Annotated in this window: 57 protein-coding genes (1 of these 57 running past the window's edge); 32 read left to right on the forward strand and 25 right to left on the reverse strand. The window is 68.9% G+C overall.

Going from position 1 to position 54,671, the window contains the following annotated elements:
• Window positions 1–3 precede the first annotated feature (3 nt).
• Window positions 4–1,386: a methyl-accepting chemotaxis protein gene (locus QAR72_RS07050; protein WP_304616658.1), complete on the reverse strand. Its 1,383-nt coding sequence runs from the start codon at window positions 1,384–1,386 to the stop codon at window positions 4–6.
• Window positions 1,387–1,470: 84 nt separating this feature from the next.
• On the opposite strand from QAR72_RS07050, the gene QAR72_RS07055 reads away from it, so the two are divergent.
• On the forward strand, window positions 1,471–1,806 hold the full coding sequence (locus tag QAR72_RS07055) for a hypothetical protein (RefSeq protein ID WP_304616659.1): 336 nt from the start codon (window positions 1,471–1,473) through the stop codon (window positions 1,804–1,806).
• 64 nt (window positions 1,807–1,870) lie between these two features.
• On the opposite strand, the gene QAR72_RS07060 is transcribed toward QAR72_RS07055, so the two are convergent.
• The 8 genes from QAR72_RS07060 to QAR72_RS07095 all read right to left on the reverse strand — a co-directional run bounded on the left by QAR72_RS07060 (window position 1,871) and on the right by QAR72_RS07095 (window position 8,134).
• On the reverse strand, window positions 1,871–3,097 hold the full coding sequence (locus QAR72_RS07060) for an MFS transporter (RefSeq protein WP_304616660.1): 1,227 nt from the start codon (window positions 3,095–3,097) through the stop codon (window positions 1,871–1,873).
• Window positions 3,098–3,204: 107 nt separating this feature from the next.
• Complete coding sequence (locus tag QAR72_RS07065) at window positions 3,205–3,582, reverse strand: hypothetical protein (protein ID WP_304616661.1); 378 nt, start codon at window positions 3,580–3,582, stop codon at window positions 3,205–3,207.
• Window positions 3,579–3,965: a response regulator gene (locus QAR72_RS07070; RefSeq protein ID WP_304616662.1), complete on the reverse strand. Its 387-nt coding sequence runs from the start codon at window positions 3,963–3,965 to the stop codon at window positions 3,579–3,581. The genes QAR72_RS07065 and QAR72_RS07070 overlap by 4 nt, the downstream gene beginning before the upstream one ends.
• Complete coding sequence (locus QAR72_RS07075) at window positions 3,956–4,927, reverse strand: CheR family methyltransferase (RefSeq protein WP_304616663.1); 972 nt, start codon at window positions 4,925–4,927, stop codon at window positions 3,956–3,958. The genes QAR72_RS07070 and QAR72_RS07075 overlap by 10 nt, the downstream gene beginning before the upstream one ends.
• Window positions 4,927–5,397: a chemotaxis protein CheW gene (locus QAR72_RS07080; protein WP_304616664.1), complete on the reverse strand. Its 471-nt coding sequence runs from the start codon at window positions 5,395–5,397 to the stop codon at window positions 4,927–4,929. The genes QAR72_RS07075 and QAR72_RS07080 overlap by 1 nt, the downstream gene beginning before the upstream one ends.
• A gap of 3 nt (window positions 5,398–5,400) precedes the next feature.
• Entirely contained in the window at window positions 5,401–7,467 is a 2,067-nt protein-coding gene (locus QAR72_RS07085; RefSeq protein ID WP_304616665.1) for a chemotaxis protein CheA, read from the reverse strand.
• Window positions 7,468–7,469: 2 nt separating this feature from the next.
• Entirely contained in the window at window positions 7,470–7,838 is a 369-nt protein-coding gene (locus QAR72_RS07090; protein ID WP_304616666.1) for a response regulator, read from the reverse strand.
• Window positions 7,835–8,134, reverse strand: coding sequence for an STAS domain-containing protein (locus QAR72_RS07095; protein WP_304616667.1), 300 nt, complete (start codon window positions 8,132–8,134; stop codon window positions 7,835–7,837). The genes QAR72_RS07090 and QAR72_RS07095 overlap by 4 nt, the downstream gene beginning before the upstream one ends.
• Window positions 8,135–8,350: 216 nt before the next feature.
• Here QAR72_RS07095 and QAR72_RS07100 point away from each other — a divergent pair, with 216 nt between their 5' ends.
• From QAR72_RS07100 to QAR72_RS07125, 6 genes are all read left to right on the forward strand, one after another.
• Window positions 8,351–9,373 carry a CheB methylesterase domain-containing protein gene (locus QAR72_RS07100; RefSeq protein ID WP_304616668.1) on the forward strand — a complete coding sequence of 341 codons (1,023 nt, stop codon included), beginning with the start codon at window positions 8,351–8,353 and terminating at the stop codon, window positions 9,371–9,373.
• Window positions 9,370–9,888, forward strand: a complete 519-nt coding sequence (locus tag QAR72_RS07105) for a chemotaxis protein CheD (RefSeq protein WP_304616669.1) — start codon at window positions 9,370–9,372, stop codon at window positions 9,886–9,888. Before QAR72_RS07100 ends, QAR72_RS07105 begins: the two co-directional genes overlap by 4 nt.
• A gap of 38 nt (window positions 9,889–9,926) precedes the next feature.
• Complete coding sequence (locus tag QAR72_RS07110) at window positions 9,927–11,879, forward strand: methyl-accepting chemotaxis protein (RefSeq protein WP_304616670.1); 1,953 nt, start codon at window positions 9,927–9,929, stop codon at window positions 11,877–11,879.
• Between the two features lie 192 nt (window positions 11,880–12,071).
• A complete protein-coding gene (locus tag QAR72_RS07115) occupies window positions 12,072–13,262 on the forward strand; it encodes an FIST signal transduction protein (RefSeq protein ID WP_304616671.1) in 1,191 nt (396 codons plus the stop codon).
• 156 nt (window positions 13,263–13,418) lie between these two features.
• The gene (locus tag QAR72_RS07120; protein WP_304616672.1) at window positions 13,419–17,372 is read left to right on the forward strand and encodes a PAS domain S-box protein; all 3,954 of its coding nucleotides are present in this window, start codon (window positions 13,419–13,421) and stop codon (window positions 17,370–17,372) included.
• A 4-nt stretch (window positions 17,373–17,376) separates the two neighbouring features.
• On the forward strand, window positions 17,377–17,991 hold the full coding sequence (locus QAR72_RS07125; protein WP_304616673.1) for a DNA-binding response regulator: 615 nt from the start codon (window positions 17,377–17,379) through the stop codon (window positions 17,989–17,991).
• 18 nt (window positions 17,992–18,009) lie between these two features.
• Here the strand turns inward: QAR72_RS07125 and QAR72_RS07130 are convergent, their stop codons facing one another.
• Genes QAR72_RS07130 through QAR72_RS07170 form a run of 9 tightly spaced genes read right to left on the reverse strand, consistent with a single transcriptional unit; the run spans window position 18,010 to window position 22,509 of the window.
• A complete protein-coding gene (locus QAR72_RS07130; RefSeq protein ID WP_304616674.1) occupies window positions 18,010–18,471 on the reverse strand; it encodes a hypothetical protein in 462 nt (153 codons plus the stop codon).
• A gap of 8 nt (window positions 18,472–18,479) precedes the next feature.
• Window positions 18,480–19,205: a flagellar basal body L-ring protein FlgH gene (flgH, locus tag QAR72_RS07135; protein WP_304616675.1), complete on the reverse strand. Its 726-nt coding sequence runs from the start codon at window positions 19,203–19,205 to the stop codon at window positions 18,480–18,482.
• 15 nt (window positions 19,206–19,220) lie between these two features.
• Entirely contained in the window at window positions 19,221–19,634 is a 414-nt protein-coding gene (gene flgA, locus QAR72_RS07140) for a flagellar basal body P-ring formation chaperone FlgA (protein ID WP_304616676.1), read from the reverse strand.
• On the reverse strand, window positions 19,634–20,419 hold the full coding sequence (gene flgG, locus QAR72_RS07145) for a flagellar basal-body rod protein FlgG (protein ID WP_304616677.1): 786 nt from the start codon (window positions 20,417–20,419) through the stop codon (window positions 19,634–19,636). The genes flgA and flgG overlap by 1 nt, the downstream gene beginning before the upstream one ends.
• Window positions 20,420–20,428: 9 nt before the next feature.
• On the reverse strand, window positions 20,429–21,145 hold the full coding sequence (locus tag QAR72_RS07150; RefSeq protein ID WP_304616678.1) for a flagellar hook-basal body complex protein: 717 nt from the start codon (window positions 21,143–21,145) through the stop codon (window positions 20,429–20,431).
• A complete protein-coding gene (locus QAR72_RS07155) occupies window positions 21,145–21,411 on the reverse strand; it encodes a flagellar biosynthetic protein FliQ (protein ID WP_304616679.1) in 267 nt (88 codons plus the stop codon). The genes QAR72_RS07150 and QAR72_RS07155 overlap by 1 nt, the downstream gene beginning before the upstream one ends.
• Window positions 21,412–21,419: 8 nt before the next feature.
• Window positions 21,420–21,707: a flagellar hook-basal body complex protein FliE gene (gene fliE / locus QAR72_RS07160; RefSeq protein ID WP_304616680.1), complete on the reverse strand. Its 288-nt coding sequence runs from the start codon at window positions 21,705–21,707 to the stop codon at window positions 21,420–21,422.
• 11 nt (window positions 21,708–21,718) lie between these two features.
• Complete coding sequence (gene flgC, locus QAR72_RS07165; protein ID WP_304616681.1) at window positions 21,719–22,111, reverse strand: flagellar basal body rod protein FlgC; 393 nt, start codon at window positions 22,109–22,111, stop codon at window positions 21,719–21,721.
• An 11-nt stretch (window positions 22,112–22,122) separates the two neighbouring features.
• The gene (locus QAR72_RS07170) at window positions 22,123–22,509 is read right to left on the reverse strand and encodes a FlgB family protein (RefSeq protein ID WP_304616682.1); all 387 of its coding nucleotides are present in this window, start codon (window positions 22,507–22,509) and stop codon (window positions 22,123–22,125) included.
• Between the two features lie 98 nt (window positions 22,510–22,607).
• On the opposite strand from QAR72_RS07170, the gene QAR72_RS07175 reads away from it, so the two are divergent.
• Together QAR72_RS07175 and QAR72_RS07180 are read left to right on the forward strand one after the other, a co-directional pair.
• Entirely contained in the window at window positions 22,608–23,927 is a 1,320-nt protein-coding gene (locus QAR72_RS07175; RefSeq protein WP_304616683.1) for a FliI/YscN family ATPase, read from the forward strand.
• Between the two features lie 121 nt (window positions 23,928–24,048).
• Complete coding sequence (locus QAR72_RS07180) at window positions 24,049–24,780, forward strand: Crp/Fnr family transcriptional regulator (RefSeq protein ID WP_304616684.1); 732 nt, start codon at window positions 24,049–24,051, stop codon at window positions 24,778–24,780.
• 2 nt (window positions 24,781–24,782) lie between these two features.
• Here the strand turns inward: QAR72_RS07180 and QAR72_RS07185 are convergent, their stop codons facing one another.
• The gene (locus tag QAR72_RS07185) at window positions 24,783–26,000 is read right to left on the reverse strand and encodes a L,D-transpeptidase family protein (RefSeq protein WP_304616685.1); all 1,218 of its coding nucleotides are present in this window, start codon (window positions 25,998–26,000) and stop codon (window positions 24,783–24,785) included.
• Window positions 26,001–26,231: 231 nt separating this feature from the next.
• Between QAR72_RS07185 and QAR72_RS07190 the strand changes: the two genes are divergently transcribed.
• The 3 genes from QAR72_RS07190 (at window position 26,232) to QAR72_RS07200 (ending at window position 28,811) form a co-directional block, all read left to right on the forward strand.
• On the forward strand, window positions 26,232–27,533 hold the full coding sequence (locus QAR72_RS07190) for a TRAP transporter large permease (protein WP_304616686.1): 1,302 nt from the start codon (window positions 26,232–26,234) through the stop codon (window positions 27,531–27,533).
• A gap of 67 nt (window positions 27,534–27,600) precedes the next feature.
• Window positions 27,601–27,999 carry a PaaI family thioesterase gene (locus QAR72_RS07195; protein ID WP_304616687.1) on the forward strand — a complete coding sequence of 133 codons (399 nt, stop codon included), beginning with the start codon at window positions 27,601–27,603 and terminating at the stop codon, window positions 27,997–27,999.
• Window positions 27,996–28,811: an oxepin-CoA hydrolase, alternative type gene (locus QAR72_RS07200; RefSeq protein ID WP_304616688.1), complete on the forward strand. Its 816-nt coding sequence runs from the start codon at window positions 27,996–27,998 to the stop codon at window positions 28,809–28,811. Before QAR72_RS07195 ends, QAR72_RS07200 begins: the two co-directional genes overlap by 4 nt.
• A gap of 11 nt (window positions 28,812–28,822) precedes the next feature.
• Here the strand turns inward: QAR72_RS07200 and QAR72_RS07205 are convergent, their stop codons facing one another.
• On the reverse strand, window positions 28,823–29,578 hold the full coding sequence (locus tag QAR72_RS07205; protein WP_304616689.1) for a GntR family transcriptional regulator: 756 nt from the start codon (window positions 29,576–29,578) through the stop codon (window positions 28,823–28,825).
• Window positions 29,579–29,753: 175 nt separating this feature from the next.
• Here QAR72_RS07205 and QAR72_RS07210 point away from each other — a divergent pair, with 175 nt between their 5' ends.
• The 17 genes from QAR72_RS07210 (at window position 29,754) to QAR72_RS07290 (ending at window position 45,782) form a co-directional block, all read left to right on the forward strand.
• Window positions 29,754–30,953, forward strand: a complete 1,200-nt coding sequence (locus QAR72_RS07210) for an MFS transporter (RefSeq protein ID WP_304616690.1) — start codon at window positions 29,754–29,756, stop codon at window positions 30,951–30,953.
• Entirely contained in the window at window positions 30,954–32,663 is a 1,710-nt protein-coding gene (locus QAR72_RS07215) for a glycosyl transferase family 90 (protein WP_304616691.1), read from the forward strand.
• 9 nt (window positions 32,664–32,672) lie between these two features.
• Window positions 32,673–33,152 (forward strand): ureidoglycolate lyase, encoded by a 480-nt coding sequence (locus QAR72_RS07220; protein WP_304616692.1) that lies wholly within the window; start codon window positions 32,673–32,675, stop codon window positions 33,150–33,152.
• Window positions 33,152–33,778 (forward strand): ribonuclease HII, encoded by a 627-nt coding sequence (locus tag QAR72_RS07225; RefSeq protein WP_304616693.1) that lies wholly within the window; start codon window positions 33,152–33,154, stop codon window positions 33,776–33,778. Before QAR72_RS07220 ends, QAR72_RS07225 begins: the two co-directional genes overlap by 1 nt.
• A gap of 90 nt (window positions 33,779–33,868) precedes the next feature.
• Window positions 33,869–34,999 (forward strand): site-specific DNA-methyltransferase, encoded by a 1,131-nt coding sequence (locus QAR72_RS07230; RefSeq protein ID WP_304616694.1) that lies wholly within the window; start codon window positions 33,869–33,871, stop codon window positions 34,997–34,999.
• A 342-nt stretch (window positions 35,000–35,341) separates the two neighbouring features.
• Window positions 35,342–35,638 (forward strand): hypothetical protein, encoded by a 297-nt coding sequence (locus QAR72_RS07235; RefSeq protein WP_304616695.1) that lies wholly within the window; start codon window positions 35,342–35,344, stop codon window positions 35,636–35,638.
• Window positions 35,639–35,991: 353 nt separating this feature from the next.
• Window positions 35,992–37,011: a LacI family DNA-binding transcriptional regulator gene (locus tag QAR72_RS07240; RefSeq protein ID WP_304616696.1), complete on the forward strand. Its 1,020-nt coding sequence runs from the start codon at window positions 35,992–35,994 to the stop codon at window positions 37,009–37,011.
• Window positions 37,012–37,072: 61 nt separating this feature from the next.
• A complete protein-coding gene (locus QAR72_RS07245; protein ID WP_304616697.1) occupies window positions 37,073–37,882 on the forward strand; it encodes a S49 family peptidase in 810 nt (269 codons plus the stop codon).
• A gap of 102 nt (window positions 37,883–37,984) precedes the next feature.
• A complete protein-coding gene (locus tag QAR72_RS07250; RefSeq protein WP_304616698.1) occupies window positions 37,985–38,911 on the forward strand; it encodes a calcium/sodium antiporter in 927 nt (308 codons plus the stop codon).
• Window positions 38,908–39,684 (forward strand): SDR family oxidoreductase, encoded by a 777-nt coding sequence (locus tag QAR72_RS07255; protein ID WP_304616699.1) that lies wholly within the window; start codon window positions 38,908–38,910, stop codon window positions 39,682–39,684. The genes QAR72_RS07250 and QAR72_RS07255 overlap by 4 nt, the downstream gene beginning before the upstream one ends.
• A gap of 300 nt (window positions 39,685–39,984) precedes the next feature.
• On the forward strand, window positions 39,985–41,835 hold the full coding sequence (gene uvrC, locus QAR72_RS07260) for an excinuclease ABC subunit UvrC (protein WP_304616700.1): 1,851 nt from the start codon (window positions 39,985–39,987) through the stop codon (window positions 41,833–41,835).
• A 120-nt stretch (window positions 41,836–41,955) separates the two neighbouring features.
• A complete protein-coding gene (gene pgsA / locus QAR72_RS07265; RefSeq protein ID WP_304616701.1) occupies window positions 41,956–42,588 on the forward strand; it encodes a CDP-diacylglycerol--glycerol-3-phosphate 3-phosphatidyltransferase in 633 nt (210 codons plus the stop codon).
• Entirely contained in the window at window positions 42,578–42,829 is a 252-nt protein-coding gene (locus tag QAR72_RS07270) for a MoaD/ThiS family protein (RefSeq protein WP_304616702.1), read from the forward strand. The genes pgsA and QAR72_RS07270 overlap by 11 nt, the downstream gene beginning before the upstream one ends.
• Window positions 42,829–43,260 carry a molybdenum cofactor biosynthesis protein MoaE gene (locus QAR72_RS07275; RefSeq protein WP_304616703.1) on the forward strand — a complete coding sequence of 144 codons (432 nt, stop codon included), beginning with the start codon at window positions 42,829–42,831 and terminating at the stop codon, window positions 43,258–43,260. The genes QAR72_RS07270 and QAR72_RS07275 overlap by 1 nt, the downstream gene beginning before the upstream one ends.
• Before the next feature lie 28 nt (window positions 43,261–43,288).
• Complete coding sequence (locus QAR72_RS07280) at window positions 43,289–43,795, forward strand: hypothetical protein (protein ID WP_304616704.1); 507 nt, start codon at window positions 43,289–43,291, stop codon at window positions 43,793–43,795.
• A 71-nt stretch (window positions 43,796–43,866) separates the two neighbouring features.
• Window positions 43,867–45,237, forward strand: coding sequence for a glutamate--cysteine ligase (locus tag QAR72_RS07285; protein WP_304616705.1), 1,371 nt, complete (start codon window positions 43,867–43,869; stop codon window positions 45,235–45,237).
• 176 nt (window positions 45,238–45,413) lie between these two features.
• A complete protein-coding gene (locus QAR72_RS07290; protein ID WP_304616706.1) occupies window positions 45,414–45,782 on the forward strand; it encodes a hypothetical protein in 369 nt (122 codons plus the stop codon).
• On the opposite strand, the gene plsY is transcribed toward QAR72_RS07290, so the two are convergent.
• From plsY to QAR72_RS07305, 3 genes are read right to left on the reverse strand one after another with little or no spacing between them, the layout of a single operon-like run.
• A complete protein-coding gene (plsY, locus tag QAR72_RS07295) occupies window positions 45,779–46,363 on the reverse strand; it encodes a glycerol-3-phosphate 1-O-acyltransferase PlsY (protein ID WP_304616707.1) in 585 nt (194 codons plus the stop codon). The genes QAR72_RS07290 and plsY overlap by 4 nt on opposite strands.
• Window positions 46,360–47,640 (reverse strand): dihydroorotase, encoded by a 1,281-nt coding sequence (gene pyrC, locus QAR72_RS07300; protein ID WP_304616708.1) that lies wholly within the window; start codon window positions 47,638–47,640, stop codon window positions 46,360–46,362. Before pyrC ends, plsY begins: the two co-directional genes overlap by 4 nt.
• Window positions 47,640–48,599, reverse strand: a complete 960-nt coding sequence (locus tag QAR72_RS07305; RefSeq protein WP_304616709.1) for an aspartate carbamoyltransferase catalytic subunit — start codon at window positions 48,597–48,599, stop codon at window positions 47,640–47,642. Before QAR72_RS07305 ends, pyrC begins: the two co-directional genes overlap by 1 nt.
• A gap of 157 nt (window positions 48,600–48,756) precedes the next feature.
• Between QAR72_RS07305 and QAR72_RS07310 the strand changes: the two genes are divergently transcribed.
• From QAR72_RS07310 to QAR72_RS07320, 3 genes are read left to right on the forward strand one after another with little or no spacing between them, the layout of a single operon-like run.
• Window positions 48,757–50,133: an MATE family efflux transporter gene (locus QAR72_RS07310; protein ID WP_304616710.1), complete on the forward strand. Its 1,377-nt coding sequence runs from the start codon at window positions 48,757–48,759 to the stop codon at window positions 50,131–50,133.
• 25 nt (window positions 50,134–50,158) lie between these two features.
• On the forward strand, window positions 50,159–50,395 hold the full coding sequence (locus tag QAR72_RS07315) for an Lrp/AsnC ligand binding domain-containing protein (RefSeq protein WP_304616711.1): 237 nt from the start codon (window positions 50,159–50,161) through the stop codon (window positions 50,393–50,395).
• On the forward strand, window positions 50,395–51,495 hold the full coding sequence (locus QAR72_RS07320) for a pyridoxal phosphate-dependent aminotransferase (RefSeq protein ID WP_304616712.1): 1,101 nt from the start codon (window positions 50,395–50,397) through the stop codon (window positions 51,493–51,495). The genes QAR72_RS07315 and QAR72_RS07320 overlap by 1 nt, the downstream gene beginning before the upstream one ends.
• On the opposite strand, the gene QAR72_RS07325 is transcribed toward QAR72_RS07320, so the two are convergent.
• Together QAR72_RS07325 and QAR72_RS07330 are read right to left on the reverse strand one after the other, a co-directional pair.
• Entirely contained in the window at window positions 51,482–51,805 is a 324-nt protein-coding gene (locus QAR72_RS07325) for a DnaJ family domain-containing protein (protein ID WP_304616713.1), read from the reverse strand. The two genes, QAR72_RS07320 and QAR72_RS07325, sit on opposite strands and share 14 nt — an antisense overlap.
• Window positions 51,806–51,881: 76 nt before the next feature.
• A protein-coding gene (locus tag QAR72_RS07330; protein WP_304616714.1) for a valine--tRNA ligase crosses the window boundary here: on the reverse strand, window positions 51,882–54,671 show its 3' portion. 72 nt of this gene lie beyond the right edge of the window; only the last 2,790 of its 2,862 coding nucleotides appear in the window; its start codon lies beyond the right edge, outside the window; its stop codon occupies window positions 51,882–51,884.

A 54,671-nucleotide genomic window follows, 5' to 3' on the forward strand; every position in this document is an offset into this window, starting at 1 on the left:
CAGCTACGAGGACATCGTCGAAGTCTGCTGCACGGCGTGGAACACCCTGATGGCAATGCCACAACGACTCGCGTCAATCACACGCCGCGAGTGGGCGCAGGTCAGTGGGTAATGCCGTTGGTATGAGGTGGAGTCGCCCAAGCGAAACTTCATGAGGATTTCATCCATCCGGGCCGCGTCGTGGTCCAGATCGCCAGTGATCAACGTGGCGCTTTGGGCCATGGCGGCGTTCTGCTGCGTGACCTCGTTCAGCCGATCGACGCTTGAGGCGATCTGCGCCAGACCGGCGGCCTGTTCCTCGGCCGCTTCCGCGATGTTCACCACGATCTCGCGGATGCTCGCGATGCCCTGAGCCATCTTCCCGATGGCCAGCCCCGTCTGATCCACAAGTGAGACGCTTTCGCCGACATTGCTGGTGCTTTCGCCGATCAGTCGCTTGATTTCTTGCGCGGCTTCGGCCGATCTCTGGGCCAGGTCGCGCACCTCGAGCGCGACCACGGCAAAGCCGCGTCCGCTTTCACCGGCGCGCGCGGCCTCGATGCCCGCATTCAGCGCTAGAAGGTTCGTCTGAAAGGCGATCTCGTCGATGGCGCCGATGATCCGCTCGATCTTGCCCGACGACGATTCGAGGCTCTTCATGGCCAGGATCGTCTGCTGCATCACATGCGAGACATTGTCGGCATTCTCGGTCACGAGACCGACGAGCTTTCGCGCCTCGCGCGTGCTTTCCGTTGTCTGCTGAACGGTCGAGGCGATCTGGGTCAGTGCTGCTGCGCTCTGGTCGACGGATCGGGCCTGCTGCTCGGTTCTGCCCGTCAGACTGTCCGAGGACTGGCGCAGTTCCTGCGAGCGGCCGCGCACATTGCGGGATCTGTCGCGGATCTGCTGCATCGTCGATTGCAGGCGATCCAGCGCACCGTTGAAATCGGAGGACAGCTTGTCGAACAGCGGAGACATCCGCAGAACCGGCGCCCTCTGTTCCAGATCGCCATCGGCCAGAGCGTTGATCGCCCGGCCGATCGTGTCGAGAAACGCCGTCTTGTCGGTGATGTCGCTGCAGAACTTGGTGATCTTGACCAGGTCGCCGCCTTCATCCCGGATCGGTGTATAGGCCCCCTCGATCCAGACCTCGCGCCCCGACTTGTTCAGCCGCCGGAATTCCGACTGGATCGCCTCGCCGGTTCGCAGCCGGTCCCAATGGTCCTTGTAGGCCTGGGTCTGGGCTTCGAGAGGGTCCATGAAGATCGCGTGGTGCCGGCCGACGATCTCGGGGAGGGTGTAGCCCATGACCTTGAGAAACGTGTCGTTCGCGTCAAGGATGGTGCCGTCCAGCGCGAAGTCGATCTTGCCCTGGCGCAGGCCGATCGCCTGCATCTGCTCGGTCATCTCGTGGTTCTTCAGCCGCGCATCGGCATCCGACCACTCGACCACATAGCCCCTGATCCCCCAGAGGGACCGGACGGGCGCGACATGAAGGTCGAAGGCCCTGGCGCCCACCCGGATCGTCGCGCGGTGCCGGTCTCGGAGCGCCGCAAGCATCCTTCGCTGATGCGCCGGGTTCTTGTGGAAGATGTCGATCCTGCTGCCGACCAGCTTGTCGAGCCTGAATTGCGGCATCTCGTTTCGCAGATCCGCCTCTGCCGCGCGCAGGAAGGCGCGGAGCGAGGGGTTCACATGGGTGATCCGCAACCGTCTGTTTGCCAGCATGACATTGGCCTGCAAGGCATCGACGGCACGGCTGACGAGCCCGCGACCGGGCATCAGAAGCGACAACATCCTACCATTCTCCACAACCGAGGACCATGACCTCGGCGCAGAGCCTAGCCGCTGCGGGTAAAGACGGATTTAATGGGGCCTTGAAATCCGGGCGTCACGGGCGAGCTGTGCCGTCGTGGCGAGCCCGCACGGCAAGGCGGTAGCCGATCAGGCCCGCCAGTGGCCCCGGAACAAGCAGCCAGACTGCGCCCGGGCCCATGCTTTCGAACAGGGCCGTCACCAGCGAGATCGAGATCATCGTGATCGCGAATCCCGCTGCGTTCTGGATGGCGAGGGCGCCGCCGACCATGTCCCGCGGGCATGCCTGCGCCGAAAGAGCCGAGAATTGCGGCGAATCGGCGATGACCGAGGCGCCCCAGACCAGAAGCAGTGCCAGCAGCCAGCCCGACGACAAGCCCTGCCAGCCGAAAGCGAAAACCAGCGCGCAGCCGCCCGAGACCGCAAGCGCGCCAAGCGCGACGGCGCTGCTGCCCAGCCGCCGCGACAGCGCGCCTCCGGCAAGGCATCCCAGGGCGCCCGCGGCAATGATTGCGAAGGACAGGCCCGGCACGCCGAGCCGGGGAAACGCCGCGGCCAGTCCCGAGGCCGTGACCAGCAGCGGCACGATGGTCCAGAAGGCGTAAAGCTCCCACATATGGCCAAAATACCCCAAGGCCGAGGCGCGGAAGCGCGGTATCGCAAAGGCCGACAGCACCGATGCCCTCCCCGGGCCGGACCGGGCCGGCGGCAGATGCGGCCCGGTGCCCAGCCGGTGGATCAGCACCGCCCCTGCCACAGCCAGAACCGAGGCGCCCGTCACGATCCATTGCCAAGGCAGCGACTGGCCGCTCAGCCGCAGGAAATGCGGCAACGCCGTCCCCAGCGTCAGCATCGCCACCAGCAGCGCAAGGGCCTGGCCGGTGCGGGCGGGCTCCCAACTGACGATCAGCTTCATGCCGATCGGGTAGATTCCGGCCAGGCTGAGCCCGACCAGAAAGCGAAAGAAGGCCGCGCTTGTGATATCCTTTGCGATCCAGGCGAAGGCCGCATTGAACAGCGCCCCCGCCAGGGCCGAGGCGACGAAGATCGTGCTGGCCCGAAAGCGGTCGGCCAGCCCCAGAAGAGACAGGGCCAGCGTGCCGAGGATGAACCCCGCCTGCACCGCGCTGGTCAGAATGCCGATATCGGCCGCGTCGGCGCCCCATGCCTGCATCAGGCCGTCCGCCGCGCTGTTCGCGCTGAACCAGAGGGACGTGCCGAAGAGCTGCGCGACCGCGACCACGGCGACCGGACGGCGCCACCCTGCGGAGGGGCGGGCCGGTGCGGCGGGCTCAGCCGGCATGCGGGACGCTCATTGGTTCGGCTGTCACGACATCTCCGACGCTGCTGCGATCAGTGCAGATGAGCAGATGCGCGCGCAAAGCGAAAGAGTGTCCGACCTCTGCCGCGTCACGACAGGCGCAGCAGCCGGTCCCGCAGGGCCGCGACCGGAGTGCAGGCCGCGATCTCGTCGCCCCCGAGCGCGTCCGACAGCGACCCGGCCTTCAGGACCAGCGCAAGCGCGCGCGCAAGACCCTCCATCTCCTGCCGGATCCTGTCGGCCTGCTGCAGCGCGGCCATGTCCTGTCCCCGCACGGGCGCGCGCCCCTTCGCCGCACAGGGGGCTGACAGCAAGACGGCGCCAAGGGCCGCATCCAGGTCGGTCAGCGCGGCGGCCTGCCGGTTCAACTCGGCCTCGCAGGCGGCGAGAAGGTCGCGCGCCGATATGTTGCGCGGCAGATCGGCGTTCCCGGGACAGGGGCTCTCCGGCTCATCGGCAAAGATCATAGCGTGCCCACCACCTTTTCGATGCAGACCTTCAGGCTGACCGTGGTGAACGGCTTGCTGATGAAGTTGTTCATGCCCAGGGAATGCCCTCTGGTGATGATTTCGGACGTGGCGCGGCCGGTCATCAGGATGAAGCCGATCCGCTGCGTTGAGCGGTTCATCCGCAGGTTCTCCAGCAGGGTCAGCCCGTCCATGCCGGGCATGTTGTAGTCGGACAGAACCAGATGGACCGGGTTGCCGGCCAGCCGGCGCAGGGCCGCCTCGCCGGATTTCTCGTATTGCACGTTGCGGATGCCGATCTCGTCTAGCGCCTGTTCCACAAGGGCCCGGCTGACCGTCATGTCATCGACAACCATCATCGTCAGCGAGTATTTCAGGGACATATCGGGGCCTTTCTTGCGGCGTTCTTCAAGGTGGGGAGCAGGGCTGGGTCGGACTGGGGCACGGCCGTCCTGCGGTATTGCGTGACTCCTGCGGGCGAGAAGAGAGGGTCGAGCCGCGGGTCCATCCGTTCGGAATGACCGAGGAACAGCGTCCCGCCCTCGGGTAGCCTGGTTGCAAAGCGTGTCCACAGGGTGAGGCGCGTCTCGACGTCGAAATAGATGACCACGTTGCGGCAGAAGACGATGTCGAACTGGCCGTGGAAGGGCCAGGGTTCCAGCAGGTTCAGGACCTCGAACCGGATCAGCGACCGCACCGGCGCCGCCATCGAGACGAGGTTCCGGGCAGGCCCCTCCTGCAGGACGCGCAGAAGCGATTCCGGCGTTCGCTCACCCAGCAGTTCGCGGTCGTAGATGCCGGCGCGGGCCGTCTCGATCACGACCGGGTCGATATCGGTCGCCAGGATGCGCAGATCCAGCTGCGCGATCTCGGGCGCAAGCGACAGCAGGGTCGCCGCGATGCTGTAGGCCTCTTGCCCGGTCGAGCAGCCCGCCGACCACAGGCGCACCCGTCCGCCGCTCCGCGCCCGCGCGATCAGGTCCGGCGCCAGGGCGGCGAGCGCGTCGAAATGATGCGGCTCGCGGAAGAAGCTGGTCACGTTCGTCGTGACGGCCGAGATCAGGGCGCGGCGCTCGGCCTGCCCGCCCCGCCCTTCGAGAAGGGTGACGTAATCCGAAAAGCTGGCAAGGCCGTGATGGCGCAGCCGCCGCGACAGCCGCGAGACGAGCATGCTCTTCTTGGCCTGCGTGATCAGGATCCCGGTCTCCCGGTGGATCAGCGCCGCGACGGTGCCGAAATCGGCATCCGTGAACGCGGCCTCGATGGCGCCGGGCCGGTCGAGGCCCCTGCCATCGCCGGTCGCGGGCGCGCCGAGGGGACGGCCCGCTTCAGGAAGGGTCGTCATCAGGCGGCCTCGCTGTCCTTGCCGGGAAGGACCGTCCCCAGATCGAGGCGACGAAGCATCCTGCCATCCTCGAGCGTGATCACGTTCGTGATGAAGCCGCTCGTGCCGTCCGAGGCCACATCGGGCACCGGCTTCATCGCGGCCTCGTCGATGCGCATGATTTCGGACACGACATCGGCCAGAAGCCCCACCGTCTGGCTGCCGAGCGCGACGATGATCACCACATGGCGCGGCGTGGGATCCGTCCTGCCAAGGCCCAGCCGTGCCGCCAGATCGACGACCGCGACCACCGCGCCGCGCAGGTTGATCACGCCGGTGACGTGCCGGGGGGCGTAGGGCAGCACCGTGGCAGGCGTCCAGCCGCGGATTTCGCGCACCACGTCGATCTCGATGCAGTAATCCTGCTCGCCGATCCGGAAGCAGACGAAATCGCTCTGATTGGCCGTGTTCTGAAGGATCATCTGCTGCATCACTTATCCATTGGCTGCGAGTGACAGGGAGGGGGCTTCTTTTGCGGCGCGTTCGACCAGCTCCTCGGGGTCGACGATCAGCGCGATGCGCCCGTCGCCGAGGATCGTCGCCGCCGAGATCCCGGGAACCGCGCCGTAATTGTCCTCGAGGCTCTTGATGACGACCTGGCGCTGGTCGAAGATGCGATCGGCCGCAAGCGCCGCGCGCCGCCCGCTGTCGCATTCGACCAGGATCAGCACGCCGCGTTCGTCATCCTGCCCCGCCTCGAAGCCGAAGCATTCGGCGAGATCGATGATCGGGATCATCTCGCCGCGATTCGCGATCACCCGGCCACTCCGGCCCAGCCGGTGGATCTGGAGGTTGCCGAGGCCGAGCGTCTCGATGATGGACGAGATCGGCAGGACCATCGTCTCGCGCCCCACGCCGATCAGCATCCCCTCCAGCACTGCCAGCGTCAGCGGCAGCGCGATGGTGAAGCTGGTGCCGAGGCCCGGGCTGGACTGGATCGAGACACGGCCGCCCAGGGACTGGATCTCGCGCCTCACCACATCAAGCCCGACGCCGCGGCCTGACAGGGCCGAGACCTCCTCCTTGGAGGAAAAGCCGGGCATGAACAGCAGGTTGTCGATCTCGGCGGGCGAAAGCTGCGCGCCGGGGGCGATCAGGCCGCGTTCCTCGGCAATCTCGCGGACGCGGCTGCGGTTGATCCCGGCCCCGTCATCCACGACCTCGATGATGACCCGCCCTGAACGGTGCGCCGCCGACAGCGTGATCACGCCCTCGGCTGGCTTGCCCGCAGCCAGCCTGTTCCCGGTGGCCTCGATCCCGTGATCGACCGAGTTGCGGATCATGTGGGTCAGGGGATCGACCAGGCGTTCGATGACCGTCTTGTCGACCTCGGTCATCTCGCCGGCCGTCACCAGCCTGACCTGCTTGCCGGTGGCGTCGGCAGCCTCGCGCGTGATCCGCTCCATCCGCTGAAAGACGGATTTCAGCGGTTGGGCGCGGATCGACATGACGCTTTCCTGGATGTTCGCGGCAAGCTGCTTGATCCCCTCGAGGCTGCCCGTGATGTCGCTGTCGTCGCGCAGCCCCGCCGACGAGATCGCCTGCGACAGCATCGCCTCCATGATCACCAGCTCTCCGATCTGGTTGATCAGCCGGTCCACCCGGTCGAGGTTCACGCGGATCGTGGCCGGCGCGGCATGGGGCGCGGCCTCTGCGCTGGGGCGGGCGGTGCGCGGCTCGGGCTTGGGCGCCGGGACCAGCGTTAGTTGCGGCACCGGCGGTGTGCTTTCGGGGGCCTCATCAGCGTGCGCAAGGCGCGTGATCGTGACATCGGCCAGATCCCCCACGAAATCGAAGATCGCGGCGATCTGGTCCTCTGCCTCGGGGGTCGTGATCCTGGTCCGCCAGCAGAGTCCCGGCCGCGCCAGATCCAGCGCCGCAAGGGGCGCCACGCCAGACAGGTCTGCTGTGACCTCGGCCGCGCCCAGATCGGCCAGCGCCCGCAGAAGCGACAGGGGCTCGTGCCCCGTTGCATAAAGACCTGCCGTGGGGATCAGGGTGACGGCAAAGCCCGCTCCGTCCGGCTGGGCGTCGGGCTCGGGCAGGTCGAAGGCCAGAAGATCCAGCTTGACGGGCTGAAAGCCGAAATCGGGCTCGACGGTGTCGCCCGGACCGCCATCGGCCAGCAGGTCAAGCTCCAGCAGCAGCGCCGCCATCTGCGCGGGATCGTCTTGGCCGTCGCGCGCGGCGGCGACCATATCGGACAGCACGTCAGAGGCGCGCAGCAGCGTGTGCATCGCGGCGCCGTCCGCCGGCAGGCTGCCGGCACGCATCAGGTCCAGCACGGTCTCGAAGGCGTGGGCGAAGTTGACCAGGCTTGCCAGTCCGAACGCGCCCGCGCCGCCCTTGATCGAATGGACCGCCCGGAAGACGTCGTGGACCGGGTCCAGATCCTGCCGCCCGGCGGCTTCGGGGATGCGGGCCAGACCCTCGGCCATGCGGGCCAGAAGATCCTCGCATTCCTCGAAAAAGGCGGGACGCAACGTGTCGATGTCGGCCATGATCAGAGCCCCAGAACGCGGTTGATCGTCTCGATCAGGCGGATGTCGTCGAAGGGTTTGACGATCCAGCCTGTCGCGCCTGCCCGGCGGGCGCGGTCCTTCATGGCCGCGCCGCTTTCCGTTGTCAGGACGAGGATCGGGATGCTGGCATGGGTCGTCGTGGCGCGGACCGCCTCGATCACGCCGAACCCGTCCATGCGCGGCATGTTGATGTCGGTGATCACCAGATGCGGGTCCGCCTTAGCAAGGCTCTCCATGCCCGCGACGCCGTCCTCGGCCAGATGCAGCTCGAACCCGGTGGGTTCCAGCGCCGCCGCGACAAGGCTTCGCATCGTGGGGCTGTCGTCGATGGCGAGGATGCGGATGGTCATGCCACGCCCCCCTCGCAATCCTGGGCCGCGCCCGCCCACGGGGCGTCGGCGCGCAGCCCGCATGCCGTGCAGGCCGCGTCGAACCGGGCCGAGCGTCGCGTGATCGTCAGGTCCTGCCCGTCGGCCGCCCATTGCAGGCCGGCGGACACGATCACCTCCAGCGCCAGCGCGCCGATGACCTCGACCTGACCTGCATCGATCGCAAGCGGTCGTCCGGTCCTCTGCCCGAGCGCGGCCATCAGCGCGGGCGCGGCCGAGCTGTCCAGACGTTCGGGCAGGATGAAATGCTCTGTCATGCACGATCCCCTTGTCGCGGTGTTCGGACCGGCATGTCGGGTCGTGCCCGGACAGACTCGCGGCCTCGCATTTGACCGCACATTGACAGCCACCGGTTAAGGGTTCGTTGCCGCGCCCGGAAAGACGCGAAAAATTCTCGGCATTCTGTCCGGGCCGGGAAACCCTTCCTTTACCGCAAGCTGCCAGAGTGCCTGCGTTGAACAGCGGAGGCCGCGATGACAGATCGCTCGCGCACAGATCAGCGGACGGGGCAGGCGGGCGACCGGCTTGTCGTCCTGCTGGCCGATCCCCTGGCCATGCGCCGCAGGCAGCTGCTCCGCGGGCCCCTGCGTCATCAGGTGATCGAGGCGGCCTCGCTGACCGAGGCCTTTCCGCTGGCCGAGGATCTGTCCCCCCATATCATGGCGCTCTCGGCCGATTTCCTGATCGAACCCGAGATCGAGGGCCTGATCCGCGTCGCCGGCCTGCTTGAGGCGACCGTCTTTCTTTATGCCGAGGATGGCACCGCGCCGGGCGGCCTGCCCCTGCGTCACAGGCCGCGATGCGTGCCGGTCCGCCCCTCGGACGGGCTCGACGATCTGCTGTCGCGCCTTGCGGGGCCAGAGGCGCCCTGTCCCGGACCCGATATCGGAACCACCCCTCCCGAGCTTGTGCTGATCGGGGCCTCGACGGGGGGGATCGCCGCGCTCGAGACGGTGCTGATGGCCTTTCCCGCCGATTGTCCGCCCACGCTCGTGGTCCAGCATATCCGCGAGGGATTCGTCGCGGGGCTGGTGCAGCGCCTGAACCTGCGCTGCCGTCCGCGCGTGGTCGAGGCGCTGGACGACCAGCCCCTGCGCCGGGGCACCGTCTATTTCGCCGCCGATGCAGGACGCCATCTGACGGTTTCGGGCCGCGCCGTGCCGCGCAGCACGCTGCGGGCCGCGCCGCCTTGTCACGGCCATCGACCGGCGGTCGATCCCCTGTTCGAATCGGCGATTCCCTGGGCCTCGCGCGCATCGGCCGCGATCCTGACGGGGATGGGATCGGACGGGGCGCGCGGGCTTCACGCCCTGCGCCGCGCGGGCGCGCATACGATCGCCCAGGATCGGGCGACCAGCATCATCTGGGGCATGCCCGGCGCCGCCGTCGAGGCCGGCGCGGCCGAGGCCGTGCTGCCGATCGGCCAGATCGGCCCGGCCCTTCTTGCGGGGCGCCGCAGGGCGGCGTCCCTGCCGCTTGCGGGGCGCGCCCGATGACGGACCATGAGGACATGGTCCTGCACGTCATTCAGGGCGAGCATCATGTATCGGACCGCCGGGATGTCGTGCTGACCACCGTTCTGGGATCCTGCATCGCCGCCTGCCTGCACGACCCGCGCAGGGGGATCGGCGGCATGAACCACTTTCTTCTGCCCGACCTGCCGGGCGTGCGTGACATCCGTCATGCCTCTGCCGCGATGGAGCAGCTGGTGAACAGCCTCCTGAAGCTGGGCACGCGGCGCGAGGATCTTGTCGCCAAGCTCTTCGGCGGCGCCCGGATGCTGCCCGGTCTGCCCGATATCGGTCACGGCAATGCCGAGGCCGCGCTGGCCTTTCTCGAGGGTGAGGGCATTCCCGTCAGGGCGCGCAGCCTTGGCGGCACAAGGGCGCGCCGGGTCCGGTTCTGGCCCGGATCGGGCCGCGCCCAGCAGCTGGTCCTCAGCCATTCGCAGGCCGTCGCGGAGACGCGTCCCGCCCCCCTGCCGATCGGCGGGTCGATCGACTTGTTTTGAACCCGGGCGCGGCGTCCCGCCCCCTCAGGAGTAATCGAATGAACTTCTTCTCGCAGATGTCGCTCAAGTCGAGGCTGGTGACGATTCTCGTGGCCAGCATCACCACCGTGGCCCTGCTGATCGCGCTTTCGGCCATCTCGCTCAAGACCGGAGAGCTGCGTCGTCTGGCGGCCACGCAGGTGGACATGGCGATCAGCATCTTCGCGGCCGATCTGGCGCGGTCCGAACAGGGCTTCGTCACCGGATCGCCCGCGAACGGCCACGTGACCGCCCTGGTGCTGGCCAGCGAGGATGTCAGGGTCCCCACCCGGCTGGTCGATCAGGTCTCCGATCTTCTGGAAGCCCACGTCACCTATTTTGCGCTGGTGCCCGAAAACCAGCAATTCCTCAGCGTGATGACCAGCATCCGGGCGGCCGATGGCAGCCGGGCGATCGGCACCGTTCTCGATCCCAATGGCGACGCCCATGAGGCGCTGATCGGCGGGCGCGCCTATGCGGGCGAGGCGGCGATCCTGGGAGCATCCTATCTGACGCGCTACGAGCCCGTCTTGGATGCGACCGGTCGCGTTGTGGGCGCGGTCTTCGCGGGCAAGTCCACCGAAGCGATCCACGGATTGATTTTCAAGGCCATGCTGGCCCTTGCGGTGCCGACGCTGATCCTGATCGCGCTGGCCTTCTTCGCCAGCCGCTTCCTGATCCGGCGGACCCTGCGCCCCGTCCGCGATCTGGCCGAAAGCGTGAAGCGCCTGGAGCAGCGTGATTACGACGTCGCCATCCCGCCCAGCCAGACCCGCGACGAGATCGGCGATCTCAGCTCGGCCTGTCTTGCGCTGCGCGACGATCTGCGCGAGGCGGCGCGCCTGGCCGAACTGTCCCGCGCGGGCGAGGCCGAGCGCGAGGCCAGGCGGGTCGAGATGGCGCGCGTCGTGTCTGATCTGCGCTCGGGCCTGTCCCGGCTGGCGGATGGCGACCTGATGTCCCGGATCCCCAGCCCGGCCGACAACCCCTTTCCGTCGGAATACGAGCCGCTGCGGCACAGCTTCAACACCGTGATTGATCGGTTCGACGAGGTCATCAACCAGGTCAGCGACATCGCCCGCAGCGTGCGTGACAGCGCCGTCGAGATCGCGGATGCCAGCCGTGAACTCTCGGGCCGCGCCGAAACGCAGGCGGCGACGCTGGAGCAATCGGCCGCCGCACTGACCGAGCTGACCCATTCCGTCGCCTCGACCGCCGACCGCGCGACCCAGGCGCAGGATGCCAGCTTCGACAACCGCACAGGCGCCGAACGCGGCGCCGAGATCGTGCGCGAGGCGGTGGCCGCCATGCACGGGATCGAGAAGGGCTCGGAACAGATCACCCGCATCATCGGCGTGATCGAGGACATCGCCTTTCAGACGAACCTGCTGGCCCTGAATGCGGGGGTCGAGGCCGCGCGCGCGGGCGATGCCGGCCGCGGCTTTGCCGTCGTGGCCTCCGAGGTGCGGCTGCTTGCGCAGCGCGCCGCGGAATCCGCGCGCGAGATCAAGGGCCTGATCTCGGATAGCACCGAGCGGGTCGAGGAAGGGTCGAACCTCGTGCGGCGAACTGGCGACAGCCTGTCCGAAATTCTGGGCCGTGCCAGCGAAGCGGCCAGCCTGGTGGCCGACATCGCGCTGGCCGCCGCCGAACAGGCGCGCGGTCTGGCCGAGGTGAATGCCGGCGTGAACCAGCTTGACCACGTCACCCAGCAGAACAGCGCCGTGGCCGAGGAAACCTCGGCGGCGGCCGCGACGCTGCAATCGCGGTCCGAGGAACTGATGCGGGCCTTGTCCGGCTTCCGCACCGGGCAGCGCAACCCTGCCCCCCGGCTCGAGCAGCCGCGCATCGCCGCGCCGCGCAACGCCGCGGTCGAGGCGAATGTCGTGGACTGGTCTGCCGCCGCCGCCGCCGCCGTGAACGGGCCGCGCGCGACGCCGGTCAGGCAGGGGGCCTCGTGGGCCGAGTTCTGACCCGCCTTCCGCGCAGACGGTCGGGGCGGGGAGCGGCCCGACGGTCTGCGCGGCCGATGATTCGCCCGTAATCTGGGCATGGGATCATCACCCAAAGAATAGGTCATGGGCAATTCGGGTGAGGATGCGTGGGAATCGCATAGGCCGGCGCGCTAGTTCTGGGTGAAAACCCCGATTCCGAGAGGCCAGCGCATGCATGTCCGTTCCGCGCAATCCGGAGCCTCCCATGCGGTGACGGCCATGCTCGAGATCGCCGCAGGGCTGGGTCTGCCGGAACGTCCCCGGCCGGATTTCGTGGCGATGTGTTTCGGGGTCGGCCTTTGCGCCGACAGCCTGCAGGCGGCCGCGCGGGACATGATCGGCACCGATGCCCTGCATGGCGGGTCGTCCTGCCTTGGGGTCATCGGACGCGACGGGATCGAGCTTGGCGGCGCAGGGCTGGGCGTGCTGGCGATCTGGGACCGGGCGGGCAGTTACGGCACGGCCTCGGCGTCGCTTGGCCCGGATGCGGGCGCGGCGGCCCGCGCGGCGGCACTGGCCGCGCTGGAGCGGGCGGGCCGTCCGGGCGAGATGCCCGAAATGGTCTGGCTGACCGTCGCTCCCGGTCGCGAGGAGCAGGTGATCGAGGGCCTGCGCCCGGTCGTCGGGCACGAGACGCTGATCGTCGGAGGCAGTTCCGGCGACAACGACCTTTCGGGCGGGTGGCGCCAGTTCGGACCCGATCAGGTCCACGGCGATGGCGTGGTGGTCTCGGTGCTGTTTCCCAGCCGGGCCGTCGCCTCGGTCTGTCAGAGCGGCTATGCCCCGACCGCGGCAAGCGGCCGGGTGACCCGCGCCGAGAGCCGCCGGCTGTTCGAGATCGACGGCCGGCAAGCGGCCGAGGTCCTGCACGAATGGTCCGGCGGCGCCATCCCGCTGGCGGGAGAGGATGCGCGCGTGATCCTGGCCGAGGCGGCGTTCTGGCCCCTGGGCCTCGAGACGCGCCGTCTGGCGGGTATCCCCTTTCACCTGCTGATCCATCCGGCGGTCGTGCATCCGGACGGCTCGGTCGATCTGTTCGCCGATGTCGCGGTCGGCGACTGGTTGTGGCAGATGCAGGGCTCGGCCAACAGCCTGGTCGCGCGGGCCGGCCGCGTCGCCGGGCAGGCGCGCGACATGGTCGACGGGCCGGTCGCGGGGGCGCTTGTGATCCATTGCGGCGCCTGCATGCTGGCCATCCGGGACCGGATGGACGAGGTGCGCGCGGGCATCCTCGAAGCCCTTGGGGACATGCCGTGGATCGCGGTCTTCTCCTTCGGCGAACAGGGCCGTCCGGTGGCGGACCGGCCGCGTCACGGCAACCTGATGATCTCGTGCACGGCCTTCGGAGCCTCGGATGACTGACCCGGCTGCAGATGCGCGCCCGGTCTGCCGCCGGGCCGCGGGATCGCCGTGTTTTCCTTGCGGCATTCTGTCGAACATGCGACCCATTGGAATACGGGGAAATCTGCGCGGGGTGCCGAACGCCATGTGGCTGGGGTTCAGACCATGAATGCGCCAATGACGGGCGAAAGCGTTTCGCGCGAACTCTACGAGCGCGAGGTCGCGGCGCGCCGCGAGGCCGAGGCGCTGTCCGAGGCACGCAAGCGCGAGGTGGTCGAACTGCGCCGCCGCCTTGTCGTCGAGACTGAGGCCGTCCGCAGCGCGCTGGCCGAAACCGAGACCCTGCGCCAGCGCGAGGCCGACATCTTCACCGAACGCGCGATCCTGGCCGAGGCGCTGCGCGCGCTGACCGGCAAGACCGGCGCGGACGAGGCGCTCGAGGCCCTGATCGAGGTGCTGCGGCACCAGTTTGCGGTCGGGGCCTGTCTGTTCGTCCGGGCCGAGGGCGACGGCATCGCCATCGCGGCCTGCGCCGGACAGGCATCGAGCGGCCAGCCTCTGCCGCTGCCCGCGAAGATCATCGAACGCGCCCGCAGGCTGGCCCTGCCGCCTTCGGGCGACGGCTGGCCCGCCTGCCTTGGCGAGCCCGCCGAGGCGCTGCTGGCACCGCTTGTCATCGAGGGCGAGGCGCCCGGTGCGCTGATGCTGGTCTCGGGGCGGCCCGACCGTTTCAGCGCGGCGGATCTGAGGCTGCTGGAACAGATCGCGGGGTTGGCGGCCCAGGCGCTGAAGGCGCTGCGCGAAGCCCGCCGAAACGCCCTGCTGATCGCGATGGTCGAGGGCCGGCATCTCGATGCGCCCGAAAGTGTCCTGGATGCCCCGCTCGAAGCCGTGCACACGGCCTTCAGCCGCCTGACCAAGATGCAGGGCGATGCGGTGGGCATCCTCGATGCTCTGCTGGGCGCGTCCTTGGGCGATACCGATCTGGCGATCCGGAACGCGCTGGCCTCGATGGGCGAGCGGACCGGCAGCGACCGGGTCTATGTCTTCCTGATGCAGGATGACGGGAAGGCGATCGACAACACCCATGAATGGTGCGCGCCGGGGATCGAACCGATGATCCACCTGCTGCAGGGCGTTCCCGCCTCGATGATCGACCATTGGCGCGTCGAATTCGATGCCGGGCGCGAGGTGCAGATCGCCGATGTCCTGACCTTGCCCGACGACGCGCCCGAGAAGCAGGCGCTGATGATGCAGGGCATCCGGTCGCTGCTGGCCGTTCCGATGGTCAGCTATGGCCGCTTCAAGGGCTTCGTCGGCTTCGACGCGGTCGGCGAGACGCGCAATTTCCTGCCGGGCGAGGTGTATCTGATCCGTTCGGTGGCCAAGGTGATCGGCTCGGTCCTGGGCCGGCGCCGTGCCGAGCAGGAGCTGAGCCGCGTCCATGCCGAGACGCTGTCGCAGCGTGCCCGGCTTCAGGCGGTGCTGTCGGCCATGCCCGACCTGATCGTCGAGCTGGACCGCGAAGGGCGCTTCATCGCCTGGCATTCCGGCGCGGTCATGGTGCCCGATCCGGTCTATGACTATTTCATCAACCGCACCCCCGAGGAGACGCTGCCTCCGGACCTGGCCCTGGTCGCGCGCGCCAAGCTGGACGAGCTGGCCGCAGGCGCGCGCAGCGTCAGCCACACCTTCCGGCTGGCCTTGCTTGGCCCCGAGGAACGCTGGTGGCAGATGACCGGCAGCGCGATGGGGGACGAGGCCTTCATCTTCGCGCTGCGCGACATCACCGAGATCCGCGAGCAGAATGCTGAGATCGAGCGGCTGTCCAACATCGCCCGCCGCACCACGAACCTCGTCGTCGTCACCGATGCGGCGCGGCGGATCGAATGGGTCAATGCCGCCTTCGAGCGCACGACCGGCTGGACCCTCGACGAGGTGCGCGGCCAGAGCCCCGCGCGCTTCCTGCATTGCGAAGAGACCGACCCCGAGACCGTCCTGCGGTTCCGCGCTGCGCTGGATGCGGGCCTGCCGGTCCAGGGCGAGATCCTGAACCGGTCCCGCACGGGCGAGATGTACTGGCTCTCGATCGACATCCAGCCCGTCCACGACGCCTCGGGCGCGCTGGAGGGCTTCATGGCCGTCGAGGTGGACATCACCGAGCAGCGCCGTCAGGCCGACGCGCAGCGCCGGGCCGCCGACGAGGCCGCCATCGCCCGCGCCATGCTGGAAACCGCGGTCGAGGCGCTGCAGGACGGCTTTGTGCTTTACGATGCCGATGACCGGCTGGTCATCTCGAACAGCCGCTACCGCGAGATCTACGCCCTTTCCGAGCCGGCCATCACGCCGGGCGCCAGCCTTGAAAGCATCCTGCGCCACGGTCTGGCCCATGGCCAATATCCCGAGGCCGCCGGCCGCGAAGAGGAATGGCTGGCCGAATTGCTGGACCGCGACCGTCCCCCGATGCGCGAATTCGAGCATCGCCTGCCCGACGGCACATGGCTGCGGATCTACGAGAAGGCGACGCCCGATGGAGGGCGGGTCGGGTTGTGCGTGGACATCACCGCGCTGAAGCTGGCCGAGCAGCGGGCCATCGCGGATCGCGCGACCGCGATGGAGGCCAGCCGCGACGGCATCGCCATCACCGATGCGGACGGGATCTGCATCTACATGAACCGCGCGCATCGCGAGATGTTCGGCTATACCCGCGAGGAAGAGGTTCTGGGCCTGCACTGGTCTAGCTTCTACGCGCCCGACGAGGTGGCCTGGCTGACCGCCCATGCCGAGCCCGCGCTGATGCGCGATGGCGGCTGGGCGGGCGAGATCATGGGCCAGGGCCGCGACGGCAGGCCGGTGGATCAGGATCTCTCGCTCACCCTGACCGAGGATGGCGGCGTCCTTGCGATCTCGCGCGACATGACCTCGCGCCGTCTCGAGCGCGCCGAACGCGAGCGCCTTCAGAACGAGCTGCAACTGGCGCAGCGCCGCGAGATGATCGGCCAGATGGCGGCGGGATTGGCGCATGATTTCAACAATCTGCTGGCGGTGATCGCGGGCGGCGCCTCGCTGATCCGCGAGACCGTGGCCGAGGATGACCCGGCGGCGCTGGGGGCGGGGCGCATCCTTGCGGCCTCGGATCAGGCGGCGGGATTGGTGCGGCGGCTTCTGGCGCTGGGCACACGCCAGCCCGCGCGGGTGATGCTGGACCTGCGCGCCCCGCTGGCCGAGGCGACCGAATTGCTGCGCTCCAGCCTGCGGGCGCCGATGCGCCTGGCTGTGCACCTGCCCGAACGGCCGGTCGAGGCGCTGGCCGACCCGACCGACATCCTCCAGGTGGTGCTGAACCTTGCGATCAATGCCCGCGACGCGCTGGCCGACCATCACGGCACGATCACGATCAGCCTGACCGCCCCCGAGGACCTGCCCGCGCTGCAGCCCTCGGACGGGACGCTGATCGTCGGCCGTCTGGACGGTGCGCGGCGCTATGCCTGCCTGTCGGTGCAGGATACCGGGCCGGGCATGCCGCCCGATGTCGCGGCGCGCATTCTCGACCCCTATTTCAGCACCAAGGGCGAGAAGGGCACCGGGCTGGGTCTGGCGATCGTGTCATCGGTGATCGCGGATAATGGCGGCGCGATGCGGCTGTGGACGGCGCGCGGGCAGGGGACGCGCTTCGACGTCTACTGGCCGACCGAGGCCCCCGACAGCACCTGTCCCACCCCCAGCCGCGACGAGGATCTGACCGGGCGGCTGGACGGGCGGATGGTCCTGGTCGTCGATGACCAGCCCGAGGTTCTGGCCATCGTCAGCGCCTATCTCGAGGCCGCCGGCGCCGAGGTCGCCCCCACGACCGAGCCCGCCGACATCCTCGAGGCGCTGGCCGCAGACCCGCAGCACTGGGATCTGCTGGTGACGGATTACGACATGCCGGGCATGAACGGCGCGGATCTGGCCCGGGCGGCGCGGGCGGCGGCGGCGGGTCTGCCGGTGATCCTGGTGACGGCCTTGGCCGGAGAGGCCGGGCGTTCCGGCGCGGATTTCTCGGCGGTCCTCTCCAAGCCTGTCGATCGCGTCGCGCTTGTCCGCCAGGCCGAGCTGGCGCTGCTGGACGCAGCCGGGCGAAGGGGCTGAGCCGATGCGCGTCCTGATCGCCGATGACCACGACCTGCTGCGCGACGTGTTCGCGGCTTGGCTGGCCAAGGAACAGATCGCCTGCAGCGCGGCGCCCGATCTGCATCAGGCGCTCGCCATCATCGAGATGTCTGCGCCCTTCGACCTGGTGCTTCTGGATTTCCGGATGCCGGGCATGGACGGGCTGGACGGTCTGGCCCGGATGCTGTCGCAGTCGCGGGGGGCGCATGTCGCGCTGATGTCGGGCAATCTTCCCGCGGATCTCGTGCATCAGGCGCTGGAGATGGGGGCGATCGGCTTCCTGCCCAAGACCCTGCCGATGAAGGGTTTCGTCGAGGCCGCGCGCTCGATGGCCCGCGGCCGGTCCTTCCTGCCGCCCGAACTGGCGCCGCTTGCCGCGGATCCGGCTCCGGCAGCGGCGCTGACCCAGGCCCTGACCGCGCGCGAGGTTCAGGTGCTGAAGCTGCTGTCCCACGGCCTGAGCGACGACGAGATCGCGGCCCGGCTGGGCATCCACGAGCCGACGCTGCGGCTGAACCTGCGCACCCTCTTTCGCAAGATCGGGGTCGAGAGCCACGAGGCGGCGCGCAAGGCCGCCCGCGATGCCGGCCTGACCTGACGCGCCGCCCTGGCCCGATCAGCCCGATTGCCGCGCGAGGTCCTGGATCAGCACCGCCCGGATCGGGGTCTGCGTCGCCGCGCGCGCGGCCTTCAGCAGCCCGTCCCGCAACGTCTCGAGGTTGCGGTCCAGCGTGTAATTCCCGTCGAACCCGCCGGTATTGGCGTGGATCATCAGCTGGCGCAGCAGCGCGTCGCGCAGGCGGTGTTCCTGCTGTTCCAGCGCGCCGACCTCGGTCGCGTCGGTCTCGATCACCAGCGTCAGGATCATGATGGCCGCCATGTCGCCCTGCCGGACCAAGGGCACGAAGAACTGCGTGGGAAAGGTGAACCAGCCGGGCTCGGCCGCGGGCGCCGCGGGTTTCGGGGCCGGCTCGGCCGTCGGGTCCGGTTCGGGGCGCGGGCGCAGCATGTCGCCGGCAAAGGCGCCGCCCAGCATGGCCAGCAGCGGAACGATCATCAATGCGATCTTCTTGATCATGGCGGACCTCAATAGGGCAGCAGGATGTCGGCGATCTGCTGGCCGTAGCGCGGCTGCTGCACGTCGCTGATCTGGCCGCGCCCGCCATAGCTGATCCGCGCGCCCGCGATGCGGTCATAGGCGATCTCGTTGTTGCGGTCGATGTCGCCGGGGCGCACGAAGCCGCTGACCGTCAGTTCGCGCAGCTCGTAATTCACGCGCACCTCCTGGGTGCCGCTGATATGCAGGCTGCCATTGGGCAGCCGGTCGATCACCGTCGCCGCCACCCGCAGGGTCAGCTTGTCGCGCCGCGAGATGTTGCCGTTGCCGCGATAGCTGGATGTGGCCGAGGCATCGGCCAGCTCGTCGAAGCTTGCGCCCTCGGGCAGCTTGTCGGACAGGCGCTGCGGGATGCCCATCATCTGCGGGATGCTGGCGCTTTCGCGCGAGGCGCGGCTGCGGCCCGAACTGTTGCTGATCTCGGCGCGGTCGTCGATCTCGATCACGACGGTCAGGATGTCGCCCCGGATCGCGGCGCGGCGGTCGTTGATCAGCGAACTGGTCGAGCCCGACCAGAGCGAGGCCGCCATTTCCGGCCTTCCCGAGCCGACGGGCAGGTCCAGCGGCGGATTGACCATGGCCATGAATTCCTCGGTCTCTCGCGGCGATGTCAGATGCGGCGGCTGGCCCAGGTGATCCACCCGCGAACAGGCGGTCAAGGCCAGGGCGAGGCACAGGGTCTTGGCGGTTCTCATCGAAATGTCCTCTGGTTAATGCGCCACGACGCTGCCATCGGGCATGACGCGTGCCGAAAGCGTGCTGCGCGAGGCGAGGTTCATCACCCGGATCGTGTCGCCCGCCGCCCCGTCGGACAGGGCACGGCCCTCGGCCTCGATCCGCAATGTGCCGCGCAGGAAGCTGACGCGCAGGATCTGGTTGCGGCTGACCAGACGCGGCGCCTGCAACAGGGTCGCGTGCAACGGGCGCCCCTCGTGGATGGTGATGCGGGTCTGCATGCCGATCGCCTCGGACGGGTCGGTGATGCCGGGGCGGTCGCTGTCCACCGCGCGCAGGTCGCCCGCCGTGATGATCGTGCCCGCAGGCAGGGTGCGCGAGGCCGCCAGCGTGCCGGCCTGGACCAATCCCGGCCAGCACAGGGCCAGTGCCAGAAGGGCCGCTCGCATCAGCGCACCTGCGAGGTCGCCGCCAGCATCTGGTCGGCGGCGGTGATGACCTTGGCGTTCAGCTCGTATCCGCGCTGCGCCTTGATCAGCTCGGTGATCTCGCGCACCGCATCGACCGAGCTTTCCTCCAGATAGCCCTGCCGCAGCGTTCCCAGACCCTCTTGCCCCGGGTTAACGACCTGCGGCGCCCCCGAGGCGGCGGTTTCGATGAACAGGTTGCCGCCGATCGCCTCCAGCCCCTTTTCATTCGAAAAGCCTGCAAGGGTGAACTGGCCCAGCATCTCGGGTTCGACCCGGTCGCCGAAATAGGCATAGACCTCGCCCGCCGCATTGATCGAGATCGACCGGGCATCGTCGGGAATGGTGATCTCGGGCACGACCGGATAGCCGTCCGACGTGACCACCAGCCCCTCGGCCGAGCGTTTCAGCCCGCCATCGCGGGTATAGCCGGACATCCCCGAGGGCAGCACGACCTCGAGATAGCCGTCGCCGTCGATGGCCAGGTCCAGGTCGCCGCCGGTCTGGATCAGCGATCCCTGCTGCAGCGTGATGCTGACGGCGGTGGGCCGGACGCCAAGGCCCAGCTGCACGCCGGCGGGAATGACCGTCCCGTCCGAGGCCGTGACCGCGCCGGGCCGGGCGGCCTGCTGGTAATGCAGGTCCGCGAATTCCGCGCGGCGGGCGTTGTAGCCGGTTGTCGACATGTTGGCGAGGTTGTTCGAGATGACCTCGACGCGGGTCTGCTGGGCGCTCATGCCGGTGGCGGCGATCTGCAGGGCTTTCATGGCGGGTTCCTATCGGGTCATGGCGGAAATGGCGTTGCGGATGCGCTGGTCCTCGCGTTCGAGGAAGCTCTGGCCCAGCTCGTAGGCGCGCTGGACCTCGATCATGCGGGTGATCTCGAAGACGGCATCGACGTTGCTGTCCTCGAGAAAACCCTGCCGGATGCCGGTGGTCTCAAGCGGCTCTGGCGCACCGTCGATGCGGAACAGCGTGCCGCCCTCGCGCGTGGGGGTCTGGCCTTCGGGCGGCGCGAAGAGCCCGATGCGGCCGAAGGGCACGCCATTCGCGGACAGCGTGCCGTCCTGCCCCACCGCGACCGCGCTGGCCCCGGCGGGGATGATGATCGGGGCCTGCCCCTCGTCCAGCAGCCGCTGGCCGTCGGAATTCATCAGCTCGCCCTCGGCCGAGGGCGTGAAGGCGCCCGCCCGCGTCAGCCGCACGCCGTCGGGCGTCTCGACCAGAAAGAAGCCCTCGCCCTCGATGGCCAGATCGAAGCGGTTGCCGGTCTGGCTCAGCCCGCCCTGGTTCATGTCCAGCAGTCGGCCGCGCGCATGGGCCATCGACAGCGTGTCCCCGCGACGGTCCAGAGCGGCCAGGTGCTCGGCAAAGATCACCCCTTCGCGGCGGAAGCCGGGCGTGTTCGCGTTGGCGATGTTGTTGGCGATGACGCGCATCTCGGCCATCAGGCCCGATTGCCGGTTCAGGCTCGCATATGTCGCGTTGTCCATCAGCTTGCCTCGATCAGGGGGATGATCTGCCCGATGTAGAAATCGGACAGGGCGGTGGTCATGAAGCTCATGCCGACCCAGAAGACGACCAGCATCAGCGCGATCTTGGGCACGAAGGTCAGCGTCATCTCCTGCACCGAGGTCAGCGCCTGAAAGAGGCCGATCACCACCCCGCTGACCAGCGCCACGATCAGCAGCGGCGCCGACATCCTGACCGCCACCAGCAGGGCCTGCCGCAGCACGTCGAACAGCATCATCTCGGTCATGGCGCGCCTCAGACCGGCATGCGCAGGATTTCCTGATAGGCCTCGACCACGCGGTCGCGGATCGAGACGACCGTGTCCATCGCCAGCTCGGCCTCGGCCAGGGTCTGCACCAAGGTATGGGTGTTGGCCTGCCCGGTCATCGCGGCGGTCGAGACTTGGTCGACCTGCCCCATATGGCGGGCGAATTCCTCGGCGGCCTCGCCCACGCGGCGCAGGGCGTCGGGCGCTTCCCCGCCCGGAGCGGTGGCGTTGCGGGCGGCGGAATAGGCATTGGCGGCGTTCAGGCTGGTCAGCATCGCGGACCCTTTCATCGGCGGAGGATTTCAAGAAGCGACGCGCCCATCTGGCGGGTCTGTTCGAACATGCGCAGATTGGCCTCGTAGCTGCGGCCGGCCTCGCGGCTGTCGGCCATCTCGATGATCAGATCGACATTCGAGCCGAGGTAATACCCGTCCTGATCGGCCATCGGATGGCTGGGATCGTGGATGCGCGGCAGGGGCGTCTGGTCCAGGCGCATCCGCCCCGCCTGCACCTCGCCCGAGGGGCGGCCGAAGCGCATCGCCTCTTCGAAGGTGACAAGCTTGCGGCGATAGCCGGGCGTGTCGATATTGGCCATGTTCTCGGCCGTGTGGCGCAGCCTTTCGGATTGGGCGCGCATCCCCGAGGCCGACAGGCCCAGGGCAGAGATCGGTTCGCTCATCGTCTTGTCCCCTATCGCCGGCCGATGCTGCTGCGCATCAGGTTCAGCGCCGAGCGGTAGATGCCGATCGCCATGTCGTGCTGGCGCTTCAGCTCTGCCGCACGGACCATCTCGGCCTCCAGCGAGACCGAATTGCCGTTGGGCGAGGCGGGGCCCTCGACCGCGACCGGACGGATCGCGCCATCGGCCCAGGCGGGGGGCGGCAGATGCCCGGCGCGGGTCGTCCGCATCGCCGGGGCGGACCCGTCGCGATAGCTGTCGGCAAAGGCGGGCAGGTCGGCGGCCCTGTATCCGGGCGTGTCGGCATTGGCGATGTTGCGCGCCGTCACGATCTGGCTCTGCGCCACGTGATGGCCCATCGCACGGGCCATCCGCATCATCTCGATTCTCTCAAACATGAGGCTTCTCCTCATTCACCATAAACCCGGTCTTAACCCCGATTCCTTTAGAAACCCTTTCGGGGCGAGCGATTCCCCCGGCAGGCGAGGAACCGGAAATGGATAGAATTGAATCGATCACCCGCCAGATCGCCCGGATGCGGCTGGCGCGCTATTTCGGGCATGTCCAATCCATCCGCGCCGGGCTGATCCGGGTCGCGGGGCTGAACGACCGCGCCTCGGTCGGGGATCGGGTGCTGATCGCGCTGGACCCCGCCCCCGTGGGCGGAGAGATCGTGGGCCTCGGCCCCCGCCATGCCGAGATCCTGCCCGAAGGCGCAATCGACGGCCTGTCCGTGGGCGCCGAGGTCGAGCTGCTCTTCGCGCCCCGCATTGCGCCTGCCGACGACTGGATCGGCCGGATCGTCGATCCGCTCGGTCAGCCTCTGGATGGCCGCCCGCTGAGCCAGGGCGACACGCCGCGCCCCTTCCGCTGCGAGGCGCCCGCCGCCGTGGGGCGCAAGCGGCTGGGGGGGCGGCTGGCAACGGGGCTTGCGGTCTTCGACACGCTGCTGCCGCTGGTGCGCGGCCAGCGGATCGGACTTTTCGCAGGCTCGGGCGTGGGCAAATCCACGCTGCTGTCGCAGATGGCGCGCGGGGTCGAGGCCGACGTCGTGGTCATCGCCATGATCGGAGAGCGCGGGCGCGAATTGCGCGAATTTGTCGAGCGCACGCTGGGACCCGAAGGGATGGCGCGGGCGGTGATCGTGACGGCGACCTCGGACCGCTCGCCTCTTCTGCGGCGGCGCTGCGCCTGGGCGGCGATGGCGGTGGCCGAGCATTTCCGCGACCGGGGCAAGCATGTCCTGCTGCTGGCCGATTCCATCACCCGTTTCGCCGAGGCGCATCGAGAGATCGCGCTGGCCGCGGGCGAGCCGCCCAGCTATCGCGGCTTTCCGCCCTCGGTCTCGAACCTGATCATGGGGCTCGCGGAACGCGCCGGCCCCGGACCCGAAGGCGCGGGCGACATCACCGCGATCTTCAGCGTCCTCGTCGCGGGCTCCGACATGGAGGAGCCGGTCGCCGACATCCTGCGCGGCACGCTGGACGGGCATGTCGTGCTTGACCGCGCCATCGCCGAACGCGGGCGCTTTCCGGCAGTGGATGTCGTGCGCTCGGTCTCGCGCGCCTTGCCCGAGGCGGCGGATGCGGCCGAGAACCAGATGATCGGCCGTGCGCGCGCCGCCCTCGGCGCCTATGCCGAATCGGAGCTGATGATCCGCGCGGGCCTTTACGCGCCCGGCTCGGACCCCAGGCTGGACGAGGCCGTTCGCCTGCAACCCGCGCTGGACGCGTTCGTGGCCCGGACCGCGCCCTCGATCGCTGCCAGTTTCGCGGATTTGAACGCCGCTTTGCGCCTGCCCGCGGGCCCCCGCTGAAACCGTCCGGCGGCACGGCGCGTTGCGATTGTTGATGAATGTTAGGCCGACACCGCGCGCCATTGTGCCGGGAATCACGATTTGCAACTGTCCGCCAGCCGTCGGAAAGGAGGGGGCTAACTTGGCGATCACGGAATATTTTATCCGCTATCTTCAACGCCGTGACCGATTGTCCGACGCCGATCTGGCGCGGCTTCATGCCATCCCGACACGGCATCATCAGGCCGCTCCCGGAGAGGTGATCGTCGAGCCCGGCGCGAAGGCCAGCCAGAGCTGCATGATGCTGCGCGGCCTCAGCGCGCGCTCACACCAGCTGAAGGGCCGCAGCGGCCAGCAGGTGATCACGGCGCTGCATGTGCCGGGCGATTTCGTCGACCTGCACGGCTTCGTGTTGAACGGGCTGACCCATGCGGTCGTCGCCGTGGGCCCCGCCGAGGTCGAGTTCATCGACCATTCCGAACTGATCGAGATCACGCGCAACTTTCCGCACCTGACCCGGCTGCTGTGGCGGGCGACGCTGATCGACGCCGCGATCCACCGGCAGTGGCTGGTCGCGGCGGCCTCGCTGCGTTCCAGCGCGCATCTGGCGCATCTGCTGTGCGAGATCTACACGCGGCTGAACGTGGTGGGTGCGGCGACGGGACTGCAATTCTCGATGCCGCTTCTGCAACGCGAACTGGCCGATCTGCTGGGCTATTCGCCCATCCATGTGAACCGCGCGGTGCGCGACCTGCGCGACCGGGGGCTGGTGCGCTGGGTCGGCGCGGATATCACCATCCTCGACTGGAACGGGCTGGCCACGCTGGCGCGGTTCGATCCCGATTACCTGGACCTCTGCCGCGAACCGACCTGAGCTCAGTTCTGCTGACCCTCGGGCAGCGGCAGCAGGAACCCCTCGGGCAGGGCCGCGCCAAGCGCCTCGCCCAGGGCATCCTGCGGCGCCTCGGGCTGGGCCTCGACCGGGGCGACCGCATCGGGGATGGGCGCGGCAAGCGCATCGACCGCCGGCTCGGGCAGCGACAGGGCGGCGGCGGGCGGCTCGGCGGGCGTCACGCCCGTCACATCCGCGATGGTCACGCCCGGATCGAGGAACTCGACCGTCGTGCCGCCGATCCGGACCAGCCGCGCCAGTTCCTCGGCATCCCAGTTCGTCAGCCGCACGCAGCCCATCGACTGGTTGCGGAACAGCTGCGAGGGTGTGGGCGTGCCGTGGATGCCGTAGGTCGGCTTGGTCAGGCCGATCCAGACCGTGCCGACCGGCCCGTTCGGCCCCGGCGGGATCACCAGCTTGCGGTCATTGTCGCCCTGCTGGAAGTTGACCGCCGGGTTGTAGGTGTAGTTCGGATTGATCGCCACCGTGCGCACGTTGTGCACCCCCACCGGCGAGGGCGTGGCCGCCGAGCCGATCGTGGCCGGATAATCGACCAGCATCTCGCCGCGCGCATTGTAGCCCGCGACGCGGCGGTTCTCCTTGTCGATGATGATCCGCGTCACCTCGCCCCGGATCGGCGGGTTCGGCGCCATGACCTGGATCGTGGCGCCGGGCACGAAGTCGATGCCCGGATTCAGCATCTGGATGAAACGCTCGTCCATGTGGAACCGCTCGGCCAGACGCTCGGCCGCGCTGGTATAGCCCATCGATTCCATCTGCGCCTTCTCGGCGTAATCGGTCGGGATCGAGGCGACCAGACCCTGCGCATCGGCCTCGGTGATGGTGTAGCTCTGCGTGACCGGACGTTCCGCAAAGGCCTGCAGCAGGTTCCAGACATGCGGGTCCATCACCCCGTCCATCGGCAGCCCGGCCCGGCGCTCGAACGCCTTGATCGCGCTCTGGCTCATGCCGCCCTTGAAGCCGTCGATCACGCCGGGCGAGGTGCCCGAGCGGTCCAGCAGAAGCTGCACCTTGGCCGTCAGGGGCGACCGTCCCTCGGGCAGGGTGCCGCCGTCATATTGGGCGGCCTCGATCTCGGCGGCGGTGAAGCGGCGGTCCTCCTGCGCGCGGGCGGGCGCTGCCGGGGCCAGAAGGCCCAGCATCAGGGTCACGATCAGGGCCGGGAACACGGGGCCGGTCATCCGCTTCATTGCACACTCCGAAAAAGGGTCACGGGGACAATCCGTTATCCCGATGGCTTGCGCCAGATACCGCCCCGGTCAACTTTCGGTCAATTCCCGATTGCCTTCGGGTCATCGCGGTGCCAGCCTGCCAGGAACCGAGGAGGAGGCCGTGAAAATCAACCCGTTCAGGGGGACAGGGGCGCGACGCGGCCCGACGGGCCGCGGCACCGGGTCGCACGGGGCCGGCTGATGCCCGTGGCGATCGGACTTGCCGCGTTCGGCCTGATGCTCGTCCTGCTGGCGCTGCGCCTGCCTGCCGCGCTGGCCATCGCCGCCGTGGCGCTGCCCGCGCTGCTGCTGGCCGACTGGCTGGCGCCCGCCGACGCGACGGGCGCCTTTCTCGGCGGACTGCGCGATCTGGCGGCCGATCCGGACCTGCTGCTGCTGCCTCTGGTCGTGGCGCTTGGCAATCTGGCCTTCTACAGCGGCATCTCCACGCGGCTCTATGATGCGGCCGTGATCTGGCTCAGGCCGCTGCCGGGCGGGATGGCGGTGGCCTCGGTCATCGGCTGCGGCGGGTTCTCGGCGATCTCGGGCTCGTCCCTGGCCTGCGCCTCGACCATGGGCCGGATCTGCATCCCCGAGATGCTGCGCGACGGCTACGACCCGCGCCTGGCCACGGCGGCGGTCGCGGCCGGGGGGACGCTTGGCGCGCTGATCCCGCCCTCGGTGCTGTTCATCCTCTATGGCCTGCTCAGCGCCACGCCGGTCGCGCAATTGTTCATGGCCGGGCTGCTGCCGGGTCTGCTGTCGCTGGCCGGGATGATCCTCGTCATCCTCTGGTGGACCGCGACCGAGCCCGCCGCCGCCCCGCGCGGGCAGGCCGCCGGCGCCAGCCGGGGGCAGGCGCTGCTGGCCGCTTGGCCCGCCCTGTTGCTGTTCGCGGTGATCCTGGGCGGCATCCAGTCGGGCCGGCTCGGCGCGCTTGCCGCCGTCTCGCTGGCCATCGCGCTGACGCTTGCCTTCGGGCTGGCCAGCCGCCGCCTGCCGCCCGAGACGCTGCTGCAGGCCCTGCGCGAGACGCTGCGCCAAAGCGCGGCGCTGGCGGTGATCCTGCTGGCGGCCAAGCTGCTCTTTGCGCTGGTGGCCCTGACCGGACTGGCCGAGGCGCTGACCCTGTGGGTCGATCGCGCGGGCCTGTCTTTCGTCGCGGTGATGCTGGCGGTGGTGGTGCTGCACATCGCCCTGGGGATGGTGCTGGACCCGGTGGCGATCCTCGTCCTGACGCTGCCCTTCATGATGCCGCTGGTCGATCTTTACGGGATGGACCTGATCTGGTTTGGCGTGGTGCTGGTCAAGCTGATCGAGATCGGGCTGATCACGCCGCCCGTGGGGCTGAACGTCTTCGTCGTGTCGAATGTGGCGCGGGGGGCGGGGGTGCAGCAGGTCTTTGCCGGCGTGACGCGCTTCCTGTTCGTCGATCTGCTAGTCCTTGCGGCGCTGGTCCTGTTTCCCGCGCTGTCGCTGATCCTGCCGGCGGCGATGGGCTAGGACGGTCTGCCCTTGCCTTGGCCGGGGCGATGGGCCACATCCGCCCCGACCCACGAACGGAGCCGCCATGACCCCGACCGACGATGACAGCGGCGCACAGCGCCTGATCGGTTTCGCGCTGGACATCAGCGACGGGGCGCGGGCGCGCTGCATCCTTGATCTGGACGAACGCCACCTGAACCGCATGGGCATCCTGCATGGCGGGATCGCGGCCACGCTTCTGGACAGCGCCCTCGGCGTCACGGCCAGCCTGACGAACGACCCGTCAGGGCGCCATCCGGTCAGCACCGTCTCGCTGAACGTGAACTATCTGGCGCCCGGCCGTCCGGGCCGGGTGACAGCGACCGGCCGGCTGACCGGCGGCGGCCGCTCGACCCTGTTCGTCGAGGGCGATCTGCGACACGAGGACGGCACGCTGATCGCCACCGCGACCGGCGTGTTCCGCAAGCTGAAGGCCCCGGCATGAATCCCTATACCAACGCGCATTGCGAGATCAGCGACCTTGGCGACCGGCTGGTGGTGGAAAACCGCAACGCCGCGCGGCGCAACGCGCTGACGCCCGAGTTCCAGGAGGGGCTTCTGCACGCGCTGACCCTGGCCTCGGACGAGCCGCGCATCGGCGCCGTGATCCTGATGGGCGAGGGGGACTTCTTCTGCGCGGGCGGCGATCTGAACCACCTGCTGACCGCGCAGGGCATGGACGAGGACGAACGCCGCGCGCGGATCGACGCGCTGAACGACCTGATCCGCGCCGTGGTTCATTGCCCGCGCCCGGTCATCGCCGTGATCGAGGGCGGCGCGGCGGGGGCGGGCCTGTCTCTGGCTCTGGCCTGCGACATGGTGATCTCGGCCCGCGACGCGCGGTTCACGGCGGCCTATGTGAATGCCGGTCTGGTGCCGGACGGGGGGCTGACGGCGGCCCTGGCGGCGGGGCTGCCGCCGCAGATGGCCGCGCATATGGCGCTGACCGGCCTTCCGGTCGAGGCCGCGCGCCTGCACGCGCTTGGTCTGGTCACCGAGCTGACCGAACCGGGCGAGGCGATCATGGCCGCGATGGCGCTGGCCGACCGTCTGGCGGCGGGTCCGGCCCGGGCGCAGGCGGCGATCAAGCGGCTGCTGACGGGCTGGCGCCGCACCGCCTTCGAGGCGCAGCTGGCCGCCGAACGCGACGCCATGGCCGAGGCGCTGGCCTCGCCCGAGGCGGCCGAGGGGATCAGCGCCTTCCTGGCCCGCCGGACGCCCGATTTCCGCGCCCTGCGCGATCCGGACGCGTCCTGACCGGACGTGGTCTAGTCGGCCATCGCCAGCCGGTAGCAGGGCGGATAGAATTGCCGCGCGAACGAGACCGGGATCTGGTTCAGCGAATTCGTGCGCTCGATCGTCAGGACCGGCGTTCCGGGCGCCACGCCAAGCGCTTCGGCCGCGCCATCGGAAGCGGGTTCCGCCAGGATCGAGAACTGCGCCTGCGTCACCGGCACGCTGCGCGCCAGCCATTCATGCGGCGGCTCGGCCTCGAAGGTCGCCGCGTCGAAACGGGGCAGCGCATCGGCGTTCAGCCAGATCTGCTCGAAGCAATGCGGCGCCTCGTCGGCGCGATAGATCGACGTGACCTGCACCACGCGCGTCCCGGCGATGATGTGCAGCGCCTTGCGCGCCTCGGCGGGACCGGGCGCGGTGGTCAGATGCAGCAGCCGGTAGCCAAGCGTCTGGCCCAAGGCCTCGACCTCGTCGCGGATCGCGGGCAGTTCAAGCCGGGCGCGGCGCGAGGCGCGCGCCGTGACCCGCGTGCCGACCTTGCGGCGGCGTTGCAGGATGCCGCCATCGGCCAGTTCCCGCAGCGCCCGGTTCACCGTGGCCCGCGCGCAGCCCAGTTCGACCGCCAGCTCGTGTTCGGTCGGGATCAGCATGCCCGGCGCCCATTCGCCCGACCGGATGCGCTCCATCACATCGGCACGGACGGATTGCCAGGTGTTCATCCGGGCGCCGCGTTTACGGGGGGTGACGCCGGCGAAGGCGATCAGCCCTTCGGCGGAGGCGGTGGTCATGTGATCTTGCGCGTTTTCCATCCCTCCCTGTTACCGCGACAATGAATTTCGTGCGACTATCCAAAGGGATATGGCAATCTTCCCAATGGTTAGATTTTGCACGGCGCGCAATTACCCTTTCCCGCGCGGCACGAGCGCATTAATCCCGCATCAGGCGAGAGGGCGGGAGAGCAGGATGGAACAACGGATGATGGCCGCCGCGCCGCGCTCTGCTTCGGGACATGGCACCGCCTGGGGAATCCTGGCCGCGATCAGCCTGTGCCACATGGCCAATGACGTGATGCAGTCGATGCTGGCCGCGATCTATCCGCTGCTTCAGGCCGAGTTCAGCCTGACCTATGCCCAGATCGGCGTCCTGACGCTGGCCTTCCAGGTGACGGCCTCGCTGCTGCAGCCGCTGATCGGGGCTGCGACCGATCGCCACCCGCAGCCGCGCTCGCTGCCCTTCGGCATGGGCTCGACGCTGATCGGGGTGCTGCTGCTGGCCTTCGCGCCGACCTACGGGCTGCTTCTGGCGGGGGCGGCGCTGATCGGCATCGGCTCGGCGGTGTTCCATCCCGAAAGCTCGCGCGTGGCGCGGCTGGCCTCGGGCGGGCGCTACGGGACGGCGCAATCCTTCTTCCAGGTGGGCGGCAATGCCGGCACCGCGCTTGGCCCGCTGCTGGCGGCCTTCATCGTCGTGCCGCTCGGGCGCCCTGCGGCGGCGTGGTTCGCGGTCGCGGCCGCCCTCGGCGCGGCCGTGCTGTGGCATGTCGGCCAATGGGCCGAGACGCGGCGCCGCGCGGTGGCCGCCCGGCCCGACACGGCGCTGCGCCTGCCGCGCGCGACGGTCTTGCGCGCGATCACGGTTCTGGCGATCCTGACCTTCACGAAGAACATCTATTCGGCGGCGATGACCAGCTACTTCACATTCTTCACCATCGAGAAGTTCGGGCTGGGGCCGCAGGGCGCGCAGATCATGCTGTTCCTGTTCCTGGCCGGGATGGCCGCCGGGGTGCTGATGGGCGGCATGGTGGGCGACCGCGTCGGGCCGCTGACGGTGATCTGGGTCTCGATCCTGGGGGTGCTGCCCTTCACGCTGCTGCTGCCGCATATGGGGCTTTACGCGACGGGTGCGCTGGCGGCGTTGATCGGGCTGGTCCTCGCCTCGGCCTTCCCGGCCATCGTGGTCTTTGCCCAGGAACTGGTGCCGGGCCGGACCGGGATGATCGCGGGGCTGTTCTTCGGCTTTTCCTTCGGGATGGGCGGGATCTCGGCCGCCGCGCTCGGCGTGCTGGCCGATGCGCGAGGGATCGAGTCGGTCTTTCAGCTGACCGCCTTCCTGCCGCTTCTGGGGCTGCTGACGGTGCTGCTGCCGCGCCGCGAAGGGGGCTGAATGCCGGGCGCGCGGCTGTTCCATGTCAGCCCCCAGGGGTGCGGCGAACAGGATCTGGCGCGCCTCTTCGCCGCCAATGGCCACCCGGTCGCCTGTCACGAAGGGGGCAGGCTGGCCGCCGACATCCTTTATGCCCAGGGACGCGGCGGGCCGCTGCTGCAACCCTGGCCCGAGGCGCGCCTGCTGGCGGGCCTGTGGCGCCACGGCCCGCATTGGCGCCCGCCGCTTGACGCCTGGCGCAGCTTTGCCTTTCTGGCCGACCGCTTCCCCAAGGCACGGTTCCTGCTGACCCTGCGGGCCGAGGACGACCTGATCGCCGCGCGGATGCACGCCGATGGCGGGCGCGTCCTGCGCGCCCATGCCTATCATCACGGCCTCGATGCCGATGGCGTCGCCGCCCTGTGGCGCCGCGAATGGCAGGACCATCTGGCTGCTGTCCGCGCCCATTTCGCGGGCAGCGACCGCCTGATCGAGCTGGATCTGGACCGCGACAGCCCCTCTGATCTGGCCGCGCGTCTGGCGGGCTTCATCGACCTGCCGGTCCTGCCGATCGGCCGCTGGTCCGATACCCCGCACGCCCCCGCCCCCCTGCCGCGACCCGATCCCGCCCCCGCCGCCTGGCCCGAGGATGTGGCGCACTTCTGCCTTCAGGGGCTGGCGCCCACGCGCGAGGGGGGCATGGCGGGCCTGTCGCCCCTGGCCTGTCACTGGGACGGCGCTCTAGGCGCGGGTCTGGCCCCGGTGATCGACCGCGCGGGCGCGCCCCGCCAGTTCGCGGTGTTCCGGCCCGATGGCGCGGGGCCGCTGGCCTTGGCCCGTGACGGGCGGCACTTCAAGCTTGTCCGGGCCGAGGGCGTAATCAACGACATCCTGCGCCTTGGCCGCCGCGACCCGGTCTGGATCGACATGGAGGACAGCCGCTGGATGGGCAGCCCCCAGGGCGCGCCCGTCAGCGAACCCGTCCTGTGCCACAACCGCCGCGCGGGGGCGGTGAACGCGGTCCTCTGGCCCTTGCCCGACCAGCACGCGACCGGCCTGCCGGGTTTCGACGCGGCCAGCCCCGCCGACGACATCCCGTGGTCGCAAAAGCACGACCGGCTGGTCTGGCGCGGCATGATCTCGGGCTCGGAAATGCGCGACGGGGTGAAGCCCGGCCCCGCCAGCCATGTCTGGCTGGCCCGCCTGGATGAGGCCCAGGACCCCGAGGCCCGCGCCCATGCGTGGGAGGGGCTGTGCCGCACCAACCGCATGGCGTTCATCCGCCGTTTCATCGACGACCCCGATTTCGACATCGGCATCGTCATGGCCCCGGCCTTCCGCGCCTTTGCGGACGATCCGCTTCTGGCGCCCTTCTGCCGCCCGCGCATGGGGCCGGGCGATTTCCGGCGCTTCCGCTATCAGCTCTGCATGACGGGCTATGACCACGGCTCGAACTTCATCTCGGGGCTGGACCAGAACGGCGTGCTCTTCGCCGAGGATGACGGCTGGCAGGTCTTCTATTCGGGCCGCTTCCTTCCGTGGCAGCATTACATCCCCGTGGCCCGCTACCTGACCGACCTGCCCGAGAAACTGGACTGGGCGCGCGCCAACCCCGCCGAATGCCAGGCCATATCCGCCCGCGCCCGCGCCGAGGTCCGGCACCTGCGCGACCCCGCCGCACGGCGCGCGCTGATGCGGCTGATCCTCGACGGGCTGGCCGCCGCGCGCTAGACAGGCGGCATGAGCACGATCCGCATCGAACCCCTGACCGCCGCCGCCTTCGCCCCCTTTGGCGAGGTGCTGGCCCCGAAACCCGCCGCCGACCGCATGATCAATGCGGGGCGCTGCGAACGGCATCACGCGCTGGCCACGGTCGAACGGGGCGGTGGCGAGGCGATCATCTCGATCTTCCGCTCGGACCCTGTCAGCCTGCCCTATGATTGCGACCTGCTGGAACGCCACCCGCTCGGCAGCCAGGCCTTCATGCCGATGGGGCCGGATGCCTGGCTGTCGGTCGTGGCCCCGGACGAGGGCGGCCGCCCCGGCCCCTTGCGCGCCTTCCTGGTGCCCGCAGGCGTGGGCGTGAACCTGCGCGCGGGCACATGGCACGGCGTCCTGACGCCGCTGGACCGGCCCGCCGATTTCCTGGTCATCGACCGCGAGGGCACGGGCGTGAACCTCGAGGAAGTCACCATCCCTCCCGTCCGGATCACCGCCTGATGCCCGACCTGTCCTTCGAGAATGCCGCCCGCGCCCGCGGCGCACGTCTGATCGCCGGGGTGGACGAGGCCGGGCGCGGCCCGCTGGCCGGTCCCGTCACCGCCGCCGCCGTGATCCTGCCCGACGGCGTGCTGCCCCTCGGCCTCGACGACAGCAAGAAGCTCAGCCCCGCCCGGCGCGAGGCGCTTGGCGAATGGATCATGGCCCATTGCGACTGGTCCGTCGCCCATGTGGACGTGGCCGAGATCGACGCCCTGAACATCTATCACGCCAGCCATGCCGCCATGTGCCGCGCCCTTGCCGGGCTGCGCCAGCGCCCCTGTATTGCGTTGATCGACGGCAACCGCCTGCCTGCCGGGCTGGATTGCCCCGGCGAGGCGATCGTCAAGGGCGACGGCCGCAGCCTGTCCATCGCCGCCGCCTCGATCCTGGCCAAGCTGATGCGCGACCGCATCATGGTGGATTTGGCGCAACAGCATCCCGGCTACGGCTGGGAGGTGAATGCCGGTTACCCGACGCCCGCGCACAGACAGGCGCTGCTAGATCTGGGTGTGACCCCACATCATAGGCGCTCTTTCGCACCCGTCCACAATATCTTGTGTAAAGCCTCATCAGTAAGTGACTGATTCAAAAAAGAAATTGACGCCGAATCGGCTCTGAATCATCCTTGGGGGCAGATCAGACCGGCAAAAAGCCGGCGACCCCAGAGGCAGAGCATGACGAAAACCACCCAAAAACGCGCGGCCCCCGTGCGACCCTTGCCGCTGAACCAGATCCTGGGCGGCGACTGCATCGAGATCATGAACAGCCTGCCCGAGGGCAGCGTTGACCTGATCTTTGCCGACCCGCCCTATAACCTTCAGCTCAAGGGCGACCTGCACCGGCCCGACAACAGCCGCGTCGATGCGGTGGACGATCACTGGGACCAGTTCTCCAGCTTCGCCAGCTACGACGCCTTCACCCGCGACTGGCTGGCCGCCGCGCGCCGCCTGCTGAAACCCAATGGCGCGATCTGGGTGATCGGCAGCTATCACAACATCTTCCGCGTCGGCGCCGAGATCCAGAACCAGGGCTTCTGGATCATGAACGACGTGATCTGGCGCAAGTCGAACCCGATGCCGAATTTCCGCGGCAAGCGCCTGACCAACGCGCATGAGACGCTGATCTGGGCGGCGAAATCGGAATCGTCGAAATACACCTTCAACTACGAGGCGCTGAAATCGCTGAACGAAGGCACGCAGATGCGCAGCGACTGGGTGCTGCCGATCTGCAATGGCGGCGAGCGTCTCAAGGATGCGGCGGGCGAAAAGGCTCATCCGACGCAGAAGCCCGAAAGCCTGCTGCACCGGGTGATCATCGGCACGACCAATCCGGGCGATGTGGTGCTGGACCCGTTCTTCGGCACTGGCACCACCGGCGCGGTCGCCAAGATGCTGGGCCGCGACTATATCGGGATCGAGCGCGAGGAGGCTTACCGCGAGGTCGCCGCCCGCCGCCTGTCGCGCGTCCGCCCTCTGGACGCCGAGGCCTTGGCCACGACCCGCGCCAAGCGCGCTGAGCCGCGCATCCCCTTCGGCCAGGTGATCGAACGCGGCATGCTGCGTCCGGGCGAGGAACTTTACTCCATCGGCAACCGCCACAAGGCCAAGGTCCGCGCCGATGGCAGCCTGATCGGCAATGACGTGAAGGGCTCGATCCATCAGGTCGGCGCCGCGCTCGAGGGCGCGCCCTCGTGCAACGGCTGGACCTACTGGCACTTCCGGCGCGAGGGGAAAATGATCCCGCTGGACATCCTGCGCCAGCAAATCCGCGCCGAACTCGAGGGCGACGCCCCCCGCCCCAACTGATCCTGCCCTGCCGTTCTCATCTCCATCCGTTTCGCCAGTCCCGCGCCTTCAGCCCGGGACCACCTCCCCGCCATGTCCGCATGGCGGGGTCTTTTCGCTTGGCGGAGCGTCCTCTTTGCGGGACAAAGCGGACTGTTGTTGGACCGTGCCATCTCACAAAGAACAAAGACGCACCGGAGGTTGTTGATGCAAGCAGCTCGCATATGGTTCAGACAGCCCGCCCCTCCACTTACGCTTTCTCACGTAAAGGAATGGCTACGAGCGATGGGGGCCGTGGTGCACGACACAGAGTGGCGCCTAGGTGACTATGTCGCCCCACAGTTGCTAATAATCAGTCCCATCGTGTTCCTTGCGCAGCTAGAGGATGAAGAATGGGTCATTGAAGAAGCCGAAGATTTTTCTGAGCGTGCGCCTGCGGCTATTCGAACCAAGCTTTTGGACTGCGATGCTCGGTTGTCTTTTGGAGGCACTGACGACGAAAAAGTCATTTCCACCGATCAGGGCGCCTTCGCAGTGGTGGGGTGGACTACGTTCGATCCAGAAAACCAGCAAGCTAGGAAATTTCTCGAAGGGCTTGCACGCAGGGTCGATGGCCTCTTTGAGGACAACACAAGCGGGACATGGTGGGCACCAACCTAGTATCCGGTCCGGGCTTATGAAAGCTCTCCGATTGCCTCGCTCACTGCCTGATCGACTGTCCGCAGTGGGCTCAAACCGACAAATGAACGTTTCCTGAACCCACCGCCCGCAAGCGGTGCACGTCCTGTGTACGCACGGTGCATCGCCGGTGAACACGCGGTGAGACCGAAAGTCCGGCAAATGCTGGTCCGGGACTAAGCCCGTGCCACGCTCGGCCACCGCGCAACGCGCGCCACCGCAATACCGCGTTGCGCGCCTCGGCATGCCGCCTCCGCGCAGCCACCGATGGGCGTTGTGGCGGCGACTGTGCTCCGCTAACATTCACCGATCATGACCCTTGCCCCGGCAGCCCGATGACCCTGACCCGCCCCCGCCGCCCCCTGACCCTGCGCGATGTGTCCGAGGCGTCGGGCGTCTCGGAAATGACCGTCAGCCGCGTGCTGCGGAACCGGGGCGATGTCTCGGCGGCCACGCGCGAAAAGGTGCTGACCGCCGCCAAGGCGCTTGGCTATGTGCCGAACAAGATCGCGGGCGGGCTGGCCAGCCAGCGCGTCAATCTGGTCGCGGTGGTCATCCCCTCGCTGTCGAACCTGGTCTTTCCCGACGTGCTGGGCGGGATCTCGGCCGAGCTGGACGATACCGGCCTGCAACCCGTGATCGGCGTCACCAACTATTCCCCCGCGCGAGAGGAGATGGTGCTTTACGACATGCTGTCCTGGCGGCCCTCGGGGGTGATCCTCGCCGGGCTGGAACACAGCAAGGCCTCGCGCGCGATGCTGGAAAATGCGGGCATTCCCGTGGTCGAGATCATGGATGTCGACGGCGAGGGGATCGACACGCTGGTCGGCATCTCGCATATCCGGGCGGGGCGCGAGATGGCGGCGCGCATCCTGGCGGCGGGTTATCGCCGCATCGGCTTTGTCGGCACCCACATGCCCGAGGATCACCGCGCCCGCAAACGCCTTGCCGGTTTCGAAGAGGGATTGCTGGCCGCCGGCGTGCCGCTGGAGGCACGCGAATACTACCAGGGCGGCTCGTCGCTGCTGAAGGGGCGCGAGCTGACCGAACGCATCCTGACCCGCGCGCCGGATCTGGATTTCCTTTATTATTCCAACGACATGATCGGGGCGGGCGGGCTGCTCTACTGTCTGGACAAGGGCTATGACATTCCGGGCCGGATCGGGCTTGCCGGCTTCAACGGCGTCGATCTGCTGGACGGGCTGCCCGTCCGGCTGGCCACGACGGATGCGCGCCGGGTCGATGTGGGCCGCCGCGCGGCGCGGCTGGTCGCGGGCAAGGACACCGCCCCCGAGGGCCGCGTGATCGCCTTGACCCCCACCTTCATGCCCGGCGACACGATCCGTGAAGGCTGAGGGCGCGGCCCCGTCATGCCGCCATCTTGTCGCCGCCCACGGGCGCGCCTAGATGGGGGCCATGCGCATCCCGATCCTGTCCCGCCTGTTCGTCAAGCCGCTGCGTATCGCGGTGATCCGCCTGTCCGGCACCATTGGCGGCGCGGGCCGTGGCGGAGGGCTGAACGACGCCGCCCTGGCCCCCGTGATCGAGCGCGCCTTCCGCCGCGGCAAGCCCGCCGCCGTGGCGCTGGCGATCAATTCGCCCGGCGGCTCGCCGGTGCAATCCTCGCTGATCGCCGCCCGCATCCGGCGTCTGGCGGACGAGACCGAGACGCCCGTCCACGCCTTTGTCGAGGATGTCGCGGCTTCGGGCGGCTACTGGCTGGCCTGCGCGGCCGACCGGATCTGGGCGGACGACAGCTCGATCCTGGGCTCGATCGGGGTGATCTCGGCCGGGTTCGGCTTTCACGAGCTGATCGACAAATGGGGGATCGAACGGCGCGTCCACACGGCAGGGCGCTCGAAATCGACGCTGGACCCGTTCCGCCCGCAGAACCCCGAGGATGTCGCACGGCTGCACGCGATCCTCGAGCCCATCCACCAGGCCTTCAAGGATCACGTCACCGCACGGCGCGGCGCCCGTCTGGCCGAGGGGCGCGACCTCTTCACCGGCGAGTTCTGGGCGGGCCGCCAATCGGTCGAGCTTGGGCTGGCCGACGGCATCGCCCATCTGGTGCCCAAGATGCGCGCCCTTTACGGCGACAAGGCCCGTTTCGAGGTGCACGGCCTGCGCCGCCCGCTGTTCCGCCGCCTCGGCCTGTCGGCCGAGACGCTGATCGACGCGGCCGAGGACCGACTGGCCTTTCAGCGGTTCGGCGCCCGCGGATGAGCATTCGCGTCGTTCTGATCTTCTTGCTGGTCATGGTGGTCATGGCCGTCTGGCGCGGTCCCGCCTTTCGCAGGGCCCTTGCGCGTTATCTGGGAATCCGTCGTGATCGTTGACGTCCTGTTTGTGGTGGCGGGGCTTGCCCTGCTGGTGTTCGGTGGCGACATGCTGGTGAAGGGGGCGGTGAACCTGTCGCTGCGCCTTGGCATCACGCCGCTGGTGGTGGGGCTGACCGTGGTGGCCTTCGGCACCTCGGCGCCCGAGATGATCGTCTCGCTGTCCGCCGCGTGGCGCGGGGCGACCGATCTGGCGCTTGGCAATGTGGTGGGGTCGAACATCGCCAATGTGCTGGTGATCCTTGGCGCGGCGGCGATCTTCTCGCCCATCGTGACGCGCGGCCATGACCTGCGCGAAAGCTGGGCGATGATGATGGCGGCTTCCGTGCTGCTGATCGGGCTGTCCTATTTCGGATCGCTGGGGCGGATCGACGGCATGGTGCTGCTGGCGGTGCTGGCGCTGATCATCTGGCGCCAGCTGTCCACCGCCCGGCCCGAGGACGTGGACGAGATCGAGGGCGCGGCCCTCGGCGCCCGCTGGCCGCAGATCCTGACCTGGCTCGCGCTTGGGCTTGTCCTGCTGCCGGTCGGGGCCGATCTGCTGGTGCGCGGCGCCACCGACATCGCCCGCGCCTTCGGCGTCACCGAGGTCGTGATCGGCCTGACGCTGGTCGCCATCGGCACCTCGCTGCCGGAACTGGCGGCCTCGGTCGCGGCGGCCTTGCGGGGGCGGTCGGACATGGCCCTTGGCAATGTGGTCGGCTCGAACATCTTCAACATCCTGTCGATCCTGGGCGTCACGGCGCTGGTCGCGCCGCTGCCCATCCCGCCAGAGCTGATGCGTTTCGACCTGTGGGTGATGCTTGCCAGTTCGGCCCTGCTGGCGCCCTTCCTGTTCCGCGCCCTGCCCATCGGCCGGGTCACCGGCGCGCTGTTCCTGGCGGCCTATGCCGCCTATGCCTGGGTGCTGCTGTGAGCGTCGCGCTGATCACCGGAGGCGCCCGGCGGCTTGGCCGCGCCATGGCACTGTATCTGGCCGGGCGCGGCCATGACGTGGCGATCCACTATGCCGGATCAGAGGCCGAGGCCGAGCAGACCGCCGCCGAGGCCCGCGCGCTTGGCGTCGCCGCCGCCTGCTTTCAGGCCGACCTTCTGGATGCCGACGCCACCGCCGCCCTGCTGCCGCGGGTCGCGCAGGCCATGGGGCCGGTGGCGGTGCTGATCAACAACGCCTCGATCTTCGAATATGACAATATCCGCAGCGCCACGATGGAAAGCTGGGACCGGCACTTCGGGTCGAACCTGCGCGCGCCCTTCCAGTTGCTGCAGGCGCTGGCCGCGCAGGCCCCCGCCCCTCTGTCCGACGAGAACGGAGAGCCTCAGGCGCAGGCTCTGGCCATCAACATGGTCGATCAGCGCGTGCTGAAGCCGACGCCCGAATTCATGACCTATTCGCTGGCCAAGGCCGGGCTGTGGTCGCTGACCCGCACCGCCGCGCAGGCGCTGGCGCCCGCCATCCGGGTGAACGCCATCGGGCCCGGCCCGACCATGCAGGGCGCCCGTCAGAGCGCGCAGCACTTCGCCCGCCAGCGCGCCGCCACGATCCTCAATCGCGGCGCGGATGCCGAGGGGATCACCCAGGCGCTTGGCTATTTCCTGGACGCCCGGGCGGTGACGGGGCAGCTGATCTGCGTGGATGGCGGGCAGCATCTGGGCTGGCGGACGCCTGACGTCTTGGGGCCGGAATAGGGCGACCACCATATCTTGTCCCCCGGCCCTAAGGGCGCCCCAAGACCCTTCACGATGTCGCGGATTCTGCTGGATTTTCCGCGGCCACCGTCCGATAGAAAATAAAAATCCAGCAAAATCAACGCCCTTGATAATTGCCTTAAATTTGGGCATGTTCACGAAACCTTAACGATTGCTGGCCGGGCCGGGTCTGCCTCACAGGCCACCCACAGAATTATCCACAGATTCCGTGGACAGGTTCTGCCTTGCATCCTTCATCCGAAACTTGCAGCGACGCCCCAGAATCACTTTCTTTGAGCCATGACACAGAAAACCGGCCACGCGCTGATCCAGGACTATCTTCGGACGCTCGACAGCAGCCCCGGCGTCTACCGGATGCTGGATGCCCAGCAGGCGGTCCTGTATGTCGGCAAGGCGCGCGATCTCAAGGCGCGGGTGTCGAACTATGCACGCCCTTCGGGCCATTCCGCGCGGATCGCGCGGATGATCCGCGAGACGGCCAGCATGATGTTCCTGACCACGCGCACCGAGACCGAGGCCCTGCTGCTGGAGCAGAACCTCATCAAGCAGCTGAAGCCGCGCTACAACGTGCTTCTGCGCGACGACAAGAGCTTCCCGAACATCTTGGTGGCCAAGTCCCACGCCTTCGCCCAGATCAAGAAGCATCGCGGCGCCAAATCGGAAAAGGGCGACTATTACGGACCCTTTGCCAGCGCCGGCGCGGTGAACCGCACGCTGACCCAGTTGCAGCGCGTGTTCCTGCTGCGGAACTGCACCGACAGCACATTCGAAAGCCGCACCCGGCCCTGCCTGCTGTTCCAGATCAAGCGCTGCAGCGCCCCCTGCACGGGCCGGATCAGCCATCAGGATTACGCCGCCCTGGTCGAGGATGCCGAACGGTTCCTGCAGGGCAAGACGACCTCGATCCAGGCGGATCTGGCGCGAGAGATGGCAGCCGCCGCCGAGGCGATGGAATATGAACGCGCCGCCGCGCTGCGCGACCGCATCAAGGCGCTGACCGCAGTGCAATCGGTGCAGGCGATCAACCCCAAGGGCGTGGCCGAGGCCGACATCGTGGCGCTGCACATGGAAAGCGGGCAGGCCTGCGTCCAGGTCTTCTTCATCCGCGGCAACCAGAGCTGGGGCAACCGTGACTTCTACCCCCGGCTCGGCGGGGCCGAGAGCCCGGACGAGGTGATGCAGGCCTTCCTGATGCAATTCTACGATGACAAGCCGCCGCCCCGGCAGGTGCTGCTGTCGCATCCACCCGAAGACCCGGACCTGACCGGTGCCGTCCTTTCCGAACGTGCCGGGCGCAAGGTGGAATTGCTGGTCCCGCAGCGCGGCGAAAAGAGCGATCTGGTCACGAACGCCCTGCGCAATGCGCGCGAAAGTCTTGGCCGGCGCATGTCGGAAAGCGCGACGCAGCTGCGCCTGCTGGAGGGGCTGGCCGAGGCCTTCGACCTGCCCGCGCCCCCGCGCCGGATCGAGGTCTATGACAACAGCCACATCATGGGCACGAACGCCGTCGGCGGCATGATCGTGGCCGGGCCCGAGGGCTGGATGAAGAACCAGTACCGCAAGTTCAACATCAAGGGGACCGAGATCACGCCGGGCGACGATTTCGGCATGATGAAGGAGGTGCTGACGCGGCGCTTCCAGCGGCTGCTCAAGGACGATCCGGACCGGCAGACCGAGGCCTGGCCCGACCTGCTGCTGATCGACGGGGGCGCGGGGCAGGTCGGCGCGGTCCACGAGATCATGGCCGAGCTGGGCGTCGAGGACATCCCGATGATCGGCGTCGCCAAGGGCGAGGACCGCGACCACGGCAAGGAGGAATTCCACCGCCACGGCCAGCGCCCCTTCGCACTGCGGATGAACGACCCGGTCCTGTATTTCGTGCAGCGCCTGCGCGACGAGGCGCATCGTTGGGCCATCGGTACCCACCGCGCCCGCCGCGCCAAGGCGGCGATGGCGAACCCCCTGGACGAGATCGCGGGGATCGGCGCGGCCCGCAAGCGCGCGCTTCTCGCCCATTTCGGCAGCGCCAAGGCGGTCAGCCGGGCGGGGCTTGCCGACCTGCTGGCGGTCGACGGGATCTCGGCCGCGATGGCGCAGAAGGTGCATGACCATTTCAACGCCCGAGACTGAACGCGCCCGAACGAGGGCGCCGGGGGCCAGCCCCCGGACCCCCGGGATATTTGGACAACGAAGAAGGGCTTTTCGCCACGGCCCCTTTCCAAGAGCCGCGGCAGGGACTAGCTTGCCGCCATGCGCTGGACATTGCCCAATATCCTGACCCTGATGCGGCTGTTGGCGGCGCCCGGCGTGCCGCTGATGTTCCTGTATTTTCATCGCCCCTGGGCGGATTGGGCGGCGCTGGCGCTGTTCCTGCTGGCGGCGATCACCGACTGGTTCGACGGTTATCTTGCCCGGGCCTGGAACCAGGAAAGCCGGTTCGGCGCGGCGATGGACCCGATCGCGGACAAGGCGATGGTCGTGATCGCGCTGGTCGTGATCACCGGCTATTCCGGCATGAACCCATGGCTGATCCTGCCGGTGACGGTGATCCTGTTCCGCGAGGTCTTCGTCTCGGGCCTGCGCGAATATCTGGGCGACCGCTCGCGCAGCCTGAAGGTCACGAGCCTGGCGAAGTGGAAGACCACATTCCAGATGGTGGCCATCGCGGTCCTGTTCCTGGGGACCGGTCTGACCTATGTCGAACATGGCCGCCCGCCCCGCGTGGGCGAGGCCGGGCTGGTCTGGTCGGGCAGCTGGGCCGCGCTGGCGACCCATGCCGGGCTGGCGCTGATCTGGCTGGCCGCGCTGCTGACCGCGATCACCGGCTGGGATTACTTCCGCAAGGCCCTGCCGCATCTGAAGGAGCAGCGTCATGGCGGTTGAGGTCCTGTATTTCGCCTGGGTGCGCGAGCGGGTCGGCCTGCCACGCGAGACGGTCGAGACCGGGGCTGCCACCATGCGCGACCTGCTGGCCGAACTGGCCTTGCGCTCTGCCGGTCATGCGGCGGCGCTTGGCGATCACGCGGCCCTGCGCTGCGCGATCGACCAGCAGCTGGCCGGGCTTGATGCGCCCTTGGTCGGGGCGCGCGAGGTCGCGATCTTTCCGCCGATGACGGGCGGCTGATGGCCGCGCGGGTCCAAGCAGAGCCTTTCGATCCGGCGCGCGAGCTGGCTGCGTTGGGCGAAGGCGCGGGCGCCGTGGTCAGCTTCACCGGGATCGTGCGCGATGACGGCGATCTGGCCGCCCTGGAGATCGAGCATTATCCCGGCATGACCGAGGCCGCCCTGGCCGAGTACGGCCAAGGCGCCGCCGCGCGGTTCGCCCTGACGGGCTGGCGCATCGTGCATCGCCATGGCCGCCTGCAGGTGGGCGAGCCGATCATGATGGTCGCCACCGCTGCCCTGCATCGCCGCGCGGCCTTTGACGCCGCCGATTACCTGATGGACTGGCTCAAGTCGCGCGCGCCCTTCTGGAAGCGCGAGATCCGGCGCGATGGCTCGTCCGCCTGGGTCGAGGCCCGGGCCGAGGACGAGGCCTCGCTGGCGCGATGGTAGCCCGGCCCTCTGCCGCCCCCTGGCGGCCATGATCCGCCCCGAAATCCGCCGCTGGCTTGGTCTGCATGCCGAGGTTCTGGCCTTTGCCGGCGTCGCTCTGGCCGGGGCGTGGCTGGCCTTTCGCGGCGGCTGGATCCTGCTGGCGCTTGGCGGGGTCGTGGCCCTGTCGGGGGCGGTGCTGCTGCTGGGCGCGCTGCGGCGGCTGGCCTTTCGCCGGGTCGTGGCCGCGCAGGGTCTGGTCGAGGTCGTCGAAGGCGCGATCCGCTATTTCGGCGCCGAATCCGTCGGCGCCGAACTGGCCCTGCGCGATCTGGCCGAGATCCGGCTGATCCGCGTGCAGGGCCGCGCCTGCTGGCGCCTGCGCAGCCTTGGCGGAGAGGCCCTGCTGATCCCGGTCGAGGCTGCCGGGGCCGAGGCGCTGGCCGATGCCTTCACCGCGGTGCCGGGGCTGGATCTAGGCCGCGTCTCGCAGGCGCTGCGGGCGGTGGCGGACGGGGATGCGACCATGCGCGCCGTTTGGATGAGACGTGGCTGAGGCGGGTTGACTTGGCCGGGCGCGCTTGCCACCTGTGATCGACCGAGGGACAAGAAAAGGCCAGACCCCCCATGTCAATTCCCCAGCAGGGCGGCGGCCCGATCGAGCATCGTGACCAGCTTGCCGCCTATATCGCCGGCGGCGAGAAACCCAAGGCGGATTGGCGCATCGGGACGGAGCACGAGAAATTCGGCTATGACATCGCCACGCTGAAGCCGCTGCCCTATGAGGGGCCGGTCTCGATCACGGCGATGCTGACGGGGCTGCGCGACCGCTTCGGCTGGTCACCGGTGCTGGAGGCCGGAAACCTGATCGGGCTGGAGCGGAACGGCGCCAATGTCAGCCTGGAACCCGGCGGGCAGCTGGAACTGTCCGGTGCGCCTCTGGAGACGATCCACCAGACCTGCGACGAGGTGAACAGCCACCTGGCCGAGGTCGAGGCCGTGGCGCGCGATATCGGCGCGGGCTTCATCGGGCTGGGCGCGGCGCCGATCTGGTCGCAGGACGAGATGCCGATGATGCCCAAGGGGCGCTACCGGCTGATGACCGATTACATGGGCCGGGTCGGCACGCTTGGCACCCAGATGATGTATCGCACCTGCACCGTCCAGGTGAACCTGGATTTTGCCAGCGAAGCGGACATGGTGCAGAAGCTGCGCGTCGCGCTGGCCCTGCAGCCGGTGGCGACGGCGCTGTTCGCGAACTCGCCCTTTCTCGACGGCAAGCCGAACGGGATGAAGTCCTGGCGGGCCCATATCTGGCAGAACCTGGATGCGGCGCGGACCGGGATGCTGCCCTTCGTCTTCGACGAGGGCTTCGGCTACGAGGCCTGGGTGGATTACGTCCTCGATGTGCCGATGTATTTCGTCTATCGCGACGGGAAGTATATCGACGCGCTCGGCCAGAGCTTCCGCGATTTTCTGGAGGGCCGTCTGCCTGCCCTGCCGGGCGAGGTGCCGACCCTGTCGGACTGGGCGGACCACATGACCACCGTCTTCCCCGAGGCGCGGGTGAAGAAATACATCGAGATGCGCGGCGCGGATGGCGGGCCGTGGCGGCGTCTTTGCGCGCTGCCTGCGCTGTGGGTCGGGCTGACCTATGATCAGGGCGCGTTGGATGCGGCCTGGGATCTGGTCAAGGGCTGGGATGCGCAAACGCGCGACGCGCTGCGCGTCGCGGCGGGCCGGGACGGGTTGCAGGCCGAGGTCGGCGGCATCCGCATGCATGATCTGGCGCGCGAGGTTCTGGCCATCGCCGAGGCCGGGCTGAAGGCGCGGGCGCGTCCGGGGCAGGGCGGGCTGGTGCCGGACGAGACCCATTTCCTCAGCGCGCTGAAGGAAAGCGTCGATACCGGACTCGTTCCGGCCGACGACCTGCTGGCGCATTATCACGGCGACTGGGCGGGCGATCTGACACGGATCTACGGCGCCTACAGCTACTGAAGGCGGGTTGCGTCCCGCGACGGCGGCGGGACGCCGTCCCCCCGCACCCCCCTGCCCGCGCGAGGGCCCAGGCGTGGCACGGCTGCCGCGCGCACGCGACTGTGAGCAGCGTCCGGCTTGATCCTGCGGGCCGGTGCTGGCACCTCGGAGAAAAGAACCAATGCCGGGGCAGAGCGATGCGGGGTGATGTGATGCGGTGGATCGGCTGGCTTGTGGCCGCTGTCTTCGGGCTGGGCGTCATCGCCTTGATCGGGGCCGTCGTCATGCTGGTGCGGGCGGCCGAGGGCGTGCCGCCCCTGCCGGTCTTCGTGGGCCTGATGGGGCTGGTCGTGCTGATCCTGCTGGCCGGGGCCTGCCTTGCGCTGATCTCGATCGCGGTGTCGCTGCGGCAGGGGATTGCCATGCCTGTCGCGGCGAAGGCGCCCGCGCAGCCTGCCGCGCCGCGGGCCAAGATCGCGCGGGACGAGCCGGTCGAGGACGAGGCCGAGCCCGAGACTCCGGCGCGGCCCGTCCGCACGGGCCGGGTTCTGGTCGCGACGCGCTAGCGTTTCCTGCCGGCGCCAATCCGGGGCTCGGACCCGTCCAGAAGGCGGGCGATGTTGGCCTTGTGCCGCACGAAGATCAGGATCGCCATGAAGGCGGCCGCCGCCGCGATGTCGGTGCGGCCCATGCCCCAGGCAAAGACCGGCGCCAGCGCGGCCGCCAGCAATGCGCTGAGGCTGCTGATGCGGCTGATCGCGGCGGTGGCCGCCCAGGTCGCGCAGGCGATCAGGCCAAGCGGCCAGTTCAGCGCGATCAGCGTGCCGAGAAAGGTCGCCACGCCCTTGCCCCCGCGAAAGCGCAGCCAGACGGGATAGCAATGGCCCAGAAATGCCGCCGCGCCAGCGACCAGAGCGGCGCTTTCGCCGCCGAAATGGCGCGCCAGCAGGACCGCGATGGCGCCCTTGCCGGAATCCAGCAGCAGCGTGGCCAAGGCGGCGGGCTTGTTCCCCGTCCGCAGCACGTTGGTCGCGCCGATATTGCCCGACCCGATCTGGCGCAGATCGCCCAGCCCAAGCGCGCGGGCGATGACCAGCCCGAAGGGGACCGATCCGAGAAGATAGCCGAAAAGGGCCCAGAGGATCATGCATGCTCTCCGAAAACGGGATGTCCGGCGACCCAGCTTCCCAGCACGCGGCCCTGCATCCGCGCGCCGTCAAAGGGGGTGTTCTTCGATTTCGACAGCAGCGCGAAGCGGTCCAGCACGAAGGGCGCGTCGGGATCGAACAGGATCAGGTCCGCCGGTGCGCCATCCGACAGGCGGCCCGCCGGCAGGCCCAGCCTGCGCGCAGGGTTCAGCGCCATCGCGCGGAAAAGCTGCGGCAGGCTCAGTCCGCCCTGATGGTAGAGCCGCAGCGCCGCGGGCAGCAGCGTCTGCAGCCCGACCGCGCCGGGGGCCGCGGCCTCGAAGGGCAGGCGCTTTGATTCCTCGTCCTGCGGGGTGTGGAAGCTGGCGATCACGTCGATCAGCCCGTCCGCGACCGCCTGGACCATGGCCTGCCGGTCATCCTCGGACCGCAGGGGCGGGGTGAAGCGGAAGAAGGTGCGGTAGTCGCCCACGTCGAACTCGTTCAACGTCAGGTGATGGATCGAGATCCCCGCCGTCACGTCCAGCCCCGCCTCGCGGGCGCGCAGCAGCGCGGGCAGGGCGGCGGCGCAGGTGATCTGGTCGGCATGGTATCGGCCGCGCGTCATGGCGACCAGCGCCAGATCGCGGTCGAGGCCCATCACTTCGGCCATGGGCGAGACGGCGGGGATCCCGTAGAGCGAGGCGAACTTGCCAGAGGTCGCCGCCGCGCCATGCGACAGGCTGGGTTCCTGCGGGTGCCCCATGATCAGCGCGTCGAGGCCGCGCGCGTAGGTCATGCAGCGGCCCAGCAGTTTCGCGTCGCGCACCACGCGCACGCCGTCGGTGAAGGCCACGGCGCCCAGATCGGTCAGAAAGCCGATCTCGGTCATCTCGCGCCCCTCGCGGCCCTTGGTCAGGGCGGCCATTTGGCGGATGTTCACCGGCGCGTCACTGGCGCGGCGGGCGACGAATTCCAGCGCCTCGGGCGTGTCGATGGGGGGCGTGGTGTCGGGGCGCGCGATGATCGTGGTGACGCCGCCCGCTGCCGCCGCGCGGCCCGCGCTGCGAAAGCTTTCCTTGTGGCGTTCGCCCGGCTCTCCGATCTTGACGCCCCAGTCGATCAGGCCCGGCGCCAGCGCGCGGGCGCGGCAGTCGATGACGGTGGCGCCTTCGGGGGCGGGCTCCTCGGGTGCGCCGCGTCCGGCGATCAGGCCATCGGTCACGCGCAGGCTGCCCAGATCCTCGGTCCGGGCCTCGGGGTCGATCAGGCGTGCATTGCGGAAGATCAGGTCCATCAGGCCTCTCCGGCGGCGGCGCGGCCGCGTTCGGCGCGCAGGTTGCGGGCCAGCAGGTCCAGCGCGGCCATGCGGACGGCGACGCCCATCTCGACCTGATCCTGGATCACGCTGCGATTGATGTCGTCGGCGATGGTGCCGTCGATCTCGACCCCGCGGTTCATCGGGCCGGGATGCATGACGATCGCATCCGGCGCGGCCAAGGCCAGCTTTTCGGCATCCAGCCCGAAGCGGTGGAAGTATTCGCGCTCGGACGGGATAAAGCCGCCATCCATGCGTTCCTTCTGAAGGCGCAGCATCATCACGACATCGGCGCCCTTCAGGCCCTCGCGCATGTCCTCGTAAAGCTCGACCCCCATCTCGGAGGCGCCCGAGGGCATCAGGGTGGCCGGGCCGATCAGGCGGATGCGGTTCTCCATCTTCCCCAGAAGGATCAGGTTCGACCGGGCCACCCGGCTATGGGCGATGTCGCCGCAGATGGCGATGGTCAGCCGGTGCAGCCGCCCCTTGGCGCGACGGATCGTCAGCGCGTCCAGCAGCGCCTGCGTCGGATGCTCGTGCCGCCCGTCGCCCGCGTTGATGACCGCGCAGTTGACCTTTTCCGCCAGCAGGTTCACGGCGCCGGAATGGGGATGGCGCACGACCAGCAGATCGGGCTGCATCGCGTTCAGCGTCAGCGCCGTGTCGATCAGCGTCTCGCCCTTCTTCACCGACGACTGCGCGACGGCCATGTTCATCACGTCGGCCCCGAGCCGCTTGCCGGCCAGTTCGAAACTGGCCTGTGTGCGGGTCGAGTTCTCGAAGAACATGTTGATCTGCGTCATGCCCGCCAGCGCATCGGCATGTTTCACGGTGCGGCGGTTCAGGGCGACGTAATCCCCCGCCAGATCGAGAAGCGTCGTGATCTCGTCAGGCTTGAGATGGTCGATGCCCAGCAGATGGCGGGCGCGAAAGCTCATGGCGGCCTCTTGCGTCAGGGGTCGCGCGATCTATCGCAGATGGGGTGCAGGGCGGCAAGCGGGGCATCGTGGCCTGCCCGCCCGCATCGGGCAGGATATTGCACGACGTGCAATTGTCCCTCTTGCCCGGTTCAAGGGCACAGGATATGGGCGGGGGATGACAAAAAGCCGCTATCGTCCCCATGTCCTTGCGACCCTGTCGTTGGGTCTGCCGCTGATCGGCAGCCATCTGGCGCGCATGGCCATCGGCGTGGGCGACACGGTGATGATCGGCTGGTACGGGGTCGAGCCTCTGGCGGCGCTGGTCATCGCCACCTCGTTCTTTCACATCCTGTTCTTTCTGGGCATGGGGTTCGGCACCGGCGTGATGGGCGTGATCGCCGCCCATGTCGCCGCCGGCCGCGAGACCGAGGTGCGCCGTGGCGCCCGCATGGCGCTGTGGCTGTCGGCGGGCTTCGCCGCGCTGGCCATGCCGCTGATGTGGTGGTCCGAGCCGATCCTGCTGGCGCTTGGACAGACGCCAGTCGTCTCGGCCCTGTCGCAGGATTACCTGCGGATCGCGGGCTGGGGGCTGGCGCTGATCCTGTGGCAGGTGACGCTGGCCTCGTATCTGGCGGCGCTGGAGCGCACGCAGGTCGTGATGTGGGTCACGCTGGCGGGGCTGCCGCTGAACCTGTTTTTGAACTGGGTGCTGATCTTCGGCAATCTGGGCGCGCCCGAACTGGGCGTTCGGGGGGCCGCCATCGCGAGCGTCATCGTTCAGGCGACGCAGCTTGTGCTGCTGATCGCCTATGCGCGCTGGCTGCCCAAGGCGCGGCGCTATCACCTGTTCCAGCGCTTCTGGCGGCCCGACTGGCAGGCGATGGGGCAGGTCGCGCGGATCGGCTGGCCCATCGGGCTGACCATGGTGGCCGAGGGCGGGCTGTTCGTCGCCTCGAACATCATGATGGGCTGGATCGGCACGGCCGAACTGGCCGCGCACGGGATCGCGCTGCAGATCACCTCGATCACCTTCATGGCGCATCTGGGCCTGTCGAACGCGGCCACGGTGCGCGTGGGTCAGGCGATGGGGCGCGGCGACCGGGCCTGGATGCGGGACGCGGCGCTGACCGTGGTCGGCCTGTCGCTGATGTTCGCGGCTCTGGCCATCGCCATCTATCTGCTTTTCGCCGAGCCTCTGGTCAGGCTGTATCTGGACCCGACCGATCCTCAGGCGGGCGCCATCGTGGCGCTTGGCGCGATGCTGCTGATGTATGCGGCGCTGTTCCAGCTGACCGATGCTTTCCAGGTGATCGCGCTCGGCTTTCTGCGCGGGGTGCAGGACACGCAGGTGCCGATGTGGATCGCGGGCTTCAGCTACTGGGTCGTCGGCATGCCCGCCGCCTGGGCGCTGGCCTTTCCGCTTGGCCTTGGCCCGGCTGGCCTGTGGCTCGGGCTCTGCGTCGGGCTGAGCGTTGCGGCGGTCCTTCTGATGCGGCGCTTCTGGCGCGGCCATGCGCGCGGGGACTGGACCGCCCCCGCCGCGCCGGTCTAACCTGCCGCCGCCAACAGGAGGTCTCATGCGCGCCGTCTTCGTCCAGTTCCGCTGCGAGCCCGGCAAGACCTATCAGGTCGCCGAAGCCATCTATGACCGCGAGGTGGTCAGCGAGCTTTTCTCGACCTCGGGCGATTACGACCTGATCGCCAAGGTCTACATCCCCGAGGACGAGGATGTCGGCCGCTACCTCTCGGACCGGCTGTTCGATATTCCCCATATCAGCCGGACCCTGACCACGATGACCTTCCGCGCCTTCTGATGCGGTTCGCGCCCCTGCCTGCGGGCCTGCCCGCCACCGTTCCGTTTGTCGGACCCGAGACGCTGGAACGCCAGCGCGGCGCACCCTTCGCCGCCCGCCTCGGCGCGAACGAAAGCGCGTTCGGCCCCAGTCCGCTGGCCGCGCGCGCCATGCGCGAGGCGGTGGGCCAGATCTGGAAATACGGTGACGCGACCAGCTTCGATCTGATCCAGGCACTGGCCGCCCATCACCGCGTCACGCCCGCCAACATCCTGGTGGGCGAGGGGATCGACGGGCTTCTGGGCAATCTGGTCCGGCTGATGATCGCGCCAGGCGATGCCGTCGTGACCTCGGACGGGGCCTATCCGACCTTCAACTATCACGTCGCGGGCTTCGGGGGCGTCCTGCACAAGGTCCCCTACCGCAATGATGCCGAAGACCCTGGGGCCCTGCTGGACCGCGCCCATGCGGCCGGCGCAAGGCTGATCTATCTGGCCAATCCCGACAATCCGATGGGCAGCTGGCACCACGGCGCCGTGATCGAGGCGATGCTCGACCGCCTGCCCCCCGATTGCCTGCTGGTGCTGGATCAGGCCTATGCCGAATTCGCGCCGGCCTCGGCCATGCCCGACATCGCCGCCGATGATCCGCGCGTGATCCGCATGCGGACCTTCTCCAAGGGTTACGGGCTGGCCGGGGCGCGGATCGGCTATGCGCTCGGCGCGCCGGACCTGATCGCGGGCTTCGACCGCATCCGCAACCATTTCGGCGTGAACCGGATCGCGCAGGCGGGGGCGCTGGCCGCTCTGGCCGATCAGGGTTGGCTTGCCCATGTCGTGGCCGAGGTCGCAGCCGCCCGCGACCGGATCGCGGCCATCGGCGCGGCGAACGGCCTGACCGCGCTGCCATCGGCGACCAATTTCGTGGCGCTGGACACGCATCGCGACGGCGGCTTTGCCCGCGCCCTGATCGCCGCGCTGGCAGAGCAGGGCGTCTTTGCCCGGATGCCCGGTGTCGCGCCGCTGGACCGCTGCATCCGCATCAGCGCCGCCCCGCCGCACGAGCTCGACGTCCTCGAGGACGCGCTGCCCCGCGCGCTGCGGGCGCTCAGTCGCGCATGAAGCGGCGCCGCGCCTCCTCGGCGATGGCCTGACGCATCTGCAGCCGCGCGATCTCGGCCAGAAGGGCCGCGCGCTCGGCCCCCTCGGGCAGCCCGGCAAGACGCGCCTGCGCGGCCTGGACCTGCTTCTTCAGCACGATCTCCTCGGGCAGAACGCCCGCCTGCGCCATGATCCGGAAACCCGCGGCGGTCGCATCCGTCTCGACCGGCCGCGCGGGCAGGGGCCGCCCCTCGCCCTCGAGCCCCGAAAGCTTGCCCTCGGCGCGGGCCTTCAGCATCATCCTCTCGGCGATCCGCTCCAGCCAGCCCAAGGGCGCCTCCTCCGCGTTTCTCCGTTGCCGAAATACCCATGACCCGGCCGCCCCCCGGGCAGGCCGGGCCGCAGGCTCACATCGCCGCCAGCTGCACCAGCGCCGCCTCCAGTCGGGCGATGTCGTCCTCCAGCGCGGCCAGCTTCTCGCGCGTCTCCTCGATCACCTCGGCCTCGGCGTTCTCGACGAATTTCGGGTTCGACAGGCGCCTCTGCAAGCCCTCGGCGTCCTTGCGCGACTTCTGCACGGCCTTCTGCAGCCGCGCCGTCTCGGCCGCCGCGTCGATCACGTCGCCGATGGGCAGCGCGAAGGACGCCCCCTGGACCGAGACCGCGATCATCCCCCGCCCCGCCGCGCCGTCCGCCGGCGCGTTGACGCGCGCCAGCCGCTCGATCAGCGGGCCGTTCGCGGCCAAGGCCGCGCGGGCGGCCTCGTCCGCCTCGGTCACGATCAGGTCCAGCTTCGCGCCCGCCGGCACGCCCATCTGCGCGCGGGCCGAGCGTACGCCCTCGATCAGCGCGATGACCCAGTTCATCTGCCGGTCGGCCTCGGCGTCGATCAGCTCCGCGCCCAGTTCCGGCCAGTCGCCGTGGACCAGCATCCGGTCGCGCTCGGCGGTCAGCGCCCACAGCTCCTCGGTGACGAACGGCATGATCGGGTGCAGCATGGCGAAGCACTGGTCCAGCACCCAGCCCATCGTGGCGCGCGTCTCCTCGGCGTGCTCGCCGTCGAACAGTGGCTTGGCGAATTCCACGTACCAGTCGCAGACCTTGCCCCAGACGAAGGCATAGAGCCCCGTCGCCGCGTCGTTGAAGCGGTACGAGGCCAGCGCCTCGTCGGTCGCCATCAGGATGCGGGCGGTCTCGCCGATGATCCAGCGGTTCACGGTGTGCGCGGGCTGCGGGCGGGCCCCCCCGCCGCGCACGCCGTTCATCTCGGCAAATCGGGTGGCGTTCCAGATCTTGGTGACGAAGTTGCGGTTCACCTCGACATGCTTGGGCCCCAGCTTGGGATCGCGCCCCATCGCCGCCATGCTGGTCAGCGTGAAGCGCAGCGCATCCGCGCCATAGGCGTCGACCAGCGTCAGCGGGTCGATCACGTTGCCCTTGGACTTGGACATCTTCGCGCCCTTCTCGTCGCGCACCAGCCCGTGGACATAGACCGTGCGGAAGGGCACGTCGCCCACGACCTCGAGCTGCATCATCATCATCCGGGCGACCCAGAAGAAGATGATGTCGAAGCCGGTGACCAGCACGTCGGTCGGGAAGTACTTCTTCAGCGCCTCGGTCGGCTCGGGCCAGCCGAGCGTGCCGATGGGCCAGAGGCCGCTGCTGAACCAGGTGTCCAGAACGTCCGGATCGCGCGTCAGGGTGCGGCCCGGCGCCATGGCCTGCGCCTCGGCCTCGGTGGGCGCGCAATACTGGTTGCCGTCCTCATCGTACCAGACCGGGATCTGGTGGCCCCACCAGAGCTGGCGGCTGATGGTCCAGGGCTCGATGTTCTCGAGCCAGTTGAAATAGACCTTGCGGTGCTGCTCGGGCAGGATCTGGGTGCGGCCGTCGCGGACGGCCTCCAGCGCGGGGCCGACGATGCGGGCCGTGTCCACGAACCACTGGTCGGTCAGCATCGGCTCGATCACCACGCCCGAGCGGTCGCCGAAGGGCTGCATGATGGGCTTGGCCTCGATCATCGGGCGGCGCTCGAGATGCTCGGCGCCGGTCTCGGGCTCGATCTCCTTGTGCAGGTAGGTCACGGCCAAGCCCTCGGCGGTGATCTCGTCCACCACGCGACGGCGCGCCTCCAGCCGGTCGAGGCCGCGCAGGTCCTCGGGGACGAGGTTCACGGCCGCGACGTCGCCCACATCCTCGCCCTGCGCCGCGCGCGTCGCGATCGCGGCGCTTTCGGCATAGGAGAGGCCGTCCGCGCGCATCCGCGCCTTGCCGTCCATCAGCGTGTAGAGCGGGATGCCGTTGCGCATCGCCACACCGTAATCGTTGAAGTCGTGCGCGCCGGTGATCTTGACCGCGCCCGAGCCGAAATCGGGGTCGGGGTATTCGTCGGTGATGATCGGGATCAGGCGGCGGTGTTCCTTGGGGCCGACCGGGATCTCGACCAGCTTGCCGACGATGGGCGCATAGCGCGCGTCCGAGGGATGGACCGCCACCGCGCCGTCGCCCAGCATCGTCTCGGGCCGGGTCGTGGCGATGCTGATGTAGTCGCGGGTCTCGCGCAGGGTGACGTTGCCGTCCGCGTCGCGTTCGACATATTCATAGGTCTCGCCGCCGGCGAGCGGATACTTGAAGTGCCACATGTGGCCGGGAACCTCGCGGTTCTCGACCTCGAGATCGCTGATCGCGGTCTCGAAATGCGGGTCCCAGTTCACCAGCCGCTTGCCGCGATAGATGATGCCCTTGTTGTAGAGGTCCACGAAGACCCGGATCACCGCGTCGTGGAAGTTGCCCTCCTCGCCCGCGGGGGCGCCGGGTGCGCCGGACATGGTGAAGGCGTTGCGCGACCAGTCACAGGACGCGCCGAGGCGCTTGAGCTGGTTGATGATCGTGCCGCCGGATTCGCGCTTCCAGTCCCAGATCTTGGCGGTGAAGGCCTCGCGCCCGATCTCGCGGCGGCCCGGTTCCTGCCGCTCGGCCATGCGCCGCTCGACCACCATCTGGGTGGCGATGCCGGCATGGTCCTGGCCGGGCTGCCAGAGCGTGTCGAAGCCGCGCATCCGGTGCCAGCGGACCAGGATGTCCTGCAGCGTGTTGTTCAGCGCGTGGCCGATATGCAGGCTGCCGGTGACGTTGGGCGGCGGGATCATCACGGTGAAGGTCTCGGACCGCCGGGCATTGGCGCCGGCGGCGAAGGC

The sequence above is a fragment of the Paracoccus sp. (in: a-proteobacteria) genome, assembly GCF_030604785.1.
Classification (GTDB): Bacteria; Pseudomonadota; Alphaproteobacteria; order Rhodobacterales; family Rhodobacteraceae; genus Paracoccus.

Excerpts from the sequence above, each read along its gene's own strand:
- flgH (WP_304616675.1), bottom strand. The coding sequence starts at position 19,205 with ATGAGAACCGCCAAGACCCTGTGCCTCGCCCTGGCCTTGACCGCCTGT.
- flgA (WP_304616676.1), bottom strand. The coding sequence starts at position 19,634 with ATGCGAGCGGCCCTTCTGGCACTGGCCCTGTGCTGGCCGGGATTGGTC.
- QAR72_RS07075 (WP_304616663.1), bottom strand. The coding sequence starts at position 4,927 with ATGACGACCCTTCCTGAAGCGGGCCGTCCCCTCGGCGCGCCCGCGACC.
- QAR72_RS07090 (WP_304616666.1), bottom strand. The coding sequence starts at position 7,838 with ATGACCATCCGCATCCTCGCCATCGACGACAGCCCCACGATGCGAAGC.
- QAR72_RS07175 (WP_304616683.1), top strand. The coding sequence starts at position 22,608 with ATGGATAGAATTGAATCGATCACCCGCCAGATCGCCCGGATGCGGCTG.
- plsY (WP_304616707.1), bottom strand. The coding sequence starts at position 46,363 with ATGATCCTCTGGGCCCTTTTCGGCTATCTTCTCGGATCGGTCCCCTTC.
- QAR72_RS07055 (WP_304616659.1), top strand. The coding sequence starts at position 1,471 with ATGAAGGTCGAAGGCCCTGGCGCCCACCCGGATCGTCGCGCGGTGCCG.
- QAR72_RS07065 (WP_304616661.1), bottom strand. The coding sequence starts at position 3,582 with ATGATCTTTGCCGATGAGCCGGAGAGCCCCTGTCCCGGGAACGCCGAT.
- QAR72_RS07050 (WP_304616658.1), bottom strand. The coding sequence starts at position 1,386 with ATGACCGAGCAGATGCAGGCGATCGGCCTGCGCCAGGGCAAGATCGAC.
- QAR72_RS07210 (WP_304616690.1), top strand. The coding sequence starts at position 29,754 with ATGGAACAACGGATGATGGCCGCCGCGCCGCGCTCTGCTTCGGGACAT.
- flgC (WP_304616681.1), bottom strand. The coding sequence starts at position 22,111 with ATGAGCGAACCGATCTCTGCCCTGGGCCTGTCGGCCTCGGGGATGCGC.
- QAR72_RS07310 (WP_304616710.1), top strand. The coding sequence starts at position 48,757 with ATGACAAAAAGCCGCTATCGTCCCCATGTCCTTGCGACCCTGTCGTTG.
- QAR72_RS07230 (WP_304616694.1), top strand. The coding sequence starts at position 33,869 with ATGACGAAAACCACCCAAAAACGCGCGGCCCCCGTGCGACCCTTGCCG.
- QAR72_RS07320 (WP_304616712.1), top strand. The coding sequence starts at position 50,395 with ATGCGGTTCGCGCCCCTGCCTGCGGGCCTGCCCGCCACCGTTCCGTTT.
- QAR72_RS07110 (WP_304616670.1), top strand. The coding sequence starts at position 9,927 with ATGAACTTCTTCTCGCAGATGTCGCTCAAGTCGAGGCTGGTGACGATT.
- QAR72_RS07315 (WP_304616711.1), top strand. The coding sequence starts at position 50,159 with ATGCGCGCCGTCTTCGTCCAGTTCCGCTGCGAGCCCGGCAAGACCTAT.
- QAR72_RS07095 (WP_304616667.1), bottom strand. The coding sequence starts at position 8,134 with ATGACAGAGCATTTCATCCTGCCCGAACGTCTGGACAGCTCGGCCGCG.
- QAR72_RS07105 (WP_304616669.1), top strand. The coding sequence starts at position 9,370 with ATGACGGACCATGAGGACATGGTCCTGCACGTCATTCAGGGCGAGCAT.
- QAR72_RS07290 (WP_304616706.1), top strand. The coding sequence starts at position 45,414 with ATGCGGGGTGATGTGATGCGGTGGATCGGCTGGCTTGTGGCCGCTGTC.
- QAR72_RS07125 (WP_304616673.1), top strand. The coding sequence starts at position 17,377 with ATGCGCGTCCTGATCGCCGATGACCACGACCTGCTGCGCGACGTGTTC.
- QAR72_RS07185 (WP_304616685.1), bottom strand. The coding sequence starts at position 26,000 with ATGACCGGCCCCGTGTTCCCGGCCCTGATCGTGACCCTGATGCTGGGC.
- QAR72_RS07170 (WP_304616682.1), bottom strand. The coding sequence starts at position 22,509 with ATGTTTGAGAGAATCGAGATGATGCGGATGGCCCGTGCGATGGGCCAT.
- QAR72_RS07225 (WP_304616693.1), top strand. The coding sequence starts at position 33,152 with ATGCCCGACCTGTCCTTCGAGAATGCCGCCCGCGCCCGCGGCGCACGT.
- QAR72_RS07305 (WP_304616709.1), bottom strand. The coding sequence starts at position 48,599 with ATGAGCTTTCGCGCCCGCCATCTGCTGGGCATCGACCATCTCAAGCCT.
- flgG (WP_304616677.1), bottom strand. The coding sequence starts at position 20,419 with ATGAAAGCCCTGCAGATCGCCGCCACCGGCATGAGCGCCCAGCAGACC.
- fliE (WP_304616680.1), bottom strand. The coding sequence starts at position 21,707 with ATGCTGACCAGCCTGAACGCCGCCAATGCCTATTCCGCCGCCCGCAAC.
- QAR72_RS07155 (WP_304616679.1), bottom strand. The coding sequence starts at position 21,411 with ATGACCGAGATGATGCTGTTCGACGTGCTGCGGCAGGCCCTGCTGGTG.
- QAR72_RS07285 (WP_304616705.1), top strand. The coding sequence starts at position 43,867 with ATGTCAATTCCCCAGCAGGGCGGCGGCCCGATCGAGCATCGTGACCAG.
- QAR72_RS07200 (WP_304616688.1), top strand. The coding sequence starts at position 27,996 with ATGAATCCCTATACCAACGCGCATTGCGAGATCAGCGACCTTGGCGAC.
- QAR72_RS07120 (WP_304616672.1), top strand. The coding sequence starts at position 13,419 with ATGACGGGCGAAAGCGTTTCGCGCGAACTCTACGAGCGCGAGGTCGCG.
- QAR72_RS07205 (WP_304616689.1), bottom strand. The coding sequence starts at position 29,578 with ATGACCACCGCCTCCGCCGAAGGGCTGATCGCCTTCGCCGGCGTCACC.
- uvrC (WP_304616700.1), top strand. The coding sequence starts at position 39,985 with ATGACACAGAAAACCGGCCACGCGCTGATCCAGGACTATCTTCGGACG.
- QAR72_RS07115 (WP_304616671.1), top strand. The coding sequence starts at position 12,072 with ATGCATGTCCGTTCCGCGCAATCCGGAGCCTCCCATGCGGTGACGGCC.
- QAR72_RS07190 (WP_304616686.1), top strand. The coding sequence starts at position 26,232 with ATGCCCGTGGCGATCGGACTTGCCGCGTTCGGCCTGATGCTCGTCCTG.
- QAR72_RS07150 (WP_304616678.1), bottom strand. The coding sequence starts at position 21,145 with ATGGACAACGCGACATATGCGAGCCTGAACCGGCAATCGGGCCTGATG.
- QAR72_RS07245 (WP_304616697.1), top strand. The coding sequence starts at position 37,073 with ATGCGCATCCCGATCCTGTCCCGCCTGTTCGTCAAGCCGCTGCGTATC.
- QAR72_RS07270 (WP_304616702.1), top strand. The coding sequence starts at position 42,578 with ATGGCGGTTGAGGTCCTGTATTTCGCCTGGGTGCGCGAGCGGGTCGGC.
- pyrC (WP_304616708.1), bottom strand. The coding sequence starts at position 47,640 with ATGGACCTGATCTTCCGCAATGCACGCCTGATCGACCCCGAGGCCCGG.
- QAR72_RS07280 (WP_304616704.1), top strand. The coding sequence starts at position 43,289 with ATGATCCGCCCCGAAATCCGCCGCTGGCTTGGTCTGCATGCCGAGGTT.
- QAR72_RS07085 (WP_304616665.1), bottom strand. The coding sequence starts at position 7,467 with ATGGCCGACATCGACACGTTGCGTCCCGCCTTTTTCGAGGAATGCGAG.
- pgsA (WP_304616701.1), top strand. The coding sequence starts at position 41,956 with ATGCGCTGGACATTGCCCAATATCCTGACCCTGATGCGGCTGTTGGCG.
- QAR72_RS07220 (WP_304616692.1), top strand. The coding sequence starts at position 32,673 with ATGAGCACGATCCGCATCGAACCCCTGACCGCCGCCGCCTTCGCCCCC.
- QAR72_RS07275 (WP_304616703.1), top strand. The coding sequence starts at position 42,829 with ATGGCCGCGCGGGTCCAAGCAGAGCCTTTCGATCCGGCGCGCGAGCTG.
- QAR72_RS07195 (WP_304616687.1), top strand. The coding sequence starts at position 27,601 with ATGACCCCGACCGACGATGACAGCGGCGCACAGCGCCTGATCGGTTTC.
- QAR72_RS07070 (WP_304616662.1), bottom strand. The coding sequence starts at position 3,965 with ATGTCCCTGAAATACTCGCTGACGATGATGGTTGTCGATGACATGACG.
- QAR72_RS07130 (WP_304616674.1), bottom strand. The coding sequence starts at position 18,471 with ATGATCAAGAAGATCGCATTGATGATCGTTCCGCTGCTGGCCATGCTG.
- QAR72_RS07240 (WP_304616696.1), top strand. The coding sequence starts at position 35,992 with ATGACCCTGACCCGCCCCCGCCGCCCCCTGACCCTGCGCGATGTGTCC.
- QAR72_RS07060 (WP_304616660.1), bottom strand. The coding sequence starts at position 3,097 with ATGCCGGCTGAGCCCGCCGCACCGGCCCGCCCCTCCGCAGGGTGGCGC.
- QAR72_RS07080 (WP_304616664.1), bottom strand. The coding sequence starts at position 5,397 with ATGCAGCAGATGATCCTTCAGAACACGGCCAATCAGAGCGATTTCGTC.
- QAR72_RS07215 (WP_304616691.1), top strand. The coding sequence starts at position 30,954 with ATGCCGGGCGCGCGGCTGTTCCATGTCAGCCCCCAGGGGTGCGGCGAA.
- QAR72_RS07100 (WP_304616668.1), top strand. The coding sequence starts at position 8,351 with ATGACAGATCGCTCGCGCACAGATCAGCGGACGGGGCAGGCGGGCGAC.